61 protein-coding genes and 1 tRNA gene (2 of these 62 running past the window's edge) are annotated in these 57,671 nt (G+C 34.3%); 13 read left to right on the top strand and 49 right to left on the bottom strand.

Annotation, left to right across the window (positions count from 1 at the left end; all coding sequences use genetic code 11):
• The 11 genes from V4538_06465 to V4538_06415 all read right to left on the bottom strand — a co-directional run.
• Positions 1 to 66, bottom strand: partial view of an NAD(P)H-dependent oxidoreductase gene (locus V4538_06465; GenBank protein MES2380663.1) — the beginning only. 615 nt of this gene lie to the left of the window's left edge; 66 of the gene's 681 nt are visible here — the first part of the coding sequence; its start codon is at positions 64 to 66; its stop codon lies beyond the left edge, outside the window.
• A gap of 147 nt (positions 67 to 213) precedes the next feature.
• Positions 214 to 750 (bottom strand): hypothetical protein, encoded by a 537-nt coding sequence (locus V4538_06460; protein ID MES2380662.1) that lies wholly within the window; start codon positions 748 to 750, stop codon positions 214 to 216.
• Positions 751 to 923: 173 nt separating this feature from the next.
• Positions 924 to 1,319: a hypothetical protein gene (locus V4538_06455; GenBank protein MES2380661.1), complete on the bottom strand. Its 396-nt coding sequence runs from the start codon at positions 1,317 to 1,319 to the stop codon at positions 924 to 926.
• Positions 1,312 to 1,668 (bottom strand): hypothetical protein, encoded by a 357-nt coding sequence (locus V4538_06450; protein ID MES2380660.1) that lies wholly within the window; start codon positions 1,666 to 1,668, stop codon positions 1,312 to 1,314. The genes V4538_06455 and V4538_06450 overlap by 8 nt, the downstream gene beginning before the upstream one ends.
• A 43-nt stretch (positions 1,669 to 1,711) precedes the next feature.
• Positions 1,712 to 1,984 carry a YtxH domain-containing protein gene (locus tag V4538_06445; GenBank protein MES2380659.1) on the bottom strand — a complete coding sequence of 91 codons (273 nt, stop codon included), beginning with the start codon at positions 1,982 to 1,984 and terminating at the stop codon, positions 1,712 to 1,714.
• Positions 1,985 to 2,044: 60 nt separating this feature from the next.
• Positions 2,045 to 2,197 (bottom strand): lmo0937 family membrane protein, encoded by a 153-nt coding sequence (locus tag V4538_06440; protein MES2380658.1) that lies wholly within the window; start codon positions 2,195 to 2,197, stop codon positions 2,045 to 2,047.
• A 49-nt stretch (positions 2,198 to 2,246) separates the two neighbouring features.
• Positions 2,247 to 2,684, bottom strand: a complete 438-nt coding sequence (locus V4538_06435) for a hypothetical protein (protein ID MES2380657.1) — start codon at positions 2,682 to 2,684, stop codon at positions 2,247 to 2,249.
• 27 nt (positions 2,685 to 2,711) lie between these two features.
• Positions 2,712 to 2,900 carry a CsbD family protein gene (locus tag V4538_06430; protein ID MES2380656.1) on the bottom strand — a complete coding sequence of 63 codons (189 nt, stop codon included), beginning with the start codon at positions 2,898 to 2,900 and terminating at the stop codon, positions 2,712 to 2,714.
• A gap of 107 nt (positions 2,901 to 3,007) precedes the next feature.
• Positions 3,008 to 3,217 carry a hypothetical protein gene (locus tag V4538_06425; protein MES2380655.1) on the bottom strand — a complete coding sequence of 70 codons (210 nt, stop codon included), beginning with the start codon at positions 3,215 to 3,217 and terminating at the stop codon, positions 3,008 to 3,010.
• A 13-nt stretch (positions 3,218 to 3,230) separates the two neighbouring features.
• Positions 3,231 to 3,668, bottom strand: coding sequence for a DUF1003 domain-containing protein (locus V4538_06420; protein MES2380654.1), 438 nt, complete (start codon positions 3,666 to 3,668; stop codon positions 3,231 to 3,233).
• 41 nt (positions 3,669 to 3,709) lie between these two features.
• Complete coding sequence (locus tag V4538_06415; GenBank protein ID MES2380653.1) at positions 3,710 to 4,270, bottom strand: AraC family transcriptional regulator; 561 nt, start codon at positions 4,268 to 4,270, stop codon at positions 3,710 to 3,712.
• Between the two features lie 69 nt (positions 4,271 to 4,339).
• Between V4538_06415 and V4538_06410 the strand changes: the two genes are divergently transcribed.
• Complete coding sequence (locus tag V4538_06410; GenBank protein MES2380652.1) at positions 4,340 to 4,465, top strand: hypothetical protein; 126 nt, start codon at positions 4,340 to 4,342, stop codon at positions 4,463 to 4,465.
• A gap of 200 nt (positions 4,466 to 4,665) precedes the next feature.
• On the opposite strand, the gene V4538_06405 is transcribed toward V4538_06410, so the two are convergent.
• The 7 genes from V4538_06405 to V4538_06375 all read right to left on the bottom strand — a co-directional run bounded on the left by V4538_06405 (position 4,666) and on the right by V4538_06375 (position 13,256).
• Positions 4,666 to 5,139 (bottom strand): hypothetical protein, encoded by a 474-nt coding sequence (locus V4538_06405; GenBank protein MES2380651.1) that lies wholly within the window; start codon positions 5,137 to 5,139, stop codon positions 4,666 to 4,668.
• Between the two features lie 14 nt (positions 5,140 to 5,153).
• Positions 5,154 to 5,456, bottom strand: coding sequence for a hypothetical protein (locus tag V4538_06400; protein MES2380650.1), 303 nt, complete (start codon positions 5,454 to 5,456; stop codon positions 5,154 to 5,156).
• A gap of 114 nt (positions 5,457 to 5,570) precedes the next feature.
• Positions 5,571 to 6,470 (bottom strand): hypothetical protein, encoded by a 900-nt coding sequence (locus tag V4538_06395; protein ID MES2380649.1) that lies wholly within the window; start codon positions 6,468 to 6,470, stop codon positions 5,571 to 5,573.
• Positions 6,471 to 6,500: 30 nt separating this feature from the next.
• Complete coding sequence (locus V4538_06390) at positions 6,501 to 7,937, bottom strand: glycosyltransferase (protein MES2380648.1); 1,437 nt, start codon at positions 7,935 to 7,937, stop codon at positions 6,501 to 6,503.
• Positions 7,934 to 8,971 (bottom strand): pesticidal protein Cry7Aa, encoded by a 1,038-nt coding sequence (locus V4538_06385; protein MES2380647.1) that lies wholly within the window; start codon positions 8,969 to 8,971, stop codon positions 7,934 to 7,936. The genes V4538_06390 and V4538_06385 overlap by 4 nt, the downstream gene beginning before the upstream one ends.
• A gap of 168 nt (positions 8,972 to 9,139) precedes the next feature.
• Positions 9,140 to 11,635, bottom strand: coding sequence for a cation-translocating P-type ATPase (locus tag V4538_06380; GenBank protein ID MES2380646.1), 2,496 nt, complete (start codon positions 11,633 to 11,635; stop codon positions 9,140 to 9,142).
• A 106-nt stretch (positions 11,636 to 11,741) separates the two neighbouring features.
• Positions 11,742 to 13,256: an NAD(P)H-hydrate dehydratase gene (locus V4538_06375; protein MES2380645.1), complete on the bottom strand. Its 1,515-nt coding sequence runs from the start codon at positions 13,254 to 13,256 to the stop codon at positions 11,742 to 11,744.
• A 202-nt stretch (positions 13,257 to 13,458) separates the two neighbouring features.
• On the opposite strand from V4538_06375, the gene V4538_06370 reads away from it, so the two are divergent.
• Positions 13,459 to 15,360, top strand: a complete 1,902-nt coding sequence (locus tag V4538_06370) for a WG repeat-containing protein (protein MES2380644.1) — start codon at positions 13,459 to 13,461, stop codon at positions 15,358 to 15,360.
• Positions 15,361 to 15,405: 45 nt separating this feature from the next.
• On the opposite strand, the gene V4538_06365 is transcribed toward V4538_06370, so the two are convergent.
• The gene (locus V4538_06365; GenBank protein ID MES2380643.1) at positions 15,406 to 15,846 is read right to left on the bottom strand and encodes a nucleoside deaminase; all 441 of its coding nucleotides are present in this window, start codon (positions 15,844 to 15,846) and stop codon (positions 15,406 to 15,408) included.
• 95 nt (positions 15,847 to 15,941) lie between these two features.
• Between V4538_06365 and V4538_06360 the strand changes: the two genes are divergently transcribed.
• The 3 genes from V4538_06360 (at position 15,942) to V4538_06350 (ending at position 18,036) form a co-directional block, all read left to right on the top strand.
• On the top strand, positions 15,942 to 16,532 hold the full coding sequence (locus V4538_06360) for a Crp/Fnr family transcriptional regulator (GenBank protein MES2380642.1): 591 nt from the start codon (positions 15,942 to 15,944) through the stop codon (positions 16,530 to 16,532).
• Between the two features lie 77 nt (positions 16,533 to 16,609).
• On the top strand, positions 16,610 to 17,320 hold the full coding sequence (locus tag V4538_06355; protein ID MES2380641.1) for a hypothetical protein: 711 nt from the start codon (positions 16,610 to 16,612) through the stop codon (positions 17,318 to 17,320).
• A 44-nt stretch (positions 17,321 to 17,364) separates the two neighbouring features.
• Positions 17,365 to 18,036, top strand: coding sequence for a pseudouridine synthase (locus V4538_06350; GenBank protein ID MES2380640.1), 672 nt, complete (start codon positions 17,365 to 17,367; stop codon positions 18,034 to 18,036).
• Here the strand turns inward: V4538_06350 and V4538_06345 are convergent.
• Genes V4538_06345 through V4538_06335 form a run of 3 tightly spaced genes read right to left on the bottom strand, consistent with a single transcriptional unit; the run spans position 18,033 to position 20,420 of the window.
• Positions 18,033 to 18,602, bottom strand: a complete 570-nt coding sequence (locus V4538_06345; GenBank protein MES2380639.1) for a DUF1572 domain-containing protein — start codon at positions 18,600 to 18,602, stop codon at positions 18,033 to 18,035. The genes V4538_06350 and V4538_06345 overlap by 4 nt on opposite strands.
• A 4-nt stretch (positions 18,603 to 18,606) precedes the next feature.
• Positions 18,607 to 19,323 (bottom strand): response regulator, encoded by a 717-nt coding sequence (locus V4538_06340; protein MES2380638.1) that lies wholly within the window; start codon positions 19,321 to 19,323, stop codon positions 18,607 to 18,609.
• Positions 19,323 to 20,420 (bottom strand): histidine kinase, encoded by a 1,098-nt coding sequence (locus V4538_06335; protein ID MES2380637.1) that lies wholly within the window; start codon positions 20,418 to 20,420, stop codon positions 19,323 to 19,325. The genes V4538_06340 and V4538_06335 overlap by 1 nt, the downstream gene beginning before the upstream one ends.
• Positions 20,421 to 20,716: 296 nt before the next feature.
• Here V4538_06335 and V4538_06330 point away from each other — a divergent pair, with 296 nt between their 5' ends.
• Entirely contained in the window at positions 20,717 to 23,524 is a 2,808-nt protein-coding gene (locus V4538_06330; protein MES2380636.1) for a TonB-dependent receptor, read from the top strand.
• A 191-nt stretch (positions 23,525 to 23,715) separates the two neighbouring features.
• The gene (locus V4538_06325) at positions 23,716 to 27,750 is read left to right on the top strand and encodes a PKD domain-containing protein (protein MES2380635.1); all 4,035 of its coding nucleotides are present in this window, start codon (positions 23,716 to 23,718) and stop codon (positions 27,748 to 27,750) included.
• A gap of 133 nt (positions 27,751 to 27,883) precedes the next feature.
• Here V4538_06325 and V4538_06320 read toward each other — a convergent pair whose 3' ends face one another.
• A complete protein-coding gene (locus V4538_06320) occupies positions 27,884 to 28,732 on the bottom strand; it encodes a 3-hydroxyacyl-CoA dehydrogenase NAD-binding domain-containing protein (GenBank protein MES2380634.1) in 849 nt (282 codons plus the stop codon).
• A 122-nt stretch (positions 28,733 to 28,854) separates the two neighbouring features.
• On the opposite strand from V4538_06320, the gene V4538_06315 reads away from it, so the two are divergent.
• Complete coding sequence (locus V4538_06315) at positions 28,855 to 29,307, top strand: GNAT family N-acetyltransferase (protein MES2380633.1); 453 nt, start codon at positions 28,855 to 28,857, stop codon at positions 29,305 to 29,307.
• A 72-nt stretch (positions 29,308 to 29,379) separates the two neighbouring features.
• On the opposite strand, the gene V4538_06310 is transcribed toward V4538_06315, so the two are convergent.
• The 3 genes from V4538_06310 to V4538_06300 all read right to left on the bottom strand — a co-directional run bounded on the left by V4538_06310 (position 29,380) and on the right by V4538_06300 (position 31,552).
• Positions 29,380 to 29,844: a hypothetical protein gene (locus tag V4538_06310; GenBank protein ID MES2380632.1), complete on the bottom strand. Its 465-nt coding sequence runs from the start codon at positions 29,842 to 29,844 to the stop codon at positions 29,380 to 29,382.
• 366 nt (positions 29,845 to 30,210) lie between these two features.
• Entirely contained in the window at positions 30,211 to 30,339 is a 129-nt protein-coding gene (locus tag V4538_06305) for a hypothetical protein (GenBank protein ID MES2380631.1), read from the bottom strand.
• A 43-nt stretch (positions 30,340 to 30,382) separates the two neighbouring features.
• A complete protein-coding gene (locus V4538_06300) occupies positions 30,383 to 31,552 on the bottom strand; it encodes a hypothetical protein (GenBank protein MES2380630.1) in 1,170 nt (389 codons plus the stop codon).
• A 143-nt stretch (positions 31,553 to 31,695) separates the two neighbouring features.
• Between V4538_06300 and V4538_06295 the strand changes: the two genes are divergently transcribed.
• Positions 31,696 to 31,836 (top strand): hypothetical protein, encoded by a 141-nt coding sequence (locus V4538_06295; GenBank protein ID MES2380629.1) that lies wholly within the window; start codon positions 31,696 to 31,698, stop codon positions 31,834 to 31,836.
• A gap of 42 nt (positions 31,837 to 31,878) precedes the next feature.
• Here V4538_06295 and V4538_06290 read toward each other — a convergent pair whose 3' ends face one another.
• From V4538_06290 to V4538_06240, 11 genes are read right to left on the bottom strand one after another with little or no spacing between them, the layout of a single operon-like run.
• A complete protein-coding gene (locus tag V4538_06290; protein ID MES2380628.1) occupies positions 31,879 to 32,571 on the bottom strand; it encodes a Crp/Fnr family transcriptional regulator in 693 nt (230 codons plus the stop codon).
• 1 nt (position 32,572) lies between these two features.
• On the bottom strand, positions 32,573 to 33,193 hold the full coding sequence (locus tag V4538_06285; protein MES2380627.1) for a LysE family transporter: 621 nt from the start codon (positions 33,191 to 33,193) through the stop codon (positions 32,573 to 32,575).
• The gene (locus V4538_06280) at positions 33,190 to 34,212 is read right to left on the bottom strand and encodes a hypothetical protein (GenBank protein ID MES2380626.1); all 1,023 of its coding nucleotides are present in this window, start codon (positions 34,210 to 34,212) and stop codon (positions 33,190 to 33,192) included. Before V4538_06280 ends, V4538_06285 begins: the two co-directional genes overlap by 4 nt.
• A 2-nt stretch (positions 34,213 to 34,214) precedes the next feature.
• On the bottom strand, positions 34,215 to 34,952 hold the full coding sequence (locus tag V4538_06275; GenBank protein ID MES2380625.1) for an NRDE family protein: 738 nt from the start codon (positions 34,950 to 34,952) through the stop codon (positions 34,215 to 34,217).
• Positions 34,940 to 35,452: a DinB family protein gene (locus V4538_06270; protein ID MES2380624.1), complete on the bottom strand. Its 513-nt coding sequence runs from the start codon at positions 35,450 to 35,452 to the stop codon at positions 34,940 to 34,942. Before V4538_06270 ends, V4538_06275 begins: the two co-directional genes overlap by 13 nt.
• Positions 35,453 to 35,491: 39 nt before the next feature.
• Complete coding sequence (locus V4538_06265) at positions 35,492 to 36,025, bottom strand: YceI family protein (protein MES2380623.1); 534 nt, start codon at positions 36,023 to 36,025, stop codon at positions 35,492 to 35,494.
• A 3-nt stretch (positions 36,026 to 36,028) separates the two neighbouring features.
• Positions 36,029 to 36,778 (bottom strand): hypothetical protein, encoded by a 750-nt coding sequence (locus V4538_06260; GenBank protein ID MES2380622.1) that lies wholly within the window; start codon positions 36,776 to 36,778, stop codon positions 36,029 to 36,031.
• 5 nt (positions 36,779 to 36,783) lie between these two features.
• Positions 36,784 to 37,197 carry a DoxX family protein gene (locus V4538_06255; GenBank protein ID MES2380621.1) on the bottom strand — a complete coding sequence of 138 codons (414 nt, stop codon included), beginning with the start codon at positions 37,195 to 37,197 and terminating at the stop codon, positions 36,784 to 36,786.
• Entirely contained in the window at positions 37,194 to 37,640 is a 447-nt protein-coding gene (locus tag V4538_06250; protein MES2380620.1) for a GNAT family N-acetyltransferase, read from the bottom strand. Before V4538_06250 ends, V4538_06255 begins: the two co-directional genes overlap by 4 nt.
• Before the next feature lie 12 nt (positions 37,641 to 37,652).
• Positions 37,653 to 38,636, bottom strand: coding sequence for a T9SS type A sorting domain-containing protein (locus V4538_06245; GenBank protein ID MES2380619.1), 984 nt, complete (start codon positions 38,634 to 38,636; stop codon positions 37,653 to 37,655).
• Between the two features lie 8 nt (positions 38,637 to 38,644).
• Entirely contained in the window at positions 38,645 to 39,112 is a 468-nt protein-coding gene (locus tag V4538_06240; protein ID MES2380618.1) for a YHS domain-containing (seleno)protein, read from the bottom strand.
• A gap of 310 nt (positions 39,113 to 39,422) precedes the next feature.
• Between V4538_06240 and V4538_06235 the strand changes: the two genes are divergently transcribed.
• Positions 39,423 to 42,614: a DUF2723 domain-containing protein gene (locus tag V4538_06235; protein MES2380617.1), complete on the top strand. Its 3,192-nt coding sequence runs from the start codon at positions 39,423 to 39,425 to the stop codon at positions 42,612 to 42,614.
• A gap of 85 nt (positions 42,615 to 42,699) precedes the next feature.
• Here V4538_06235 and V4538_06230 read toward each other — a convergent pair whose 3' ends face one another.
• The 8 genes from V4538_06230 to V4538_06195 all read right to left on the bottom strand — a co-directional run bounded on the left by V4538_06230 (position 42,700) and on the right by V4538_06195 (position 51,725).
• Positions 42,700 to 43,599: an NAD kinase gene (locus V4538_06230; protein MES2380616.1), complete on the bottom strand. Its 900-nt coding sequence runs from the start codon at positions 43,597 to 43,599 to the stop codon at positions 42,700 to 42,702.
• A gap of 4 nt (positions 43,600 to 43,603) precedes the next feature.
• Positions 43,604 to 44,260, bottom strand: coding sequence for a CBS domain-containing protein (locus tag V4538_06225; protein MES2380615.1), 657 nt, complete (start codon positions 44,258 to 44,260; stop codon positions 43,604 to 43,606).
• Between the two features lie 106 nt (positions 44,261 to 44,366).
• Positions 44,367 to 44,951, bottom strand: coding sequence for an aminodeoxychorismate/anthranilate synthase component II (locus V4538_06220; GenBank protein ID MES2380614.1), 585 nt, complete (start codon positions 44,949 to 44,951; stop codon positions 44,367 to 44,369).
• Between the two features lie 71 nt (positions 44,952 to 45,022).
• Positions 45,023 to 46,186, bottom strand: a complete 1,164-nt coding sequence (locus tag V4538_06215; GenBank protein ID MES2380613.1) for a glycosyltransferase family 9 protein — start codon at positions 46,184 to 46,186, stop codon at positions 45,023 to 45,025.
• 26 nt (positions 46,187 to 46,212) lie between these two features.
• Entirely contained in the window at positions 46,213 to 46,932 is a 720-nt protein-coding gene (locus V4538_06210; protein ID MES2380612.1) for a class I SAM-dependent methyltransferase, read from the bottom strand.
• 7 nt (positions 46,933 to 46,939) lie between these two features.
• Positions 46,940 to 47,719 (bottom strand): class I SAM-dependent methyltransferase, encoded by a 780-nt coding sequence (locus V4538_06205; protein ID MES2380611.1) that lies wholly within the window; start codon positions 47,717 to 47,719, stop codon positions 46,940 to 46,942.
• A complete protein-coding gene (locus tag V4538_06200; GenBank protein ID MES2380610.1) occupies positions 47,707 to 48,636 on the bottom strand; it encodes a nucleotide-diphospho-sugar transferase in 930 nt (309 codons plus the stop codon). Before V4538_06200 ends, V4538_06205 begins: the two co-directional genes overlap by 13 nt.
• An 11-nt stretch (positions 48,637 to 48,647) precedes the next feature.
• Positions 48,648 to 51,725: a T9SS type A sorting domain-containing protein gene (locus tag V4538_06195; GenBank protein MES2380609.1), complete on the bottom strand. Its 3,078-nt coding sequence runs from the start codon at positions 51,723 to 51,725 to the stop codon at positions 48,648 to 48,650.
• A 160-nt stretch (positions 51,726 to 51,885) separates the two neighbouring features.
• Here V4538_06195 and V4538_06190 point away from each other — a divergent pair, with 160 nt between their 5' ends.
• Positions 51,886 to 53,184, top strand: coding sequence for a flippase (locus tag V4538_06190; protein ID MES2380608.1), 1,299 nt, complete (start codon positions 51,886 to 51,888; stop codon positions 53,182 to 53,184).
• On the opposite strand, the gene V4538_06185 is transcribed toward V4538_06190, so the two are convergent.
• Positions 53,181 to 54,377 carry a 3-oxoadipyl-CoA thiolase gene (locus tag V4538_06185; GenBank protein ID MES2380607.1) on the bottom strand — a complete coding sequence of 399 codons (1,197 nt, stop codon included), beginning with the start codon at positions 54,375 to 54,377 and terminating at the stop codon, positions 53,181 to 53,183. The two genes, V4538_06190 and V4538_06185, sit on opposite strands and share 4 nt — an antisense overlap.
• A gap of 92 nt (positions 54,378 to 54,469) precedes the next feature.
• Between V4538_06185 and V4538_06180 the strand changes: the two genes are divergently transcribed.
• Positions 54,470 to 54,991: a DUF4293 domain-containing protein gene (locus tag V4538_06180; GenBank protein MES2380606.1), complete on the top strand. Its 522-nt coding sequence runs from the start codon at positions 54,470 to 54,472 to the stop codon at positions 54,989 to 54,991.
• Positions 54,992 to 55,070: 79 nt separating this feature from the next.
• Here V4538_06180 and tig read toward each other — a convergent pair whose 3' ends face one another.
• The 3 genes from tig to V4538_06165 all read right to left on the bottom strand — a co-directional run bounded on the left by tig (position 55,071) and on the right by V4538_06165 (position 57,308).
• A complete protein-coding gene (gene tig, locus V4538_06175) occupies positions 55,071 to 56,453 on the bottom strand; it encodes a trigger factor (protein MES2380605.1) in 1,383 nt (460 codons plus the stop codon).
• A 90-nt stretch (positions 56,454 to 56,543) separates the two neighbouring features.
• Positions 56,544 to 56,625: transfer RNA gene (locus V4538_06170), tRNA-Leu, on the bottom strand.
• A gap of 71 nt (positions 56,626 to 56,696) precedes the next feature.
• On the bottom strand, positions 56,697 to 57,308 hold the full coding sequence (locus tag V4538_06165; protein MES2380604.1) for a polysaccharide deacetylase family protein: 612 nt from the start codon (positions 57,306 to 57,308) through the stop codon (positions 56,697 to 56,699).
• Positions 57,309 to 57,359: 51 nt separating this feature from the next.
• On the opposite strand from V4538_06165, the gene V4538_06160 reads away from it, so the two are divergent.
• Positions 57,360 to 57,671: the start of a TolC family protein gene (locus tag V4538_06160; GenBank protein ID MES2380603.1), read on the top strand. It continues 1,116 nt past the right edge of the window; the window shows 312 of its 1,428 coding nt (coding positions 1-312); the start codon lies at positions 57,360 to 57,362; its stop codon lies beyond the right edge, outside the window.

The raw sequence follows: 57,671 nt of genomic DNA, 5'->3' as shown, positions 1-57,671 counted from the left end.
TGGAACGGTTTCGCCATTCATGCGTTTAGTAGCGTATCGCCAATTAAGAGCCTCAATTATAGTCATGGTTTTTTGTTTTAAATAGGAAGTATAAATAACCTGATAACAAAGTTCAAAGTATCTAGCTAAACAAGCATTGTATAAATAGTATTATGTTTTACATTATTCACACTTACCGGGTTATTGATTTTGTTTTTTATTAAGCTGTAAAGCTTAAAATTTGTAATGTAACGCGGTTTCCCCCGTTAAATTTATTTGTTTGAAATTATTGTAAAAGGCATACCCCGCCATTAAGTTAAAGCTTATTCTTTTAGCTATAGTTACATCAACTCCAAAACCAACTCCGTTGTTAAAATATTGGTCGGTTACTCTTTGTTTGGGAGGGTTAGGGTTATAAGGTTTGTTTGGGTCCGTTTCATATATAGTAACCATTTCAGAATTATAATAAAAATGATTGCCTTGGTATATGAATAAACTGGAAAGATTGTTTTTAACAAGGGTATACATAAGGGTAACACCTACGCTATACCGGTCTAATTCATTGTTATGGTAGGGTGCAAAATTAACCTGAACAGCCAATAAATTTGGACTGTATTTATAGGATAGTCCGTAACCGGTTGTATAGCCTATTCCGGCACCAATACCATGTTTAAAGGCCTTTTCTTTAACGACTTCCTGTGTCTTTGCGGTTTGTATAAACAGGGAAATAATTAAAAAGAGAATGCTGTATTTGAATAAATTATTTTTCATGGCTAGGAGGTTTTTGAACTTGCTATAAAAACTAAATAGTGTTTAGCTATAGAGAAATCATGTGTTTTTACATCATACACTAATAGCATATGTTTGATAACCACTTACTACAATATGGAGCGTAAATGAAAGCGTAAAAAAAGAGCTTATTGCAAATATTAATGAACATAGTTTTACGCTTGGTCTGCCGGTTTTTTACCTCTGATAAATTTATTTACTAAGGCCATAGCAGTAGCTTTAATACCGTCAGCATTTTTTGAAACTAAACTTGTTATAGCCATTTGTAAAAGTGTGCCCGCAACCTGTTTAACAGGATTAAGGGAGCCACCTACTAATATTTTTTTTGTTAAATAGCCGGAGGCTAAACCCATTGCTGCATCTTTTAAATCGTGCTTAAAATCAGGTGCCTGAACCAGATCGTGAAAAGTACTTTTAACTAAGTTAGCAGGGCTAAATGCAGCAATGGTTTCTTTAAAGTGTTCTTTAAGCATTCGCTCATCATTCGCTTTTTGTCTTTCCAGTAAAGCAATATTTTCTTTTAACTGTATAATTGAATCTAGTTTACTCATCGGAACCTAATTGAAGCATGTGAGAAATAATAATTTGATTGATTTTTGTGTGGAGGGCTTTGTTTAAAAATAACCATAAACCACCACCAATAAGTGCATAAAATCCGGCTACACAAAAGAAACCATAGTATGATTTGCCTAATATATCGCCTAGCCAAAGTGCTACGCCTACATTTAGTGTAACTATAAAAAGCACCAGAAAAAGTAATATAATGCCGTTAGAAGCAAGTTTTGCTATTGAATAGGAAAATTTATCTAAGGTTTTGAGTTTAAATAACTCAAAGCTGGTTTTTCCATATGCTTCTACTTTTTCAAGTAGCGTTTCCATATAAGCTGTTTTGTGTTCCATTATATTATTTTACCTTTAAATGGTTGGTGGTTTATGGTATGTATTAATAAGATTTAACCTCTTTTTTGACTTCATCCACTCTGCTTTTTCCTTTTTCGAAAAGTTTTGTAGCATCGTCTTTTATGTCTTCATAATTTTCGTTTAAAGCGGACATTAAATCGCTTAATTTTTCTTTCAGTTCATCAATTGAATCTGATCCTTTTTTGGCAATTTTTTTTCTGGTTTCTGACCCTTTATCTGGTGCGAATAATATGCCTAAAATAGCGCCTGAGGCAAGTCCTGCCAATACGCCTAAAACTACTTTTCCTGAGTTCATGTTTTTGTTTGTTTAAATGTTTATGACTGGCATTAGCAAACTACTAATGCATTAATTGATTTATATTTTTCTACCTTGAATAATTCTAAGTATAATAGAGATAAGTGCTATGACTAAAAGTATATGAATAATTCCGCCTGCACTGTACCCTACAAAGCCTATTATCCATATAATAACAAGGATGACGGCTATAATATATAATAAGTTTCCCATGGTGTTTTTTTAATTAATTGTTAGTTTAAAAGTGCTTTATGTTTAAAAACTATTTAGTATTTTTTACAGTAAAGCTTTTAATAGCATTTCCTAATTGGTCCATGTCATGGTTAAACTCTGTTTTAAAAGCTTCCCAGTTATCTTTATCGCCTTTGTATTCCCATATCTTTTTACGCATTTCCAGGTTTTTTTGTTCCAAGTCGTCAATTATTTTTTGGTCTTTAGCTTTTATTGACTTTTTATCGGTAATCATTCTGGTTTTGTATTCTTCAATCAATACTTTGTTGTTATTGATTTTTTGTTCTGATTCTCTTTTGAAGTTTTCATAATCAGTTATAGAGTCTTCACGTGCTTGGTTTAATTCCTGCTTAGCATCTTTTAATTCTTCTTTTGCATTTTCTACCTTTTTAGCAGGCGAGTTGCAACCAAACATGATACTGCCGGCTACGTATCCTATTGTAAGTATTGCGATGAGTGATTTTTTCATGGTTTTAGCTTTTAAGTTTGGTGTGAATTATAATTCAGTTATAATTTTATGAATGTCGTCTTTGGTTTTTCCTAAACGTTTCTGAAGTCTTCCAAGCAGTTCATCTTCTTTGCCTTCTATCAACAGCAAATCATCATCAGTTAGTTCAGCAAACTTTTGTTTTAATTTTCCTTTGGTTTCATTCCAGCTGCCTTGGAGTTTTGTTAAGTTAGTCATGGTCGTTTTTATTTAAATTGTGAAAATTTATTTTACTCTTCAAAGAATGATTGTTTTAAAAATGCAAGCGTTATAAAACGCTATTATTTAATTACATCATTCACTGTTTAATCAGGCTTTTCGCTTTTATAGCCTTCTAATAAGGCAAGCAATGAATGATGGTAAGCCTTTAAATTCTTGAGTGTAATTTCCGGGTTTTTTTCATCCGGAATAGTAACAGGCATTTCATCCAGATACTTTACTAACTCGGGATATTCTGACCGTATTTTCATGGTCAGATTTAATATATCGTCATTCAACTCGTGTTCCGTTTTCATGTTTATTGTATTATTAAAAACCTTTATGTTTTAGTGTATCAAGCTTCAGGTTTATTTCTTTGAGCAGTGTAACTTGTTTTTCTTGTGCTTCAAATAGTGTTTTGTTCTGAGCCTCTAATAGTAAGTCCATTTTTTGTTCAAGACTTTTTATTTGTATTTCCGGTTTCCGGTTAATCAGGTTATCGTTCTCTTTTCTTAATCTGTCAATTTCCTCTATCCTGTTTTGGTTCATTAGTATAAAGGGAGCTTGCAGTGTTGCTATTCCTGATAAACCTAAATTTATTAAAATAAACAGATAAGGATTAATCTGTAAATAGGTTAAACTTATCATATTGAAAACAACCCAAAAGGTGAAAATAATGGCATATAGAATAATGAATTTCCAGCTGCCTCCAAAGTGCGTTGCTTTAGCCCATATTTTCTGCTTTTGCTTACTATTTTTGCTTTCCATTTATTTATTTTGTTAGGCATTTTTAGTTTAAAAGTATCAGACTAAATTTCTTCAAGGGCCATTCTTTTTTGATCAGTATGGTGTTTAAATTCTGAAGGTGTTAATCCGGTAATTTTTTTAAACTGGTTTGATAAATGGGCTACGCTGCTGTAATTAAGTTTGTACGAAATCTCAGTTAAATTTAATTCATCATACAGCAATAATTCTTTGGCTCTTTCTATTTTATTAATAATAATAAACTGCTGAATGGTTATACCTTTTACCTCCGAAAATATATTTGACAAATAAGTATAATCATGGTTTAGCTTTTCACTTATATAATCAGAGTAATTAGTTTTTGGTGGTTCGTCAGCGTAGTGAACCATTTCAATAATTACGTTTTTAATTTTTTCAATAAGCATCGCTTTTTTATCCTCCATTAGCTCAAGACCTGATTTAAGCAAATTTTGCTTTAAGGCTTGGCGCTGCATGAAGTCTATATTCTCCATAATATCAATCTGGCCTAATTCAACAACATTACAATGTAGACCTAAATTGTTTAACGCTTCTTTTACCATCATCTTGCAACGAAGACTCACCATGTGTTTAATATACAGTTTCATAAAATAATTAGTTTTTAGGTTTTGATACTATACTATATATAAAACATGTGCCCTAGATTTTAAGGGCACATGATTAAGGCCTTATTAAGGTTGAATGCCTTTAAATACATGGTTTTTTTAATAGACTTATTTGTTTGGAGTATAAAAGCCAATGATGGCTTTGATTGGGGAATTTTCCCCATACTGGGGAATTAATGCCACAGTGAATTTTATAATATTATACGAAAAGACATTGTTGTTTTTTGAATAGCCGGTGAAATAATGCTCAGACAGCTTTATATATTTCCCAATTTTTGTATCCAAAAGCACATAGGGATTAAACAAAAAAGCAGCTTTATAGCTGCTTTTTTGTTTAATCTGTGTATGAATTAGAAAACCCTTAAAATCCGTACTGGTTATTGTTTTTTACCATAAGGAGAAGTATTAAATATAAAATCCTCATTCATCTTGGCAATCAGCAGGTTTATGCTGGCAATCTGTTTGTTAAAATTAGTTTTGAAAGCAATCCAAGTATCTCTTTCTTCAACTTTGCGCTGATTAAGTATGGTTTTGAGTTGAGTATTTTGAGTTTCTATTTGCTCAATTTGCTTTTCAAACTTGTCTTGTGTTGCTTGCGTTTCCAGTTTAATTATAGTTTTGAATGAAGCAATCTTAAGCTCATTTTCATGTAATTGCACGCCCATTTCAGTAGTGTATAATATGTACTCGTCAAGCGAGTCTGAATGCGGTTCTTGCGAATTACGCATAGCTTGAATTACCCGTTCCTTGGCCTCCTGAGCCGTTTCCGTTTTTTGTTCGGTGTTACGGCAACCAATAAAACCAATAATGCATATTGTTAGTATAAGTTGTTTTCCACCTGATTTTATCATAATAACTACTTATGTTATAATAAAACAATAAGTAAAATAACAATAACAATAATGGCACCTACTGAAAGGTAAACGCCATCACTTAATTGAGTAAGTTCTGTTCTTATGGTTTTTACTTCAGTTCTAAGGTTTTCTTTTTCAGTTTTTGACAAACTTTCTACATTTATTTTTTGAATAGCATCTATTCTATCCAATAATACCTGTGCAGTTTTAGCTTCCGCTGCTTTAGTTTCTTTAATGTTTGCAGCTGATGTTTGCAATGGACTTATAAAGTATAGCAAACCAATAGCGATCATGGTTATAATGTTCTTTTTCATGGTATTTAGTATTAATTTGTATTGGCAAGGTATGTTCAGAAAATCCTAAACCAGTTATACAATTCTTTTTATAAATTACATTATTTACATATTGAAATATTCCTTATGTGTTACTTAATTGCTAAACCCACGCTTCGCTTTTTGCATATTGCGTTGGCGGGTAAGGTGCGATTCAACAGTAAGCCTTGATAGAAGGTAGCTGACAGTTGATTCAGCCCCTTGGTTTAAATTAATATGCAACTCTTCCAACCCGTCATAACAACCACCTGTGCAAGGATTGTAAACAATTTGGTTTAAATGGTTTTGACCTAAAAACCAGTTAAAGGCCAGTTCTATTTTTGTTAAGTAACCGGGCTTTTTAGTGGTCTCATAAAATAAGTTAAGAGCAAGAATCGTATAGGCTACATCAATAGGTTGTTCGCCAAAATGAGCAGACTCTTTACCTTTATGCATCCAGCTTTTGTTTGATATAACTTTTATACCATTTTCGTTAAAAGTGTTTGATAAAAGAAAATCCATTGACTCAAATGCAATGTCCCTGTATAGCGTGTTATCAGTAGCTAAGCCTGCCATTAGCATGGCTTCAGGCAAAGCACTGTTGGCATAGGTTAAATAACTTTCAAACCATTCCCAACCGTTAGATGATTCGTGTTTATACATTTGAACCAACCTGTTGGCTAATATTTTAATTAATATAACATTTTCAGTATCGGGGCGTTTTTTGTTGTAATAGTATAAACCTTTAATGGTAAAAGCCATGGCCCGCGTTGAGTACATTTTATTTACTTTAAGTACCGCGGTCGACATTAGTTCAATAGCTTCTTCTGTTAAGGCAACAGGTAAATTAGGTTGTGCAATTAAATAGCCCAAAGCCCAAATGGCACGGCCGTTTGAATCAGCCAAGTTAGTAGAGTAGTTTTGCGAGGTAAAGTTTTTATGCTTATCTACATAATTTAAAAAATAGCCATCATTGTCCAGGCAGTATGCTATAAAATGGTAATAAGTAGCAATCAATTTTAAATCAGCTTCGTCACCTGTTAATTCTTAGTGCATACAGATGGCTATTAAAGCCCTTGCATTGTCATCAAGCGTATAGCCCGAATCAATATCAGGGCGGTTCATTTTGGAGAACTGTATCATACCAACTTCTGTAGTCAGTTGTTTAATATGGTTGAGGTTAATAGCCGGTAAATTATATTGTAGAGGAGTTGTTTGCCCTATTGTTTTGTGGAACAATAAAGCATGCGCCACTGCGGTATTTTCCCATGCACTGGAAGCTATTTTATGCAACCCGTTTGAGCGCATATCCGCACTTAATTCATTGTTGTTTAATAAAAGCGTAACAGCTTCACACAGTTGCGCTGAATTTTCAAAATCAACTATAATACCTGAATCATCGTTCAGTACCTCACGTGCATGAGGTATAGGAGTTGATATAATAGGGCACCCACAGCTCACCGCATATGAAAAAGTACCGCTTACTGCCTGGTTCCTGTCCTTAGATGAGAAAACATAAATATCAGTTAACTGCAAATACTCTAAAAGCTCAGGCAGTGGTAAATATTTATTAATAAAGAGCACATTATTTTGTAAGCCTAGGCTGTTTACTTTATCCAGTAACAAATCCCTGTATTTTTCACCCTGTTCCTTTTTAACTGTAGGGTGTGTTTTACCAATTACCAAAAACAATACGCTGTCATCTGTTTTAATTATTTCAGGTAAAGCATCTAAAGTAGTTTCAATGCTTTTTCCTTCGCTCAATAAGCCAAAGGTCGAAATTATTTTTCGGCCTGATAAGTCGTATTTTTCCTTCAATTCATTTTTATCCAAATGCGGAACCAAATGTGTTCCGTGTGGAATAACCGCTATTTTATGGGCAGCAATTTCATAATCATTGGCCAATATCCTTGCCGATTGATTGGTCATTACAATTACTTCACGGCAGTTGTTTACTATGTATTTTACTTTTGTTTTTAAATCTTCCGATGGGTGAGGTAACACCGTATGAAATGCTACAATAATAGGTTTACGGAGTTCGGCCAGAAAAGTGTTAAATTCCTGTTCACGCTCAATAAATAAACCAAATTCATGCTCAATCAAAACTACTTCAATTAAGGCATCATTGTTTATTTTATCAGCCAGCTCACTGTATGCTTCTTTATTGGTTGATTCAATTACATATTTTACATCATTGTTGTAATCATATATTTCATTTTCGGCCTCTAACGCACATACTTTAAGCGAAAACGACTGGCAGAATTTTTCCTGTATCGTATTTATTAAATCGCTTGTATAAGTGGCTATTCCGCACTCTCTGGGTGGGTATGAAGTAATAAATAAAACTTCAGGTATGGTTTTTTTTTCTTGTATCGGTACTACTTTTTTTACCGGGGTATAATGGTTAGAAAATATATTAGAAATATTTTGTCTTTCGAAAAGAATCAAGCCCGTATTTTTGGTGTTGTATGAAGTGTTGTTCATGGTGTTTTAATATTATTAATTAATTCATTTACTAATTCGCTTATACTTACAGAAGCGCATGCAATCCTTTTATCGGCAGCACCATAGTATATGTATAAAGTATCGTCAAATAATGCAGTACCCGTGGGGAAAACCACATTATTTACGTAGCCTTTTAACTCCCAGTCCAAGTTAGGCTCAAAAAGAGGATAGGGTAAACGGGCTATTTCTGTTTGTGGGTCTTCTAATTCCAATAAAGAAGCACAGGCACAATAAACATAACCGTTCGGTGTATCATGTACACCGTGGTATATTATCAACCAACCTTTACTGGTTTCAATAGGGGGGCAGCCTCCTCCAACATAACTCGACTCATGTTTATATTGTGACGACAGCACAATATGTTCCTTTAAGTGCAATAAATAGTTTTCCCAAAATTCATTGGTTAGTTCCTGTAAACTGTTAACAGAAACAATTTGTATATCAGGCTTTATACGGTGGAGGAAAAAAAATTTATTATCGATTTTTCGGGGAAAGAAAATCAGGTTTTTATCCCAAAGCAATAATTTTTTATCTGGGTTACTAAAAATATTAGTATGAATATAAAAACGTTCGTATTTAATGTTTAAGGGGCCGCTGCATTCCGCTAATTGCTTAAACTTTTCGTAGGTTATTTGTGGTAAAATTATACCATGCATTTCAAAGGTTTTTAAGTCGGTTGAGGTGCATAAGGAGCCTAATGCATTCACACCATCATAAGAGGTGTAAGTAATGTAATAAATGCCATCAATTTTTACTATACGCGGGTCTTCTATACCATGAGCTTCGTAATCAAAGTGTGGGCTGATTAAAGGTGTTTCGCTGCGTTCAACTAATTGTAAAGGCCCTTCAAATCTGCAGTAACCAATGCTTGAATAATTTCCTTTCCTTACAGCCCTGTATAGCATATGCACTGTATTCCCATCCTGCATAATGGCAGGGTTTAATACACCCTCATCTTCAAAAGCGAGTAGTGTTTTGGTTAATACAATACCTTCTTTTTTTACTGATATCATGGTTATGAAAACAAATTTTAGCGGTGAATAGCTTTGTATAGTTTAGTTATAACCGATTTATTGTTTTACAAACATGACTGTAATACCCTACAGGGTTGTTACATAATGAGCAATGAATATTGTATTCTTTACTGATTTATGAGTAAGAAGATTTAGAAATACCCATTCTCATGGTAATCTTTTAATCAGTTTAACCAGTTCAAACCACATAACCGATAGGAAGCCCGTAGCAATGCATATAAAAATTTGGAACAGATTAAGGAAACTAAATTTAAAAAAGCCGGCTAATGGATTTATATAAATCATAGCTGCCGTAATAGCTATGGTAATAAAAATGATTAATAAAACCATATTGTTTCGGTAACGAATAGTGGTAAATATAGAGTAATAGAAAGAGCGATTTATTAATGTAAGAAAAATATTAGCAGTAATCAAAACCAAAAAAACCATTGTTCTGGTGTGCGATTCACTCATGTTTTGTTGAATTGCATATTGATAAATAAATAAAGTACCGGCAGTAATCATTATACCTTGTATAATACTAATAGTTATCTCCTTCCAACTAAAAAAAGTGCTGCTAAACGGACGGGGTTTTTGTAACATAGTATTAGTTTCTATAGGCTCATTTTCATAAATAATAGAACAGGTTGGTCCCATGATTAATTCTAAAAATATAATATGCAGTGGAGAGAAAATATTGGGATAAATCCAACCCAATGCCAAGGGAATAAATACAGTAAGAATAATAGGAATATGAATAGATATAATATATTGAATACCTTTTTTTAAGTTGGTATATATTTTTCTACCCATAGCCACTGCATCCAACATTTTCGACAAATCGTCTTCTAATAAAATAAGTGAGGCAGCTTGTTTGGCTATTTCTGTTCCTTTTTTACCCATGGCTATTCCTATATGTGCGGCTTTTAATGCCGGGCCGTCATTTACGCCATCGCCAGTCATGGCTACAATTTGATTTTGACTTTTTAATGCATTGATAATTTTAAGTTTAGCCTCCGGAAACATGCGTGTAAATAAGTTAGTTTCCAATACTTTTTTTTGTAAGTCTTCATCCGTAAGAAGCATTAAATCGTCACCGGTAATATTTTTTTCGTAACCAATAATACCTATTTGTTTAGCAATGGAGGTGGTTGTTTCAGTATTATCTCCTGTAATGATTTTAACATTAATACCCGCTTTATAAAACCCGGCTATTACTTTATCAATATCCTTTTTCGGAGGGTCATAAAAGGCAATAACTCCTTTAAAAGAAAAGGATATTGCTTCTTGTTTATCAGGAAAATTATTACCCGTAAATGTTCCTTCTCCAACACCTAATATGCGGTAACCCTCATACGCTAATGTTTTAATAGTTTGTTCTATTTGTTGTTTTTCATTTGTACTTAAATCAGATACCGCAATCAAGGCTTCGGGAGCTCCTTTAGCTGCTATTATTCTATTGCCCTCTTTATCTTCAAAAACATGAGTCATCATGGGTGGTTTTCCACTCAGGGCATATTCATGTACTATTTTATATTGATGGCGCTCATCTTGATCCATTGTTTGTGAGTAAGCTTCGTGTAAGGATTTTTCCATTGGGTCAAACGGAATAGGTTCGCTGGCCCACATAGCAAGGCTAATAAGGCTTTTTTCAGCTTCATATTTTATGTCATCTGCAGAAACTATTTTTTGTTGTGTAAGTGCATATACTTTGGCCAAACTCATTTTATTCTCCGTAATGGTGCCTGTTTTATCTGTACAAATAACCGTAGCACTCCCCAGTGTTTCAATCGTTTTCATTTGTTTTACAACTATCCCCATTTTCATGAGTCGCCAAGCGCCAAGCGCCATAAAGCTGGTAAAAGCCACAGGTATTTCTTCAGGTAAAATACTTATAGCTAAAGTAAGTGCTTTCAATAAACTATCTAATAATTGATAAGACTGAAAATAATTAATAGCCCAAACAATAAAAAAAACAAGGACTCCGACAAAAGCTAGTTTTTTAACAAAGTTGTTTATTTGTATTTCTAAAGGTGTTTTTTCTTCAGTAATGCTTTCTAAACTCTTCCCAATTTTACCTAGTTTAGTTTCATTACCTATAGCTGTAACATTGGCTATAGCTAATCCGCGAACCGCTGTGGTTCCATTAAAAATAAAACTATTTTCTTGATGGGTGTCTTTTTCTACCGGTAACGATTCGCCCGTGATTATAGACTCATCCACTGCGAAATCGTTGGCGTGTATAATAGTACCATCTGCTACAATTGATGTTCCCTCTTCTACAATTAAACTATCGCCTATTACAATATCTTCGCTTTTAATTTCAACGGTTTCACCATTTCTAATTACTTTACAAGAAGGTTTGGTAAATTCTTTTAGCTTTTCCAATGCATTTCTACTTCGTGAGTCTTGGAATAATGAAATAGCCGTTACCATTATAATAGTTGAGGCTAAAAATATACCATCACCTATTTGACCACTAATAAAATAAATACTTGCAGCAGCCAATAACAAAACAACCATTGGTTCTTTAACAATACTTTTGATGGCATTCAAAAAGGTATTCTGTTTTTTATAGTGGAGGGCATTGCTCCCATTCTTTTTTCGCGATTCAAGTACCTGCTCTTGGGTCAAACCCTTTATGTTAAAATAGGATATAGGCATATAAATAGTTATTCGTTTGTAACAAGTGCAATATGGAATAAAGAAAATGATAAAGATAGAAATTATGTAATAACGTAAGTGTTCTACTTCAGCGAGGATTAAAAAGTTAACCTACAATTTTTATAAAGGCTTTTCCGATATGATTGATACAATCACTGGCAAGTAATGCGTGTTCCCCTGTTTTTTTTACAGCAATATCTGCAGCCAAGCCATGTAGGTATGTTCCTATTATACAGGTATCTTTTGCGGAGTAGCCTTGTGCCAGCAATGCGGCCAATATGCCGGTAAGCATATCGCCACTTCCGCCTTTGGCCATACCTGCATTTCCTGTAGGGTTAAAATAGCTCATACCTTCTGGAGTTGTAATACAAGTAAATTTACCTTTTAATATAATATATACTCCATAGCGTTTACAAAAATAAAGCTGCAAAGCCAAGCGTTCAAAGTTGTTTTTGCTTGGCCCAACTAGGCGTTCAAATTCTTTTGGGTGTGGTGTAAAAATGGTTCCGGGTATAATGTTTTCTAACCAGTCTTTATGTTTAGCTAATATATTAATAGCGTCAGCATCAATAACCATTGGCTTTTTGCAAGTCATAATAATTTCGTGCAATGCATTGGCCGTTTTTTCACCGGTGCCTATACCTGGCCCAATTCCTATACTTGTATATGGGTTTAAGTCAGGAATGGTCGAAATATATTTTTCATTTTTATCTGTTATAACCATGGCTTCCGGAATGGTTGTTTGTAAAATATTATAGGCACATTTGGGTGCATAAATACTTACTAAACCTGCACCGGAACGGAGACTTGCTTTTGAAGCAATAACCGCAGCCCCAACCTTACCATAGCTGCCTGCCATTATTAAAACATGCCCATTGTTCCCTTTATGTGAAAAAGAATTTCGGGGCTTTATTAAGCCTTTGATTTGATATGCTTCAACTATCTCATAAGGGCTATTGCAGTTTTTTAAATAGTCCGGGTGCAAACCAATAGAAAGAATTACTACCTGACCCAAATAATCGCCATTTTCTGCCATCAAAAAAGCCAGTTTGTATTGCTCAAAACTTAAAGTATAAGTTGCCTTAACAATTATACTTGATACCTGAACTGATGATTCATCAGCCAATAAACCTGACGGTATATCAATAGCAATGATGGTAGCCTGCGTATGATTAATGGACTCAACTAACAACGCTTGAATGTCAGTAATATTTTTATTTAAACCAATACCAAAAAGTGCATCTATTATACAATCTGATGAAGCAATAATTGGAATATCAGCAGAAGAATTAATAGGTTTAATGGTGATGTTTTTAAGTGTTTTTAAGCGCGTGTAATTGGTAGCATAACAATCACTTGTCTTTTCCGTTAATTCAGTAGTGGTGTATACTACTACCGTATAATTATGTTGATGAAGTAACCTTGCAATACAAAGGCCATCCCCTCCGTTATTACCTGCACCGCAAAAAACATGAAAAGTTATTGTTTGGTTTATATGTTCTGATATCCATTTAAAGCAAGCAAGGGAAGCTCTTTCCATTAAATCAATAGCGCTGATAGGTTCTTCCTGTATGGTAAACATATCAGCTTCTTTAATTTGTTTAGAAGATAAAACTTTCATAGCTAAATAGAAATTATAAACCAGTTCCAATATAGAGGAATTAATTTTATTGATTTAAACATATTAATATCATGAACGAATGATATAATTATCATTTTAAATCAAACAGCTTTATTACTTTTATATAAATGTTTATATATTTTTGTCTGTTATTATTTATATGAATAATAACAAACCAGCGTTTACAACTAAAAATACGTTTATGAAAAAAATACTATTGGCTTTATTCAGCCTACTTGTTCTTCACAATATAGTTCAGGCTTCCTCTATTGAGGGTCCGTTTATTTTTGAATGGAGCTTACGTCAGCACTTGATTATAGGTAAGTATAATACAACAGGTCCTTTTGTTGCTGTTAACATGAATGGAGTAGAGTTAAAAGGTTTTCAGCGTTTGGCAGGAGATGACGAGGAAATGAACGAGCGTGGTTATTATACAGAGCAGGACGGTATACTCATGAAATCAGAAAATGGCATATATTCATTTTATAACAGTGCCACTAATTTTTCAAAAATAGGGAGCAATTACGTTTCAGCCACATTGTTTAGCGAAGGAAAAGCCATTGTTTCATTAGCCAATGAGCACTTAAATATTATTGATATAAATGGAAAAGTTATAGGAGTGCTGAATGACTATAAGGGAAATGCAATTGAAATGGCTGAAGAGTTCAGCGAAGGTTTAGCAGCAGTTAAGAACAGTAAAAACTTATGGGGTTTTGTTGATGCCGGTGGCAATATGGTAATAGAACCGCAGTTCAGGAGAGTAAACAGGTTTAATGAATCCTATTGTGTGGTGGAAGTAATGGGTAAAGATAGAATACTAAAAGTGGGCATTATTGATACAAAAGGTAATTATGTATTTCCACTTACACCAAATATTATTGTTAACGACAGGGTAAACAACGGTGTAATTGGGTTTAAGAAAAGCAGTAAATCATTTGGTGTAATGGATGTGCAAGGCAAAGAAGTAATTGCACCCAATACTGATTTTAACTGGATTGGCCCTTTTAATAAAAAAGGATTAGCACTTTACCACAACGGACAAAACTTTGGCATTATTAATTTAAAAGGAGAGATTATAACCAGGGCCAGGTATAGTATGATACAGCTGTTAGACAATTCATATATTGGTATAGCTGTAGAGAAATATTCAAGTACGGTTGAGCTGTTTGATTATAAAGGAAAATTACTACACGACTTTAAATATTTGATGGTATTGCAAGTAGCCAACGGCAATTACAGAGCTTTTGATAATATGGGAAGCTGTATTTTATTAGATAAGCACTTTAAAGAAATTGGTAATAAAACAATTATCAGCTCTGACAGACGCTTTGATTTTACTCAAAAAACACCCGCAAGAACAGATTATTATGACATACAAAAAATAGTTAGCAATAAGCAACTGGCTTTAGCTTATAATGGTATTGCCGGGCTGAAAAAAGGGGCCGATGTAAAGAAAATGATAGAGGTATGCAAGTTACATAAACCCAATAATTTCTTTTCACCTTATAACCAAACTGATGATGAAGACGATGTTGATTATGATGAATATATTACTTCACCTTCGCGTGAACATTTATTCGGTAGCCTTACGCAGGTGGCAATGAGTTCAATAGTTTCTGAAATAGAAATGGCTCAGCGAATGGCCGATTCATTAGCAGCCATGGAGGCCATGATAGTAGTGGATGAAACGGAGCAGTATGCCGATTCACTGGAGTTTCTATCTGCCGGTAAAATGCAGGAAATAAAATACAGAGAAGGTAATGAAGCGCATTATGAGCTGCAATTAATTTTTGACGATTTTATTAAAATCAATCATTTTGAAGAAACTAAAAATAGCTGCAATGTTTGTAAATTAAAGGGGACAGCCATTAATACAAAAGCTAAGTTAACAGGCTATAAGCTAAAAATTAATTTGTTGGGAAAGGCCAGTGGTAAAGAAAGTGAATTGATAACCCATTTAACAAACGAGTTTACCAGGCTGGGTTTTGACGTTGCCAAAAAAGACCAGGAGTACGTTATTTACGATGCGAAAAATAACAATAAAAAAGTAGGAAAAATAAGAGCCATCCTTGGTAGTAATTTAGAAGTCGAGTATAACTTTTAATCCTTAACGTTAGCGCACACCTATGGCGTGTGCTGTTTTATAAAACTAACGAAGCTTTTTAAAAAATGCTTTTACCAAGGTACCGCATTCGTCAGCCAATATCCCTTTTATAACCTCTGTTTTTGGATGTAATTTATTGCCTGCCTGCTGGTAACCTCTTTTTTCATCGCTGGCACCAAATACCACTTTATCTATCTGGCTCCAGAACAAAGCTCCACCGCACATAATGCAAGGCTCTATGGTTACATATAAAGTGCACTCCGTTAAATATTTTGCGCCCAAATAATTGGCCGCAGCCGTAATGGCCTGCATTTCTGCATGGGCTGTTACATCATTTAATTTCTCCGTTAAGTTATAACCTTTGCCAATTATTTTATTGTTGCATACCACCACTGCACCAATGGGTACTTCGTCTTCATCAAAAGCTTTTTGTGCTTCCTTTAAAGCCATTTTCATAAAATACTCGTGCGTAAATATCTCTTCCATAATTAAGACCTGCAACTTACTTGTTTTATCGGCTAAAGTAAAATGCAACTATTTGTTTTCAATAAAAGGTATTTTAATGTTATTTCGCATGGCGTATGGAAAGAGATACTACCGAATTACATTCCTTTTTGTTAAGCAATAGCCAATTAGGGAACGAAAAAGTAAGTGAAATAGTAAAGCTGTTTCAACAGCTTAGTGTACCTAAAAACACCATATATTTAAACGAAGGCCAGGTAAGCAATGCATATGCTTTTTTAACAAAAGGGTACATGCGGGCTTTTACTTACGATACCGAAGGCAATGAAGTAACAACAGCATTTTATCAAAACAACCAGCTGGTATTTGAAGTAAATTCCTTTTTCACGCGTACACCTTCCAAAGAGTGTATACAAGCCATAACAGACTGCACGGTTTTTTATATAGACTTCAATCAACTCAATCAGTTGTTTCATAGTATTCCCGAGTTCAGGGAGTTTGGCCGCTCGGTTTTAGTAAAATGTTTTGTAGATTTAAAACAACGTACGCTGGCAATGATTAATGAAACAGCAGAGCAACGTTATATAAGCTTGTTAGCAAACAACCCCAACATTTTTCAATTTGCATCCTTAAAACACATAGCCTCGTTTTTAGGCATAACCGATACCTCGTTAAGCCGTATCCGGAAAGATTTAGCTAATAAATGTTAGCTAATTTGTTTCTTGTCATTTGCTAAGAAGTAATTAAACAATTAGCCTCAGTTTTGTCCCATTAAATAATTACACTTATGATTCAAACAGGCTATTTATTATTAACCCTAGGCATGGCAGGTATTGTTATATATGCCTACTATCAATTATTAATTAAATCCGGCAAACAGCAACGTTTTGCTGCCAATAAAACAATCATTGTTTTGGGGGTATTTTTACTGTTCTTATTGTACAATGCTGTTTTAGGTAAAACCAATTTTGTGGCTAATTTAAGTTTACCACCACGCTTATTTGTTTTTGTAATACTACCATCCTTTCTGCTCATCTTTTTCATTATAAAAAGAGCGTATCATAGTAATTTGTTGCCTTTACTGAGTCCACAAAAGCTAACCGTTATTCAGTCATATAGACTAGCTATAGAATTGTTATTTATAGGCTCAGTTAATGCAGGACTTTTAAACAAAGAAGTAACCTTTGAAGGCTATAATTTTGATTTGCTGTTTTCCATTTCTTCCATACTTATTTACCTGCTGGCTTATCAATACAAAGTGGTGTCAGAAAAAATAGTATTGTATTGGAACTACCTAGGTTTAATAGTAATAACAAGTATCCTATTTCTGTTTACTACCAGTATTTACTTTCCCTTGTTTTGGGGTAGTGAAATACCCTTAATGCCAAGTGGTTTTGCCGATTTTTACTTCTTATTAGTTCCAAGCTTATTAATGCCTTTGGCAGTATTTATTCATATTTTATCCATTGTATATTTTAAAAAAGTACGCCAGTTTTAATTCCTTTAGTATTATAGTATTTAGCTTATTTTTGGCGTTGTTATATGACCTACAGAGATAAGCTACAATATTTATTGGTAAGAAAATTACGTATAGCTAATAAAGAAGCTAAGCAGCTTATAGCCGATGGCCTTATTACAGTAAACAATACAATTGTTTTTGATAATGTAATAGTATTGGTAACCGATAGCGTAAGCTATAACAACATTATAGTGCAGGAGCCAAAACAAATGTTGTATATAGCTTTGTACAAACCAAGAGGTATAGAAGCAACCTTAAATGAAACCATTAGCGATAACCTCAAAGCACTGCTTCCGTTTGATGAAAAATTATTCCCGGTAGGCAGGTTGGATAAAGAATCAGAAGGCTTATTGCTAATGACCAATGATGGTGATTTGTTTAATAAAATTACCAAGCCCGGTAGTCAGATAGAAAAAGAATATATAGTTACGGTTGATAAACCCATAGACGAAAACTTTGTAGTGCGAATGAGCAATGGTATAGAAATTATGGGCCAGCTAACCTTGCCTTGTAAAGTAAAACCAATAGATGATTATACATTCCGTATTATTTTAACGCAGGGCTTAAACAGGCAAATAAGACGCATGTGTTATAAATTAAATTACGAAGTATTAACCCTGAAACGAATCAGGATTGATAATGTAGTGTTAGGCGATTTAAAGCCGGGAGAATATAAAAAGCTGAATCATCTTTAGCTTTTTAGTTCATCATCAGTAAAATGCCTGATGCCTTTTTCTTTGGCAAATTTATTAGCATTGTAATCAAGCGATTTGTTTTTGGCTATAGATAAAGTATTCCATTCGCCACCTTTAAGCTGTTTGGCATAAAATACAATTTGCCCGACATGGTACGGATAATGGGCTAGTTGCCTGTTAATGGCTTCCATAACCGTATGGCCTTCGTTGCGTATGTATATAATTTTTTCCAAATCGCTGTTTTGTAAACTATCCAGTGTTTGCAAAAAACATTGCCAGCCCTTATTCCAGTATTCCATTAGCTCCGCTTTATTGTTGATGGAATTTACAAATTCATCATCCCTGTTACGCCATGGTTTTTCGCCATCGCTGGTTAAAAAATCTGTCCAGCGCGATAGCATGTTTCCACTCAAATGTTTTACAATAGTGGCTATACTGTTGGTATCGTCATTAAACATTACAAACAGCTTGTCTTCGGCTATCTGGTCTATGGCTTTTTCGCCTAATTGTTTATAGTAGGCAAATTGTTTTTTTACACTACCTAAATACGATTCGTTAGCACTCATCATTTTATAAGCTCATCATGTCTTTAAACTTAACCGCTTGCCTGCGGCTTACTTCTACTTTGGAGCCGTCTTTCATATAAAACAAAAACCCGCTATTGAAAAAAGGTTCAATTTTTTCGATATAATTTAAATTAATAATCTGTTGGCGGTTAGCCCTGAAAAACATAGTCGGGTTTAAACGCTCATCCAATGCATTCAATGTACGGTGAATAAGCGGTTGGAACTTATCAAAATATATTTTTGCATAGTTTCCATTGCTTTCAATAAGGCGTATATCGGCTAACTTAACATACCAGCAACGTTCACCATCGCGAATAAAAACCTGGCTGTCATCCGCTAATTTTTGACTTCCTTTTTGCTCCTCAGCCAAAGCAATTTGTTTTTTAGCTTTGGCTATGGCCTCACGTAAACGTGCGGTTTCAATAGGCTTTAAAATATAGTCTAACGCATTTACCTCAAAAGCTTTAATGGCAAACTCATTGTAAGCAGTGGTAAAAATAATAGCCGGTGTTTCAATTAACTCTTCCAACATTTCAAAGCCCGTTTTTTCAGGCATTTGTATGTCTAAAAATATCAATTGTGGTTTCAGTTTATCGATTAAATCAAGCCCCTCGTCAGCGTTACTTGCTTCGCCAATAATTTCAATATCGGTAAATTCCTTTAACAAGTTTTTTAGTCCTTCGCGGGCTAATTTTTCATCGTCAATAATTATTGTTTTAATCATAATGGTAATATTATCTTGGTTATTACATTGGTATTGTCAAAATTCTGAATGGTAAATGAGGCTGTTTCATCAAATAATATACGCAAGCGTTCGCGTGTATTCTCCACACCCAAACCGCTGCTTTCAGGCTTAGGGTTATACTGTCCGCTGTTAATTATTTCAATAATGGTGGTTTGATTTTGCACATAAGCTTTAATGCTTATTACACCACCGTTTTTTAAATTGCTAATGCCGTGTTTAATGCCATTTTCTACCAATGTTTGCAACATCATGGGCGGCAGTTTTGTTTTTAAGCTTTGCTCGTTTATATCGAGTATGGTTTCCAGCCTTTCGTCAAATCGTATTTTCTCAATGGCTAAATAATCCTTTACCGTATTTAACTCCTCGGCCAGTGTTACCGTTTTGTTTTTTTCCATTTTAAGCGAGCCTCTTAACAAGCTGCTTAGTTTGGTAATGGCTTCTTTGGCATTATCAGGGTCAATGTCAATTAAAGTTCGGATACCGTTTAATGAGTTAAACAGAAAATGTGGGTTAAGCTGTGTTTTTAAATTATTGTATTGTGTTTCCTTTAACACGGCCTGTAGTTCAAATTTATCGCGCTCGGTTTTAAGCAAACGTTCCCAGTACTGAAAAAAGTGATAAATAACGGCCCACAAAAACACATATTTTGATAAGTTAAAGAAAAAGATGGGCAGAATAGAAAAGTTAATCTTTGAAATTACTTCAGAGTTAAAATCAAAAGTGTCGGTTACGTTATTTTGGGATAGCGTATAAAAATCGAGTATTACATTTAAAATAGTAAGCGGTATAGAAATAATAATAACCAGTATAATGGCCCTGGGTATTAGCTTATGTAAAGGCAGCTCCAGCCAGTGCAGGCGTATAAATATTAAACGGTACAAATGCGTTAAAAAAATACCCGCTACCCAATTTCCCAAGCCATTTAATAAAAGGCCATTGCTGTAACCAAATACATTTATATAGGTTATGAGTTCTATCAGAATAAAGAAAAACCACCCCCCGATTTGGCAATACCAATATATTTTAGCCTTGTTTAACATATTACGCTTGCCAATATAGGAGTACATTTTCATAAAGCAATAATACCCTTACATCAAAGGAGTTATTATAAATTGAAAGGTGAAAAAGCAGTTTACGGGTTATGGTATGTAATGGTTTTCAATGTTAACTGAATGCTCAAAAATATGACGCCAATAAATTTTGGCTTAACACAACAGTAATATTGTAAATAGTTAATAATCAATTTAGGTAAGGGCACAAAAAGGCCAATTTAACATTGACATAACATTGAAGTAATTTACCCATAACATACCCATAACATTCGCGTAAAATCAAAGAATTTATTTTGCGGCACTTTAAATAACTGAAAATGAAAAATTTATTTGCGACCATCCTATTTAGTTTTGCTTTTGTATTATTTACAAATGCACAAACAGGTAAAATAGCTGGTAAAGTATTTGACAATAAGACAAGTGGTGCGTTGATAGGAGTGAAAATTATGATTGAAGGTACCACTACTGGTACATCAAGCGATTTTGAAGGAAAATTTACCATTGCTAAATTAGCACCGGGTACCTACAATGTAGTAGCGAGCTATTTAGGTTATAACAAAAAAGTAATTACCGGTATTGAAGTAAAAAATGGCGAAGCAACACCTATTACCATATCAATGGAAGAAGCATCGAAAAAATTAGGCGAAGTAGTAATCAGAGGTGAAGTAAAAAAGGAAAGCGCCAATGCTTTACTAATACAACAAAAAAATGCTACCACTATTTCAGACGGAGTATCCATTGAAACCATAAGAAAAACACCGGACAGAAACACCAGCGATGTTTTAAAAAGAGTAAGCGGTGCTACTATACAGGATAACAAATATGCTATTATAAGAGGTTTACCGGACAGATACAATGCTGCTTATATTAACGGAGCACCACTACCAAGTTCAGAGCCTGACAGAAAAGCATTTGCGTTCGATATTTTCCCAGCTAATTTATTAGACAATATAGTAATAGTAAAATCAGCTACGCCTGATTTATCGGGAGAGTTTGCAGGCGGATTGATATTGATTAAAACCAAAGATATACCTGATCAAAACTTTTATAACGTATCGTTTGGAACAAGTATAAACACCTTAACTACCTTTAATAAATTCAATACCAACGTAAACGGGTCGACAGATTTTTTAGGGATAGATGATGGCAAAAGAAAATTACCGGGCAGCACGCCCGATAATGCGACTTTCCAACGTTACCAAAACGATATACAAACCATTGATGATGTGCAACGTTTGGTAAATGTAGCTAAGCCATTTAACAACAACTTTAAATTAGAAGAAAATGCTTCTATGAGACCGGCTTATAGCTTCCAGTTTAGCATGGGTCATGTTAAAAAAATTAAAACGGCTGAGTTAGGAAGTATATTTTCTATGTCGATGCAAAACACACCAACTACCCAACAAATAGTGCGTAAGGACTACGATAACAATGGTAAAGTGTATGAGTACAACGATGAGCAAAATACCATTAACACTTTAAATGGTTTTTTATGGAACATCAGTATTAAAAACAAAAGCAATAAAATATCATTCAAAAATTTATTGAATATCAATTCAAACGACCAAACAGTGGTAAGAACGGGCGAAGATTTAATCAATGGGTTTATGTATAAATCATACGCTATGTGGTATACACAGAACATATTGAATAGCCACCAGGTAAACGGAGAACATTATGTTAAAAAATTCGAATCGAAAATAAACTGGACATTAGGCTACAGTGGCTTAAACAGAGAAACACCCGATTTAAGAAGAGTAAGATACCAAAAAGCAACAGGCGATGACAATGCAGTTTTTGAAGTGCCTTTAAGTTCTACAGCACAAGCTGATATTGCCGGAAGATTTTTCTCAACACAAAATGATAAAATTTTCAATGCTGGTTTTGATATATCAAGAGCATTGAATATTAAAAAATTCAAAAACGAAATAAAATTTGGTGCTTATGCGCAATTAAGAGACCGTAACTTTAATGCAAGACAATTAGGTTATGCTTATGCGCCAGGCCAAAACCCAAGCGATTTAAGAAGATTATCAATTGATGAAATATTTGCATCAGACAACATCAGCACAACAGGCTTGGTATTGAAAGAAGTAACTACACCGACTGATGCTTACACCGCAGCAAGTAATTTGTATGCAGGTTATGTACGTTTTGATAGTAAAGTAACCGAAAGATTAAGAGCTGTGTGGGGAGTAAGAGCAGAATCGTACAATCAAAAATTAAATACCTACAAAACAGGTAGCACAGAGCCTTTCAATATTGATACGGTAGTAGTTGATTTTTTACCATCGGTAAATTTAGTATATGCTTTAAACAGCAAAACCAATTTAAGAGCTTCATACTCACAAACAGTTTCTCGTCCTGAGTTCAGAGAGTTAGCTTCATTTACTTTCTTTGATTTTAACGACAACTTATTGGTTGAAGGAAGTTCAGTTTTAAAAAGAACCAGGATTCATAACTACGATTTGCGTTATGAGTTGTACCCAACACCGGCACAATTAGTATCTGCATCGGTTTTCTACAAACAATTTGAAGACCCGATTGAAAAATCGTTAACACAAGGTGGAAGCCCTAAAACCATGGGTTACTCAAATGTTGGTTCAGCATTTAGCTACGGTTTAGAAGTTGATTATAAATTAAACTTTGGCCAATTATTTAAAGTTAAAAATGAATTCTTATCAGGCTTAAACTTTATTGGTAACTTAGCTTATATTAAATCAGAGGTTGATGTTTCAAAAGTATTGGCCACTGCTGAAAAATCGAGACCATTACAAGGACAATCGCCTTATATTGTAAATGCAAGCTTACAATATGCCAATGCTAAAAAAGAATACGGAGTATCAATTTCGTTTAACAGAATAGGTGAGCGTATAGTAAACGTTGGTAACAGTGAGTATGCCAGCTATTGGGAAAAACCACGCTCGGTTATTGATTTACAAATCAACAAAACATTCTATAAAAAATTAGATGTACGTTTTGGTATCAGAGATTTATTGTCACAAAATATTATTTTCTATCAAAATGGTGATGGCGATAACGCATTTGACTCATCAAAAGACAACGAGATTTGGAATTATAAAGTAGGTTCATCATACTCTATAAACATGAGTTATAAGTTTTAATAACACAGGTTAAATTACATTATAAAATGAAAGGTGTTTGATTTGGTTCAAACACCTTTTTTATTGGCCTCTCGGGCTATTTGTAATGTGTAAAAAATATTACACCACTTTACCTTAACTTAACATTGAATTCAATATTTGATAACAGGGTAGAAGTTACTTTGCTGCATCTTAATAAAACAAATAAGAAAATGAAAAAAATTATTACTTCTGTTTTTATGCTTATGTTTACGGTAGTAGCATTTGCACAAAACAATTTTTTCACTCCTACTAATTATAGAGGAGCCATTGATTCCGATACTACAAAGGATTGGACAAAAGGATGGGCAAATTGGGATCCCAACAATACTGTTTATTCGGCAACAACGGTTACAGTGAACGGTGGCGACATCACTACTAACACAACATGGACAAAAAACAATGTGTACTTATTAAACGATGGTTATGTATATGTAACAAACAACGCAACATTAACCATTGAACCGGGAACAGTAATAAGAGGAACCGGAAAAGGTTCTTTAATTATTTGTCGCGGTGCTAAAATTATTGCACAAGGTACATTAGCTGAGCCTATTGTATTTACTTCAAGCAAAGGTGCTGGTTTAAGAGCTCCTGGCGATTGGGGTGGCTTGGTATTAACTGGTAAAGGAGTTCACAACTTACCTCAAGGTGATACTGCTGCCGCAGAAGGTGGAATTGCAAAACCGGTTACTGGTTCAGGTTTAATTGATGGCCGTCATGGAGGAACAGATGATAACGATAGTTCAGGTGTTTTAACATATGTACGTGTAGAGTTTGCTGGTATTCCATTATCAACAGCTGCTAACTCAGAAATTAACGGTATTACTTTTTACTCAGTAGGAAGAAAAACATTGGTAGATAATGTACAAGTTTCTTACTCAGGTGACGATTCATATGAGTGGTTTGGTGGTGCAGTAAATTGCAAACATTTAATTGCTTTTGCTGGTATTGACGATGATTTTGATACAGATAACGGATTTAAAGGTTTAGTACAATTCGGTATAGGTTTACGCATTCCTCAAAACGCTGACCAAAGTGGTTCAAACGGATTTGAAAGTGATAACGATGCAAATGGTTCAACTAACTCACCAAGAACAGCTCCTGTATTCTCAAATATAACAATGGTTGGTCCTTATTTTACAGGCCAAACGGTTACGCCTAATTCAAACTTTGGACGTGCTGCACACATTAGAAGAAACTCAGCTTTAACGTTAGTGAATTCAATTTTACAAGGTTATCCAGTAGCTGGTTTAATTATTGATTCAAGAAGAACCAATGCTGGTTTCCAAAATGGAGATGCAATATTTAAAAACAATATTATAGCAGGTATTCCTTCAGGATGGGCTGGTAGATTAGCTTCTTCATCAGATACATTAGCTTTAACAACTAGTGCACAAGTAGCTGCTTGGGTAGTTGCAAACGGAACAGATACTTTCAATGTTTCAAACGATATTAACCTGGTTAGACCATTTGTATATACCAATCCTAATTTTGCACCAACAACTACTTCGGTAGCTAAAGCAGGTTCAAACTTTAATACAGGTAAAACTCCTTACGATGCAAAACCAGTTGTTGATTTCAGTTCAGCCAATACAGCGTTAGCTTATACTTTTACCAACTTAACCAATACAAAAGGTTTTGCTACACGTTATGCATGGGATTTTGGTGTTACTTCATCAACTACCGATACATCAACAGCAGTTGCTCCGGCTTTTACTTTCCCGGGCAATGGAAGCTTTACCGTAACTTTAAAAGCAGTAAACGATTTTGATTCAACAGTATTTACTAAAGTAGTAGTAGTAAACGTAAATTTAAAACCAACTGCTGACTTTACTTTTGCTCAAACAAATCCTACAACCAGAGATTTTATTTTTAACAATACTACCAATACAAAAGGATATGCTACTACTTATGCATGGGATTTTGGTGTAACTTCATCAAGCGTTGATACTTCAACATTAGCTAGCCCATCATTTACTTTCCCTTCAAATGGTTTTTATACAGTAACATTAAAAGCAAAAAATCAATACGATAGTATTACCGTTTCAAAAATTGTTGGTGTAACAGTAACTGTTCCACAAAACAATTTCTTTGAATACACTAACTACCGTGGTGCTATGAGTGCTGATACTACAAAAGATTGGACAAAAGGATGGGCTAATTGGGAGCCTAACAATAGTACATATGCAACACCAACTGTTACTATTAATGGTGGCGATATTACAACTAACACAACTTGGACTAAAGACAATGTATATTTATTAAACGATGGTTATGTATATGTAACAAACAACGCCACATTAACCATTGAACCGGGAACTGTAATTAGAGGTACAGGAAAAGGTACTTTAATTATAGCTCGTGGTGCTAAAATTATAGCCCGTGGTACATTGGCTGAGCCTATTGTATTTACTTCAAGCAAAGGTGCTGGTTTAAGAGCTCCTGGTGATTGGGGTGGTTTAGTATTAACTGGTAAAGCTATACATAACTTACCGCAAGGTGATACTGCAGCTGCAGAAGGTGGAATTGCAAAACCAGTTACAGGTTCAGGTTTAATTGATGGCCGCCATGGAGGAACAGATGATGAAGATAGTTCAGGTGCTTTAACTTATGTACGTGTAGAGTTTGCTGGTATTCCATTATCAACAGCTGCTAACTCAGAAATTAACGGTATTACTTTTTACTCAGTAGGAAGAAAAACATTGGTAGATAATGTACAAGTTTCTTACTCAGGTGACGATTCATATGAGTGGTTTGGTGGTGCAGTAAATTGCAAACATTTAATTGCTTTTGCTGGTATTGACGATGATTTTGATACAGATAACGGATTTAAAGGTTTAGTACAATTCGGTATAGGTTTACGCATTCCTCAAAACGCTGACCAAAGTGGTTCAAACGGATTTGAAAGTGATAACGATGCAAATGGTTCAACTAACTCACCAAGAACAGCTCCTGTATTCTCAAATATAACAATGGTTGGTCCTTATTTTACAGGCCAAACGGTTACGCCTAATTCAAACTTTGGACGTGCTGCACACATTAGAAGAAACTCAGCTTTAACGTTAGTGAATTCAATTTTACAAGGTTATCCAGTAGCTGGTTTAATTATTGATTCAAGAAGAACCAATGCAGGTTTCCAAAACGGTACTGCTGTATTTAAAAACAATGTTATTGCAGGTATTCCTTCAGGATGGGCTGGTAGATTAGCTTCTTCGTCAGATACATTAGCCTTAACAACCAGTGCACAAGTGGCTGCTTGGGTAGTTGCAAACGGAACTGATACATTTACTACTTCAAACGAAGTTAACTTGGTTAGACCATTTATGTATACTAACCCTAACTATGCACCAACAAGTACTTCGGTTGCTAGCACAGGTTCAAACTTTACAACTGGTAAAACGCCTTTCAATTCAACTCCAATTGTTGATTTCTCTTTTGCTCCTTCAGTTCCAAATTCAAAAACTTATAACTTCAGTAACTTAACAGATACAAGAGGTATTAACACCACTTATGCTTGGGATTTTGGTGGACAAGGTACTTCAACTGATGCAAACCCTACATTTGCTTTCACTGCTAACGGAAGCTATATTGTTAAGTTAACAGCAAAAAATGCATTTGATTCATCGTTTGTAAACAAAACAGTAGTAGTATCAGTTTCTGATAAACCGGCTGCAAACTTTACTTACGTACAAACCAGCACTGCAGGTTCACGTGAATTTACATTTACCAATACAACTGACGAAAAAGGTTCAGCTACTACTTACGCTTGGGATTTTGGAGTAACAGGTTCAACTACCGATACATCATCGGCTAAAAACCCTGTGTTTACTTTCCCTGCTAACGGTACTTATACTGTTCAGTTAATTGCCAGCAATGCTTTCTTAGCTGACACAGTAACAAAAACTGTTACCGTAATAAGCTCTTCAATTACAGAAGTAAACAAATCAATTAACCAGTTAATGGTTTTCCCTAACCCAACCAGCGATAACGTAACAGTAGCTTTTGATTTAGCAAAAACCAACGATGTACAAATTGATTTAGTAGACATTACAGGTAAAGTAATAAGAACTACCAATAACATGAGATTTGCTTCAGGTATGAATGAAGTTACTTTAAACACTGCTGATATCAACCAAGGTATCTACTTTGTAAAAGTAAGCACACAAGAGTTGAGCAAAACAACACGTTTAGTAATAGTAAGATAATTAAGTATATTGTTTAAGATTAAAAGGCACCACTGAAAAGTGGTGCTTTTTTTATGCATATGAAAATCACGAAGTGCTTTAATTTGAATAACATCGCCTGCAATGCGATGCAGGCGAGGACGCCTGCAAAAGACTAATACTCGTAAAAACCTTTACCCGTTTTACGGCCATGCAAGCCAGCATCTACCTTTTGCTGCTGAATGCGGTTAGGCCTGAACTTACCATCCTGGTTAAACAAATTATACATAGAAGTAGTAACCGATAAATTCGTATCAACCCCAATTAAATCCATTAAGCGGAAAGGCCCCATTTTAAATCCACTGCTTTCCATTAAAGCATCAATGTCTTCAAAAGCAGCTACCTGCTCTTCCAGTATTTTTAAGCCCTCTACATAATAGTGGCGAGCCACGCGGTTAACTATAAAACCCGGTGCATCGGCTGCTATTACACAGGTTTTACCCATGCTTTCAATTAATTTTTTAGCATGCAGGGCTATGTTCTTGTCACTTTGTGCGCCAATAATAATCTCCACTAGCTTCATAATAGGAGCAGGGTTAAAAAAGTGAATACCTATAACACGTCCCGGGTTTGGTATTTTGGCTGCAATTTGCGTAATGGGTATGGAAGATGTATTGCTGGCCAAAATGCAATCAGGGCCATTAATAGCAGCTACTTTATTAAAAAAATCGTGTTTAATGTCAATACGTTCAATAACCGCTTCAATAATTAAGTCGGCTACCACCTCGTTAATATTGGTCGTAAAATGTATCAGTGAAAGGGTAGTTTCCTTTTGCGCAGCCGTTATTTTGCCTTTATCAAGCAAAAACTGCAAGCCTTTTTCAATACCTGTTTTTGCTTTATCCAATACCGTTTGGTTAATATCAAACAATATAGTTTTATAGGCACTTTGCGCAGTAACCTGTGCTATACCTGCACCCATAGTTCCTGCTCCGGCAATGGCAATTGTTTTAATTTCTTTCATGGGGCACAAAATTATGGTTTGATTTGATAAAAACTAGTTGCCTTTTTACCTATCTGTTCAGCAATTTTGACAATTGTTTTTAATAGAATTCTACTATCATTGAGCCCGAAAAAACGCCAAATATGATAACACTAACACGCACCAATTCGGACAACACAGACTTTCAGGCATTGGTAAGAGAGCTTGACATTGACCTTAAAATAAGAGATGGCGAAGAGCACGCTTTTTTTGCTCAGTACAACAAAATAGATATGATTAAATACGTGGTAGTAGCGTATGACGGAAACGAGCCGGTTGGCTGCGGAGCCGTTAAACAATACGATGACAATACCATGGAAGTAAAAAGAATGTTTGTACCATTAAACAGACGTGGAAAAGGCATAGCCTCACTGGTTTTACAGGAGCTGGAAAAGTGGACCAAAGAACTGAACTTTAAAAAATGTATTTTAGAAACAGGCGAAAAACAACCCGAAGCCATCAGCTTATACAAAAAGAACCAGTATGCTATTATCCCTAATTTCGGGCAGTATGCCGATGTGGAGTCGAGCGTTTGTTTCGAGAAAGAAATGGCCTAATTGAACCCATTATAATTTGCCCAAGGTTGGTGTCCTCACCAACCTTTCTCCATAACCATTTACTACGTAAAGCTATTTATCTTTTTTAGTAAATGTCCTTTTGCCTTTATAAATAAAATGTTCCTTTGTTCTCAGGTCGTACACCTTCATATCTTCTTCAATAGTAACTGAACTATCCGTCCAGTTAAGCAGTATAAAATCGCCTTTTAAAGTATATGGTTCATCCCCCCAATTCCATATAGAACCAATATCAAATTTAGGTTTAACAATAGTGGTATCTGCCGGAAAATGAAGCTGTTTTTTACTAACCAAACGGGCAGAATCAAGAATAGTGAAGTTAAGGGCATAATTAAAGTTACCGTCCAATACATGTGTTCTGTAACTGACCATTTGCTTTAATTCAGTAAACCTTTCCTTGCTGAGTATATTGTACTCCCTATAACCTTGTTTATTTTTTAACGATAATACCTTGGTGGTTTGGCAGGCAAACAAAATAGTCAGCATAAAAAGTAAGCTTGTTAAAATGGTTCGGGTCATTTAGCAGAGTATAAGAGGTTAAACAAGTTTTGTTATCAAAAATAATCTTTATAGAATGGAAAATGCATTATCAATTACGCTAATTAAATACAGGAAATGCTGCTAACCCGGTAGGGAAGGTCTTACGGGGTACGTATTGTATTGCCAACCGGGTTGGTATAGGAATACAGGGTACGTATTTTGCTCCCTACCTGATAGGGAAGCTTTTACGGGGTCTGTATTTTGTTCCCTACTGAGTAGGGAAGGAAATACGGAGGTAGTATTTTGCTCCTTATCCGGTTGGCAAACAAATACTGATATGGTTACCCCTGTTATTGCTACGTATGAAGCAATTCTTTATATTTTGGTGTGGAAAAACAACTAATCTTAGTAAACTGTTCTTCCGTTTTTTTTAATTTCATCAGGGCATTTCCACAACTCACCCCATAACATTTTACATAAACTTTCAAAATCTTGCCAATTTGCAGGTCTTCTTAATAATTTGGGGGCTTCCATTTTTATTCTTTAATTGTTCTATAAATTAATTATGGTAGTTTCATTAAAAATCGCCTGCATTCAATTCCTCCAATTGCTTATCTATAAGTTTAGCTTTAATCTGTAGGGCCAAATCTTTTACATCTGAACCAGCAAATGGGTCAATTATATAAACAGGTTTATTTTTATAATCAAAATTTTCAATAATGAGTTTATTTACCTCTGAGTCTCTTCCTCCATATCCAATAATTATTAGCTGTTCAGCAGCTTCTAGATTAGCAGTGAAATTTTCAAATATGTTTTTATACAATAAAGGCTCTTTATAACGTTCAATTTTTGATGTCTTTCCAATTAAAAAATCTGCATGATAATTCAACCAACAGTGTTCATAATTCACTACACCTTCTGTATTTTTAACTTCTTTGTATATATCATCAAATCCAATCCCACTCTTAATTTTAAAATAATTCTCAGATGAAGCAATACTCCCTTCACTTTTGTAATATACACCATAATCACGACTACCATGCAGTTTGTATAAACGAAACTGTTTGTCATACTTTCCAGTGTATCTTGATAATCTTGTGCGATAAGTATGACCATGAGAGAGCCATTTGTCTCCATAATAGGGCGAATCTTGTTCTTCAAACCCATCACTTATTTCTCCAGCCATAAATGCAGTATTACCAAAACTTTCGAACAGTAAATCATGATTAAGGCTATGAATATTTATAATATATTCTTTACTTAATTGATGGAGGTATTTTAGTATCCCTGTATATCCTTCATAGAGATCTAAGTTTGTGGAATAAGACTCGTCATCGTACCACTTTTTATTATTTTTATCTTTTAAATAGTAGGAAACAACTTGAACATACACTTTTGTTAAAGAAAAAAGAAGTTGTTTTACATTTGATGAATTAAGATATGGCTGCGCTATTTTTTCAACACCTGCGTCTTTAATGGCTTCGTCTCTAAAGAAATCATAGAATTCTTCATAATCAAAGTGCCCATTCTTCATTTTGAAATATTGCATCAATTCCATGCAGAAGTCAAACTCTACATCATAAGATGTTTTATTTCCTGGTTTAGGAGAAATGTAAAGAGCGCCATAGGAAGTAAACTTAAAATTATCTGCTTTGCAATTTAATAGTAATGCGTTCAACTTGTCACCCGTTGGATAACCTGCTGGGGCGGAAAATCCTGCGCCAATTAAAAGAGATATAGATTTCATAGGTGTTTTTGTTCTTTGATTAGTGCAGCTTTTAATTATTACTAGTATTTCGCACTAGTTCAAATATAGTATGAATTTATTTTTAAGAATAGGAGGCAGTAGGCTTTTGCTAAAAATAAAATTCCTATGAAAACCCGCCCCCAATGGAAGCAGGTAAAAAAAACTATTTTATTCCTTGCACCCATTGGCGGCAACAGAAAAAATTAATTTTTTTTGTCGCTCCCGTTGGCGGGAAGAAAAAAAACTCCGGGAATTCCTTGCCGCCACTTGGCGACAACACATAAACAAAAATTTATAGGCTGCTGCCGTTGTAAGCTGCAAAAAACCTACTTCAACTTAAAAGTTTCCCAGTTATTAATTACAATTTCCTTGCGGCCATAGGTAATTAACTGCTCTTTTTCCATTTCGTTAAGCAGGGTAGTAACCGTTTGGCGGGTGCTGCAAACCAGTTTGGCTAAATCGTGCTGGGTCAGGTAATTTTTAAGCAATATGCTATTGTCTTTGGCTTCTCCATCGCTTTCGGCCCAGTCTTTAAAAAACTGTACCAGGCGCGAGCGTACATCTTTAAAAACTACATTGTTAAATCGGTTTTCAATACGCTTTAGCTTTAAGCCCATAAATTTGGTATAGCCTATGGCTATGCTCGGGTTGCGCTCCAATACGCGTTCAAAATCGTCCATTTTAAATGAGCAAATGCTCACATCGGTTAAAGCTTGTGCGTACTCATGGTTGCCGCTTTCCTGGTCGTTATCTAAACTCATCTGGCCAAACAGATCGCCTTTTTTTATAATGTCCTTTATAATTTCATTACCCTGCTCATCCGTCTCACATATTTTTATCATACCGCGTTTAAGCAGGAAAATACGAGGCACCTGCTCATCGGCAAAATAAATCATTTCCGCTTTGTAAGCTTTTTTAAAACCCACTATCAGGCACAGGTCTTTCAGGTCGCTGTTGCTTAACTTCCAAAACAGTTTGTGGTCGCGCAAATACCAGTATTTTAAATCAACTTCGGCCATATTATATAAACAGTTTTATGGTTTGAAATGTAGCCAAAATGATGAATATAACCGCAATGGTTTTATCAGCATACTTAAAGAATGACTGGACGGGTATTTTTATATATAGTTTGCTGATAACAATAAGTATGAGGTGTAAAGTAAAAGCACCAAAAACAGCCCCTAAGCTAAACAGGAGTAAATGCATGGGGTTTTCAAAAAGATTGGTTTGCAATATATTGTTTACCTGAATATAGGTAATTACAGAGGTCCAGAATATAATAAGCTGCGGATTTAAAACAGCCAGTGTAGCACCCAGCATAAAGCCATGTTGCTTGGTTACTTTGGCGGTAGTATGGGTTTTATTAAACCACAGGAAAGCAGCAGCCACCAATAATAAAACAGCCAGTGTTATTTGAAAAATAGTAAACAGGTTTTTCCAACCCGCTATATAGTTGGCCGCTTTTAAAGCTATTAAGCAAAAAACAAACTCGGGTGTAGAGCCGCCAATAGCGGTATAAACAGCATTTTTATATTGCTTTTGCAGGCACGCAGCAAATATGGCCAGGTTTACCGGCCCCGGTTGTATACTGCCCACCAGGCTTACTACAAATGATAAGAGAAAGGTATAAACTAAAATCATTTACGCAGGTGCATTCTTGTTTGTTTCCATATTAACCAGAAAGGAACATAGGCATGTCCGCGCTGGTGGTTTTGTTTGGCAATGGTATAAATTAAATGGTAATGATTAAACAGGGCTTTATATGCCTGTAGTATAAATGTACCGGGGTCGTATATGTGCGCAGGTTCCGAGCTTACCCCGTTCAACTCCATTATTTTTATGTTTTTTCCGGCATATAAATCGGCTAAGGATGCTACTTTTAAATCGAACCTGCCAATATAAAAACCATCAATAGGTTGGGCTATTTCATCAAATACCTTTACCAGTTGCGCATTGATTAAATGGTTGCCATCAATGAATTTAGTGCCCCGTATATGATTGCCTATAGGTTCCAGCAAAAGCTTTTCGTTAAGAGGCAATACATTTTGCAAAACAGGTTTAAATTTAGCCAGTAAATAATCCAACCGGCCTTGTGCCCGCAAATGGTTTTTAATAAGCGCTTCAATGGTTAGTTTACCATTACCCGTTATACTTAGGTATTCCTTTAACACGATGCTGGTAATACCCGATTGAGTTCCGTCAGGATAATGGTAATACATAATACCCATTTCCAAATCGTAGTCAATAAACGCTTGTATAATAAAATCTTCCGTAATGGTATTGATGTAATGTTGCAGCTCTTCCGTATTGTTTATTTTTTCTACATTACTACCTCTTTCGCCCACATCGGGCTTGGCTATGAAAGGAAAACCAATGCCTTTTTCCTGTATGAGTTGTGTAATTTTAGCTAAGTCATATTCATGCTTGCAGTAAATAGTAGCAGGTAAATATTGGTTGTTTATTTTTTGCAGGATATTCTTTTTCGATTCGCCTACAAATCCGCCTAAATAAATACCCGGATTGGCTGCTGTAAAAAAACCTAAATGACGTAAGCGAACACCCAAATAAATATAATAAAAATAAACAGGAATATAAGCAAACCAATAGGGCCAAAACTCAAAACGGGTGTGTTTTATAATCCAAAATTTAAGTTTGTTCATGCTCAATGCATCTCGTGTTTAAATATACGCAATGACGCTGTTTCCATGTTTTCCGTATCTACATATTGCATAGTATAGTTTTGGTTGGTATGCTCAATACAGGTTATGCTTACCGTTTTTACGCGGTTGTCCCTGTTCATTAAAATACTGTTTTCCAAACTACCATCGCCCGCACTTTTATGAAATTGAATAATAGCTTCTTTGCTCCAGTCATCAGCATGACTATGTATAAACTCATCAAACCAAACCTGCCTGTTTTTAATAGCATCGTCCGTATACAAAGTAGCAGAGCTCCAAATATGTGTTTGGCTGCTATCCTTTAAAGCATAATGCATGGTAGTGCCATCCCATCTTAACTCATGTAAAAGCAATGTTTTGTTCGAATCAATAATGAGTAGAGTAAAGTTTTCAATACCGTTAAAATCGTAGAAGTTTATAAAATCCCGCACATTGTTAAACTTAAAAAAATCGAGCAACATAATACCTCTGCTTAAACGGTATGGTGGTTTTGATTCATGTTTAACAAAAGCACCGTTTAACAAGCAAAGCGTAAAATTATTAGGCGATGTAGCCACCCATGTACCTCCGGCCTGTTTATCTTTAGGAAAAAAAACGGTTTGCCCATACAAGCTATACTTCTGCGGAGCAATGGCGTTGGGCCTGCTTACCTTTTCATCTCTGCTGGAGGTAAGCATATAGCCGCTACCATTTTTAAAGGGTAAAAAAGTTACTGTACACATGTTTGTTGAAATTGTATAGTAGCATAAGCCACCCCAAAATTTTTATCGAGCTGTATATAATCAAAGTAATGTTTGCAGGCTATGTTCATAATAGCCATGTGGTGTATAGCATGCTCAATATTGTAAACCAATTCTCTGGCTAAGCTACTTTTTACCAATACTTCCTCGTTGTTTATCAAACTGTTTAAATGCAATAAATTATCGGTATCGCTCAAGCCATCAATTTGTGCTTGTAAATCATTTATAAAACCAAGGGTATATGTTTTATTATGCTCCAACAAAAGGTTGCGTTCCCGTTTATCGTAATTTACTTCCTGTTGTGCTATACCACTTAGTAGTTGAACATACAATTCCAATACATGGCGTACATGTTTAGCTACCGTATTTCCGCTTAGTAAATCAAGGTTTTTAGCGTAATCATCCTCCTGCATTTGATTGACTAAGTCAGCTACCTGGCTTAATATGGTTTGGCAACTTTGTTTTAATTGTATAATAGGCATAGGTACTGGTCAGTTATTTTTTAATTACGTAATCGGGGCTTAGTTGGTTTTTGTGCCGGTGTTTATTTGAATAGAAATGCTTACCTCATCACCCATAATAATACTATTGCCCCCCACATTAAAGTCCTTACGGTTTAAGGTAAATTCACCCTTCATTATATTATTATCAAATGTAAAGGGAATAACAATATCTTTTGTAACACCTTTAACGGTTAGTTTAAAATACCCGGTAAATTTGTTTCCCTCCTTACCAAAAAAACGAGAAACCATGGTGATGACAGGAAACTTTTCCGCATTAAAATATTCCTCTTTTTGCAAGTGCCTATCTCTGGCTGTTATACCCGTATGAATAGTATTTACATCAACACTGGCAGTAATTTTTGCTTGTTTATATAACTCAGAGTTAAAGTTTATTTCACCGGTAAATCCGCTAAAGCTACCCGTAACAGTTAGCCCGGCATTTTTTATTTTAAATATAATACTGCTTGATAATACTTTTAAAGGTGCCTGGGCTATATTTACTTTTACCAATAGCAACACACTTATTAAGAATAAGGCTAGTTTATTTTTCATGGTTTATTTTCTAAAAGGACTGTAACTAATGCCAATCATGGGTATAAAAGCTTTTTGTCTAAATCGGTCATTGTCCTTAAACAATTTATTGGTGGTAGTGTATTCGGCAAAAATAAAAGTACCGCCCGCATTCAGTGCCCATTGATTACGAAAGTAGTACTTAATTTTTATTTCCGAGTTTAAACTACCTAGGTCGTTATCACTCACCAAAAGCAAATTAAACGAACTGGGTTTAGCGCTTTGTTTATTACCGGCCATAGGATTGGTGGCATTTCTTTTACTGCTATTGTAATCAGCCGTAACACTGTTTCCAAAACTAAATCCTATGGCATCAATATTAAATTCTATTTCCCATTTGCTGTTAAAAGCATAATTTAAATGAATGCTGGCATTAATACTATTTACATTAAAGCTACTTAAACTAATGGTGTCAAAATTCTCCAATTTATCATCGGCAAAAATAACAAGGGGGCTTTCCGTTCCGCTGGTGAGTTTAGCAGGTGCGGTTATAAAAGCGCCTTTACCAAAGTTGCCGGTAAAGCGAATACCATAACCAATTTTAAACTTTTTGTTTTTGGTAACTGGGTGCAAATGATTCCAACCTAAATCTATAATATTAGCCTCTCCATTGCTTGATAAGCCCAGTTCATAATTGTTCAAACCATTTTTAAAATAACCGGGTTTAGTATCTTGTCCTTTACTTAAAGTGGCCCCAAGTATCAGTAGGGAGCATATAAATATTATTTTTTTCATGATAACTATATACTTAATTGTTTAATAATGGTGCTTGGCTTGGTTAAATCTATACTTAAAAGTTGTTTTAAGTTGGTGGCTATAACAATTAAATTGAGTAAAAAAACAACTAGGGCAAGTGTAAACAGTAAGCCGCCATCGTTCATAATTTCCAACCCTAAAAACAATACATGTGAAGCAATAGCGCCAACCATAACTCCGGCCGAAAGAAGTGCTCCGATTAATGATTTGCTTGGCCAAATGAGTAGTATGGCCGCTATTAATTCGGCTATTCCACTACCTATTCGCCCATAAGGCTCAATACCTAAAGTGCTAAAAATATAAACAGACTCAGGAGCTGCGGTAAATTTAAAAAAGAGTGTTTGCAGTAATATAACAGCAGCACCAATTCTGGCTATAAAGGCAATTGTTTTTTTCATATTTGTTGGGGTTTAAGTATTTTCATTTTTAGTATTGGATAATCATTACCATAGTCGTCTTTCTCCGTTCTTTCATAGGTAACAAATCCAAATTTGGAATAAAATTTAATAGCATCTAAGTTCTGCTCATTCACATTCACCTTATCGGCTTTCAACTCATTTATGGCAAAGTTCATCAGCTTGGTTCCTAACTTTTGTCCAATATAATCCGGATCTAAAAACAAGCTTTCTATTACTTGGTCTTCCACCCCTAAAAAGCCTAGCACTTTACTTTCAGCAACCAGACAATAAACGGAGAATGAATTAAAATCAATCTGCTTTACCAACTCTTTTAGTCGGGCAACTTCTTCAGGAGTAACAAAATGATGTGTTGCGCTGACAGATTTTTCCCAAACAGCAATTAACTCTTCTCTAAAATTTTCTTTATAAGGTATCAACTCCATTTTCAAAAGGGATTATTTAATAAGTAATTTTTGGGTAGTTTTACCTAATGCATTTTCTATGCTTATAAAATAAACACCTTTGCTGAACGTGGTTAAATCCATTTTCTCTGAGTTATTAATAGTTGTATTCAGCACCTCACTACCCAGCCTATTGGTAATCCTAATTTTGTTTAATCCAATATCGTTTAAGTTAATAAATAACGCCTCACTGGCGGGGTTTGGAAACAATTGCACACCAATATCTTGCAGGCCATTAATGCCTGTGCTGTTAGACTTTAGCGCATTTGATTTGGCTGCATTTAAAATAGTTTTATCATTTGCATTTTGAACAAAGGCCAATGTATACATACGGTTTTTATTCCAGACACTATTTACAGTTGTTTGTGTCAATACCACCAGTGAATCATCTATATTGTTTGGTAATGTTATATCTACTCCCTGTATATTACTAGCGGCTTTTCTAAACACATCGTAATGTTGGTTTTCTCCATTGGGTGCATTGTAAAACAAGGTATCCTCCACATACATTACATGTAGTTTTAAGTTATTTAACACAGCACTGGTTAAACGCTTTACCGATACCGTACTTTTAATCAAATCGCCTTCTACAGTTTGTTTTACCAAAATACTTACATCAGCAGCTATGTTTTTAAATGGATTAAAAATACTTGCATTAGCATAATTGGTAGAGGCAGATTGTACTATTCCATTAATAACTATACGTGGAGTAGACCCATAAACACCATAGTAATTAGTTTTAGCATCGTTCTCCACTTTGTTGTGTTGGTTTAAAATGCAGCCTGTGTAAGGAGCACTTGGATGATAAGCTATATGCAATACATCTTGTTGTGCACGTAAGTTTTGGTATAAACCCGGATTACGCGATGAACAAACAGAACATAAGGTATTTGTAAAATGTTCCACTAAGGTTGCCTTGTTTTGGCCCTGCAAAGCCATACTTAAAGCAGTGGTTATAATCAATAAAATCTTTTTCATGGTTTTGGTTATTGTTTAATTAGGTTATTCCAACTTTGGTCTGCTTTATTTTTCAAGTTTGCCTCATCAGCATTCCATTTGTTTAATGTTTTATTGATAAAGCTATAGTAAAATAAGTACAACTTTCCATTCACTATTTTGTACGATGTAGGATCAATTTCTACTTTTTCGCCATTGGCTCCCATGGCATAAGCACACCATCCGCCATAAGCAGGTTCGTATTTGTCAGGTGTTTTTAAAAATTGCTCTTTGTGAGCGGCACTGGTAAAGTAATATTGTACCCCTTTATGAAAAACCAGGAACTGGGCAATACCCTTTTGTGGTTTCCCTTCAAAGTAGGAAATTACATCGTAACCCTGAACGGCTAAGCTGTTTTTATCAATATTGAAATGCTTTTTACGCGTATTGAAATCGGTTTGCGCTTGAGTACTGATAAGCAATAAAAAAGTACTAAAAAACAGGATTAACTTTTTCATAATAAATAATTTGATGGCACAAAGGAATAAAATAACAGCATATGCGTTTGTCGCTTAGGCGACAAAACCACGAAATTGGTTTTATAGCACTTGACAAAGCCATTTCGTAAAATTTTGATACACAATTAAATTCATGAAACAGAAAAAGTTAACAATAGCTTTTTGCAACCAAATGCGGGTAAATAAATCATGGTAAAACCTATATTAAATGATGTTAGAATAACTATTGCGCCATATACCATTTTCCCTTATGTTTGCCATTTACACCTAAAACGTAAAAATTAATAAAAGCAAAATATATTTAGCACTAATGAATAAATACAATTTAAGCAACAATGTACTCGGTTGGATTACATTTATTATTTCTCTAATTACTTACACTTTAACCCTTGAACCAACAGTTAGTTTCTGGGATTGTGGTGAGTTTATTTCAGCATCATACCGTTTGCAAATTTGTCATCCTCCGGGAGCGCCATTGTTTTTAATGATTGGTCGTGTGTTTTCTATTTTTGCTTCCGATGTTACCAAGGTAGCATTTATGGTAAACATGGTTTCAGCTACTACCAGTGCTTTGTGTGTAATGTTTACTTTCTGGACCATTACCCATTTAGGTAAAAAAATAGTGAGTAAAGCAGGCCAGCAATTATCAGCACAACAAGTTTTTGCGGTAATGGGAGCAGGTTTAGTAGGTGCATTAACACTTAACTTTAGCGATACATTTTGGTTTTCAGCAGTAGAGGCAGAGGTTTACGCTTCGTCAAGTTTCTTTACTACCTTAACATTCTGGTGTATTTTAAAATGGGAAGATTCAGCAAACGAAAAAGGTGCAGACCGCTGGATTGTTTTAATTGCTTATTTAATTGGTTTAGCTATTGGCGTCCATTTATTGAATTTATTGGTTATTCCGGCCATTGTTTACGTTTATTACTTTAAAAAGAACACTTATACTTTACCGGGGTTTTTAAAAGCTTCGGCAGTAGCTGTATTAGCTATTGGTTTTGTACAGTTTGGTATTATACCGGGCATGCCAACTTTGGCTACCAAGCTTGATTATTTTGCCGTAAACTCAATGGGTTTTTCTACCAACACAGGTACATTAATGTTAATCGTTATCATGTTGGTGTTAATGGTATCGTCATTACATTATACCCAAACCAACGATAAAAGAAGTTTATACGCAGCCTTGGCTTGCTATGGTGTACTTTTCCTGGTATCGTTCAATATAAATGCCGGACTAGGTACCTTTATAGGCTGGGCACTTTTAACAGGTATTCTTTACGCCTTATTCTTTTATGCAAAGGTTTCCAATGCCGTTAAAAACATTATAGTATTATCATTCTCATTCATAGTAATAGGTTTCTCAAGCTATGCTATGATCATAGTTCGTTCTTTAGGAAATCCACCTATAGACATGAACGATCCTGACCAACCATTTGCTTTGTTATCATATATTAACCGTGAGCAGTATGGAGATAATCCATTGTTGTACGGTCAGTATTTTTATGCACGTCCTACAGGCACCAAATCAAAAGGAATGAACTACAGACGTTCCGTTGATGCCAATGGCAAAGAGCAATACGTAGAAGCAGGAGAAAAATTAGAAAGAGAATACGATCCTAAAGATTGTACTATTTTACCACGTATGTGGGCAGATAGACCGGATTATGTACAATCTTACAGAAATTGGGAAGACATTGGCGAAGGTAAGAAAGCCACATTCGGGAAAAACATAGATTTCTTATTGTCATATCAATTAGGGTTTATGTACTGGCGTTATTTCTTCTGGAATTTTGTGGGTCGTCAAAATGATGAACAAGGTTATGGAGATGTAACCAAAGGAAACTGGATAACAGGTATTACCTTCTTTGATGAATGGAGATTAGGTCCGCAAAAAGATTTACCGGCCTTGTTAAAAAATAACAAAGCACATAATGCCTATTTTGGTATTCCTTTATTATTGGGTGTTATTGGTTTAATTTTCCATTTCAGAAAACAGAAAGAAGATGCAACAGTAATCACAACCTTGTTTTTATTTACCGGATTCTTCATTATTCTATACCTGAATTTCCCGGCACATCAGCCACGTGAGCGAGATTATGCCTATGTAGGTTCCTACCAAACATTTATTATTTGGATTGGCTTGGGTGTTTTAGCCATTATTGATTGGTTATCGAAAAAAATGAATGCAATGGTAGCAACAGGCTTAACCACAGCCGCATGTTTACTGGGAGCACCTATTTTAATGGGCCAACAAAACTGGGATGACCATAACCGTTCAAACCGTTTTACAGCATTACATTTTGCCGAAGACTATTTAAACAGTTGCGAAAAAGATGCTATTCTATTTACCAATGGCGATAACGATACCTACCCATTATGGTATGCGCAGAACGTAGAGAACATAAGAAGCGATATACGTATTATTAACTTAAGTTTATTGGGTACCGATTGGTATGCAGATGGTTTAAGACGTCAGGCATATGATGGTAAACCGGTTGAGTTTAGCTGGACACCTGATAAATATATACAAGGAACAAGAGATTATGTAGTATTTTACGATAATCCGGGCTTAGGTTTAAATCAAACAGATTTTTATGATTTGAATAAATTAATGGCTTTCATGGGCGATGACAATAAATCAAGCCAGGTGCAAATGCAAAGTGGTGAGTATATTAATTATTACCCTACCAAACGTTTCAGCATAAAAATTGATAAAGAAGCGTGCTTAAAAAATGGTGTGGTACAAGCAGAAGATGCAGCCATGATGGTTGACAGTATTAAGTTTGAAATCAGCAACGGCAACAATATGTTAAAACCTGATTTATTAACGCTTGATATTGTAAGTTCAAATATTAATAAAAGACCAATTTATTGGGCTATAACTACTGGTAGCGATGTGTATTTAAATATGCAAAACTATTTCCAAATGGAAGGTTTAACATATCGTTTAGTACCTATCTTAAACCAACAAAACCCTAACGACCCAAGTACCGGTAGAATAAACTCAAAAGTACTTTGGAATAACGTAATGAATAAGTTTAAATGGGGTAATATTGAAGATAAGAATGTTTACTTAGACGAAACCATTTTACGTCAAACCAAAAACTTTAGAAATATATTTTATCGTTTAGCTGAAAAGTTAGTACTGGAAGGTAAAAAAGACAGCGCTATTAAAGCCTTAGATTATTGCCAAAGAGTATTGCCTGAGTATAATATTTCGCATGATGTGTTTTCAGTTCGTTTAGCCGAAGGTTACTTCCAGGCAGGTGCAATTGATAAAGCCAATCAATTGTTGAAACAAATTACAGAAACTAGCAACATAAAAGCTAGTTACTATAAAACGTTTAAAAGTACTAAGAAATTTAAATCTGTTCAACCGGAGTTAGAGGAAAACATCCAAATTATTAGCTACTGTATTCAGGTAGCACAGTTTTATAAACAAGATAAAACAGCTAAAGAATTAAGCGATAAATTAAATGTGATTACTGCAGGTATACAATAACCTTGCTATTTAAACTTAATATAAAACCCCGTTATAAACTTAATTTATAACGGGGTTTCTTTTGCTCTAATGAAAAGTAAAATAGTTAACTGTTTCTAAAGTTTCTGTTATCGTAACCCCACATCAATTTTTCGCGTAAGGTTTGTAAATAATTCTCACTGTTTAAACGCAGTAAATTCATTTTAAAATCAGCTTTACGTACTGCTAATTGTGTACTGGCTTCAATACTTTCCGAGCGGGAATCAAGCGTTGCTAAAAACGAAGTGCTGCGACCTTCAACCTCAAACGATATAACATTGTTATCAGATATAATAATAGGTCTTACGTTTAAGTTATGTGGCGCAATAGGCGTAATAACAAAACTAGCACTTGAAGGGTATAATATAGGTCCGCCACAACTTAAGTTATAACCAGTACTTCCAGTCGGGGTTGATATAATTAAACCATCGCTCCAATAGGAATTAAGAAATTCGCCATTAATAAAAGTATGAATTGTAATCATACTGGAGCTATCCTTTTTGTGCAGTACAAAATCGTTTAAAGCATACTTTACGCCACCAAACATATTGGCTTTGCTGCTTTCCAGTTGCAATACCGTTCTTGAGTCAGTGCTAAAACGACCTTTCTCTAATTCATCAATCATAGCACATGCTTCATGAGCAGGAACACCAGCTAAAAAACCTAAGCGGCCGGTATTAATACCTATTATCGGTGTTTCAATATGCCTTACAAATTCTAAGCACATCAATATAGTACCATCACCACCTATACTTACTACAAAATCAAATTTTGCTTTTTCAAAGTCCTGGTAATTAGAGAAAGTTTTTGTTTTAGGTGAAATGTTTAAACCATTTCGTAAGCCATCTTCTAAAAACTTTCTATAGACAGAAAAACTTATTTTTCGTTCTTCCAAGTAATCAAAAAACTGCTGCAACTCATTGTAGCGTTCTTCTTTAAAATATCTTCCAAATATGGCTATTTGCATGTTTCTATGTATTCAAATATTTAATCAGCCAACTATATCTGGCGTTAAAATTATCTTCGTCATCACGTTGAACCGATGCAAAAATAATATCGTAGCTGAATCGTTCAAAAGTGGCAATTATATATTTTAAGTCTATAACATTATATTTTAAAGATACCTGTATGGTGTTATTCTCATCTCCCAGCGGATGCACGTGCATGTATAAAATTTTAGCATTGTTTACCTCAGTTATACGAGCAATTTCAGCTAACGAATAATTGGTAGCAAGCATTTGTAATACAATAATACCACCTTCCTGGCCCAGGCTGCTGTTGTTAAATATTTGTTTAGCCAAATCTTTAGCGGTAACAATACCTTTAAAATTTTGCTCCGCATCAATTACAGATATAGCGCTGATATTGGAGGTAAATAATAATTTTAATATATCATACAAATGCGTGTTTTCATAGCAAAAGGGAGGTTGTGGATTTAGTAAGTCGGTTACTTTTTCGCTACTATAAGATAAAAGCATTTGCTCGTTAACAGTACCTAAAAGCTTATTATTTTGAACTACCGGCAAGTCTTTTATTCCCCAATCGTCCATAAACAACAAGGCATTAGATGCACTATCGCTAGGTTTGAGCGCAAATACTTCGTTTGAAACAAGTTGAAAAGCAAACATTTAATTAGTAATGATTTTTAAGCAAATATACTTAGAGTTGAAATCTTTCCAACACCTAAGTAAAAACGATATAATTGATAAAAGCAGTGTAAATAAACACAAAAACTTAACAGAAAGAAAGCGTGTTTGTTTTTGCCCGATCAATAAAGTTTTTAATTAATTGTAAGCCATATTGTGTTTCACAACTTTCAGGATGAAATTGAATTCCCCATATAGGTAATGATGTATGTTTAAATGCCATTACCTCGTTTTTACAGAAACACGTTGCTATTAAGCTTGCAGGCAATTTATCAATAATTAAAGAGTGGTAGCGCGTAGCATTAAACGGACTGGTAATGTTGTCAAACATTAAATCGTGCGTGTGATTCATAGAATCTACTTTTCCGTGTCTGGGTAAAATTGCTTTATGTAACTCAGCGCCAAAAAACTCACCAATAGCCTGATGGCCTAAACATATACCCAATATTGGTTTTTGCTGGTGGTAAGCACTAATTAAATCCATTAATATACCGGATACTTTAGGAACTTTAGGGCCGGGAGAAATAACAATGGCGTCAAACTCAATCAAATTTAACTCAGCTATAGTAATGGTATTGTTTCTGTAAACAAGGCAATTGCACCCACATTGCTCCAAATAGTCTTTGAGCATATAGGTGAAGGAATCAAAATTATCTAAAAGCAGTATTTTCAAAAGTGTAATTTTTAGCTTGCCATTTCAATGGCAAATAAACCATTTTATTAGTAGTAAAAAATGAGGTTGCTTTATTTTAAATGTAGAACTTTATTAGCAAGTTCCATTACACTTTCTGTATCAATATCACTAATAGAAGCAAAAGAATAGTGTAGTGTTAATTGCTTTAATTCATTTGGGTTTGTTAAAGCCATTTGCTCAATTTTATTCGGAAAAATAAAATGTAAATGATTGGCCATTCCATCAGGATAAGGAGTAAACCGCCCGTAATGTCTTCCATTGCCTAAACAAATAGCAGGTGTTAAAGTACATGCAGCAATATGCAATGCACTTGAGTCATTGGTAATAAGCAATGACGCATGGTTTATTTTTTCAGTAAGTTGTGTTAGCGATGTATTGCCGCATAAGTTTATTACCAGATCACTTGAGCAATAATCCTTAATATCTTCTCCTAATGGAAAGTCGTTTTTACTGCCACATATAAAAATTTCAAATTTGTTAAATGATATTATCTGTTTGGCACATGATGCAAAACTATGAACAGACCATTGTTTTTGTTTTTCGCCAGCACCCGGAAATAAAACAACAAAGGGAGCTTGTTGTATGTTTTTATTCTCAGTTTGAATAGATGGAGTAATATTTTTTATGTTTTCATTGATTACTTGTTCAATGAATCTTTGATTTCTATAAAATTCAAATATTACACCATTTCCCGTATCAATTAAATTAGAATACCAGTTGTTTGATATGAAAGTAAAAAACTTGTAGCTATTGATAGAGTCTGCTTTTTGGCCAATTTTATGTGTTGCATTTATTGCCCTAATGATGCTATCAGCAAAAACAAAATCGCGTGAATAGGAAGGGTTAATAGCTACTGTATAATTGTTTTGGCCAATTGTTTTTAAAAGCGATTTTCTATAGGCGTTATTAAATTGAAATTGTGATTTATCTACCCAAATGAAATCGTCAATTAAATTTTTATCGAACGTTTCGGCCAAGTTTTTATACAATGCATTTCCACATAGGGTAATAGAAAAATCTTTATACTTATGGCTCTTTTTAATTGTTTCTATAAAATTTCTAAACAATAAATAATCACCAATTGCATCAGTATGAACAATAATTAAAGAGTTGTGTTTTACTTCTTGTTTTAACTTTTTAGTAAAAACACCAGTATCACTCAGCCAAAAATAAAGGCACCTTAAAATGTATCTAATGCGGAGCTTGAAAAACATTAAGACTACTTGTTAGTAAACTAAATTTACTTTGCAACAACTTTTAATTCAAAACTATATATTCTTGGACTAGGCTTATGAAAAGATGTTTGTAAAGCAGTGTTCCAAAAGTCTTCTTTTAAGGTATGTATTTTATAAAGGAATTTAATAATATATTTTTTTATAAAGCTTAAATGTTCAGTTCCGTCAGGATCTATAAAAGATATATCTTTAAATCCGGCAGACTTAAGAACATATATGCAGCTACCGGCAGTAAACATAATGGTATGAGTAAAATCTTCATATCGCCAATATGCACCTGTGTATGATTGTGCATTCGGCACCATTAATACAAATTGGCCACCCTCCTTTAACAAATATTTTCTAATATGAAAAAGTGTGTCAATAATTTTTTCCTTATCAATATGTTCTAAAACATGACTCATAGTAATGAAATCATATTTTTCTTTTGAATTTAAGGCATACTCACGAATATCATTTATTTGTTCAGCATCGAGCCCTTTTATATTACACTCATTTATAGATTCATCATTTATATCTATTCCCTTTAAATTTTTATATCCTAGTTGTTTTAAAGCAAATAGAAACTGTCCAAAACCACATCCAATGTCTAAAACATTTATATTTTTATCAGTTGGTAAAGATGCTTTTAAGTATTTAGGTATTTTATATTCACTATAATAATCTGCACCTACTTGTCTGTTATTAAAATAACTATGTTTTTTTATATCTTCATTTGTACTCATTATTCTGCTATCTGTTATTTAGTATTTGTGAATCGGAAAATGTTTTGCTTTTCAAAAATAGTTTTAAAAAGTTAAATATCCCAAACTTCGAGAGTTTTAGGATAACCTGAAAGCTAAAAGATGAAATATTTCGTTTGGTTAATATATGCAGATTAGAATTATTACTAACTAAGTTTAAGTTATATTTTTTAGCAATAAATTGAAGACTATTCTTGTGATAAAAAGCAATATGTTGACCGTGATTAAAACCATAATACCACCAATCTAAATTGGGTAAAACATCGGGTATTAATTGTGTCGAAAAGATTATCGTATCAGCGTATTGCAACATTTCCTCAATCTCTTTAAGTGGATCAACAAGATGTTCAAATACCTCAAATGCTGTTAATGCTTTGTAATTATTACTTGGAGTATGTTCGAATCCACGGCTGGCTAAATTTCCCGCATACTTATCTATCCAATAAAAGTTAAATCCAATATCCCGCATCATACGTGTAAAAATACCATAGCCACCAGCATAGTCTAAAAAAGTATCTTCCGGTTTAAAATTGAAGAAAAGAAATGGAGTTAAGCCTTTACTAAATATTTGATTTCTTAAAATAAGTCCCGTATCTGATAAATTTAAAGCGTTTTGATAAGACTCTTCAATCCAATATGGATTTTCAGTTTGTATAAATTTACATTGGGTGCATTGAAAAAAAGAAACATCATATTTTTTTAATATTTTACTCGTAAATATATTTTCTGAATTGTTATTGCAAATTTTGCAAATAGTTATTTTGTCCATTTTTGCTTATAATTTCTAAATTTATAAATCACTTTTTTGCATAAATAAATAAATAAAGTTGGATTTATAAAATTTTTATAGGTAAACGTATCTGCGTTTTTATCAATGGATATTTGGTCTGGGAAATGAATAGTAGAAATGCTTTCTACCTTATTTTCACTAAATCCTAAAATGTCTGGTCCTGTTGTATGTGTACCATCTGTATTAAAACCAATGTTTGAAACAAGATTTTTATTTGGAATAATGCTAATTCCATTGTTTTGCCAGATGCTATAGGTCCATTGATAATCCCAGGTATCTATTTTTTTGTTTATAAAGCCAGAAAAAAGATTTTCCCAAAAGACTCTTTCCTTTTTAGAACTAAATAGACCCTGTAACATTTCTTTACATTCATTTTCATTGCATGTTTTAATATCAACATCATAATTAATCCAAGCTCTTTTCCAAGTTGCCCAGCCCCATATGTGATTGTAATTTGAAAAATAAAAACTTCCACTACCTCTTTGTATACCTTTTTGGAGATTAATTCCACCAATATGCATTATTTCAGGATGGTGTTTGTATTTTTCAAGCAGAACCTCACAAAAATTATAGAAAGTTATATTTGGCAAACAATCGTCTTCTAAAATTATTCCTTGTTCTTCATTTTCAAAGAACCAATCAATCGCAGAACTAACAGCTATTTTACATCCAAGATTGGTTTCTCTGTAAAGAGTTTTTACATCACAGTCCCAATCAATATTACTAATAATATTTCTTGTTTGTTTACATAGTTCAGTTTCATTTATTTTATTAGGTCTTGGGCCATCAGCGGCTATATATAGCCTTTTTGGTTTTATGCTTTTTATACTTTCAAAAACTTGCTTTGTAGTATCGGGTCTATTAAATATTAAAAAGAGTATCGGGGTGTTAAACACAATTGTGGTAATTATTTGACTACTTTTTGTAAATATGTTTTTTTATCGCTTATTACTTTAATAAAATAAATACCGTTATTTATGGAGTATAAGTCAATATTATTACTGTTTGAATATGCTACCTCTTTTCCATTTATATCTATCAACGATAGGGATAAAACGGTTTCCTCACTATTAATATTAACAGAGAGTTTATTTTGCAATGGAACGGGATAAACAGTAATAAAAGTTTTTTCGGTGTTTAAACTTATTGATAATATGTTAGAATACTCAAAAGAGCCATTGTAATCAATTTGCTTAAGTCGGTAAAAAATTATTTGATTGTCTAAGAAATTCAATTGGTTATCAATAAAAAGGTATTTATTAACAGTAGTTGATGTTCCATTACCTTTGATTTCTCCAATTGTTTTCCATCCGTTGTTTGTTTTTCTTTCAATCTCAAAATGAGAGTTATTGATTTCAGCTGAGGTTTCCCAGTTTAATTGTACAGATGTACCTGTGTTATTAGCAGCGAAATTTATTAATTTTACTGGTAGTGGATTCGTAGATAAATCTCCACCAACCCCAAACTCCCAAGTGTTATTACTTAAACCTGTTCTGGAAAGAATAGGAGCTGAATTACTACCAGAATTTGTTTGTGATGTACCCGGATTAGTCCAGTTTGTTCCGGTTCTTGCAATTAATTTCAATTGGGTATAATCGTTTATACCATTAAAACCACTGGCGGTAACAGTACTTGTTAATAGTCCTCCAGTAATACCGGTATTAGTTATCCTCCAGTAACCGTCTGTACTAGCTGTAGAAATAAATACAGGTAGTTCAAATAAAGGTAATCCTGATATACCGGGATTGTTAGGTATAAATTCTGCTAATAAATTTCCTCCTACACTTGGTGCAGAGGTGTATTCTATACTTACAGGCCTATAATAAGCACTTGTACCTATTGGAAGTAAACCACTTGCACCACTGTTAATACTTGCAGCAAACCATCTTCTGAATTTACCAATAATTGTTCCGGCTGTTCTGCTTAAAGTCCCTGTATTAACAACATCAGTACCCAGACTAAGTATATAGCTATTCGTGTTAATACTTGTAGTCATTGTTAAGGTGTTTTTCACAGTAACATGATTGGACATGTTTTTACTTCCATTAATAATCTGTAGGGCACTGTAATTCCCGGGTGCAACTCCTTGCCCTGAAGCCCCAAAGTAAAGAGCAGTGCTTCCATTTTCCCAATTTGATTTATTGACAGCAAGAGTTCCCTGGATAGAAAAAGTTATATTGTTTTTTACTACTATACTATCTGCAGTAATTGTGTTTGATGAGGGTATGCTTAAATTAAAAGTATTTGTTCCATCTCCAAATACAATAAAACTGTTAGTTCCACCAATTGACCAATTAGCGTTTATGGAAGGTGAGCTATTATTAACAACATAATAAGCAACATTACTGTCTGTAAAATTCAATGGAGATGTGCCTGTTCCATCTGTATTCGCCCCCCATGTTGAAAGTGTATTTAAATTACCTGAAATTTTTGAGTAATAAGCTAAGCCTATTAGTTTATTTCCGCTTGTGATTGACGAGGTTAAATAATTGGTAAATCCACCTATTCCATTTGATTCAAAAACTGTAAAATAATAATTAGTACCCACCGTTAATCCTGAAACAGATACTGTGTTTCCAGTATCGTTATAAACCACATAATTCCCTGTTCCTATTTGCGAGCCACTACCAAAAATAGAGTTGGCCGTATAGCTATGTGAATCTATAGGATTAGAGTTTACCGGACTTCCACTGCGTGCCAATATTATTCTTCGTGCTCCATTTCCTTTAGTAAATGATATATTTAATGACCACCCATTAGAGATGGTAGTTAAATTGATAGCACTTGCGGCCAAAGTGGGCTCATTATTTAATATAACATTTCTTAAAACAGAAATATTACTTGTTCCGTTATTACTTGTTATTAGTTCCTTTTTTAAGTCCCCATCAATATCCACTACTGATAAACAAATGGGGGTAGTATTAGTTGTAAAATCAACTTTACTTGCAAAAGATGCCAAATTAATAATTCCCGATGTTGCTTGATTTTTGAATATAGAAATAGAATTGCTGCCTCTATTAGCAACCATAATTTCTGGTTTGTTATCCGAGTCAATATCTAATACGACTATTCCGTGAGGCTGATTGCCACAAGTAAGCGAAATTGGTGTAGCTACACTAATTGTTGAAAGCGTACTAGTGTTTTTATAAATATGAACCTGCGCAGTATTATAGCTTGAAATAACCACATCTAATTTATTATCAGCATCAAGATCTGCCAATGCAATGCCGGCATTTAAATTAGAACCTAAATATACTTGTGAGGCAGCAAAACTAATTGAGCCCAATGTTGATGTATTTTTAAATAACCCGATATAACCATTATAATATATTACAGCAACATCCAGTTTAGAATCGCCATTCATATCACCAATACTAAGCATTTGAGGTGAAGAGCCGGAGATACTAACAGCAAAATCACTTCTTGCTCCTAAAGATATTGTGCCTGGTGTACTATTGTTTTTGTAAACGGAAAAGGTATTAGAACCAAAGTTACTGATTATAATTTCTGGTTTTCCATCTCCATCTATATCGGCCATAGTTAAATAACTTGGATTAAGACTGGTAGACGTATCAGACTTAGCTGCAAAGCTAATGGAGCCCGGACCAGAACTTGTGTTACGTAAAATAGAAATTGTATTTGACGTAAAATTGCTTGTTATAATATCTATTTTACTATCTCCATCAATGTCTCCGGATGTAATATAATTAGTTCCACTAGCTGTTGTATAACTTTGAATACTAGAAAGAGAAGAACTGTTAATGAATCCATTTGTGCTGGTATTTCTATAAACTCCAACTGATGAAGCGGATCTTGTTGTTGCAATATCTGATTTTCCGTCATTGTCAAAATCAGCTGTAGTATTCCAAATAACATCGTTGCCTCCAGTGGCAAAATCTACTTTGGTGTTGAATGAAGTTGAGCCTATTTGAGCAGAGAGAGTTAAACTTGTTAAGATTAAGTTAATTAAAAATAATTTTTTCATGTACTATAAATTTCACCAAAATTACTAGAGAAAATGTCTTTATCAAGTTTTGGTTTAAAATTTTGCTTGTTCTCTTGGGTTTAAAGGTTTTTTCAATGATACAACAAGATTTCTTTTCCGTTTAGCTAAAATACGTTTCTTTGTACTCCCTATTAAAAACATGTCAACCGAAAACGCAGCTAAAAAATACGTATTAAATACAACGTGGATTTTAATTGAAAAGCTATCAAGAATTGTATCCGGCATATTAGTTGGCATATTAGTAGCAAGATATTTAGGACCTGAGCAATTTGGTATGATTAGTTATGCCTTAAACGTAGTAGCTATTTTTACCATGTTTTCTTCATTAGGTATGGATAGTATTATTGTCAGGGAATTAATTACACGGAAAGAAAAGCAAAATACTATTTTAGGAACAAGCTTCTGGCTTCGGTTTGTTGGTGCTATTGCAGTGGTAATTGCAGCCACGTATTATTCCTCCATAAGAGATAATGCCCAAAATACATATATTGTTTTTTTAGTAAGTACATCAGTTATTTTTCAGGCTTTTACCGTTATTGATTTTTATTTTCAATCTGCAGTTTTAGGAAAATTCAGTGCCATTACACAAGTAATTACTTTAGTAACATCGTCCATTGTTAAAATAGTTCTGATTTATGTAGGTGCAAGAGTTGAATATTTTGCAGCAATGGTTTTATTAGAGGCAATATTAACAGTTGCAAATCAGCTATGGTTTTATAGTAAAAATAAGCAAAACATACTTTTATGGAAATTTTCATGGGATGAAGTGAAAGAATTATTGGGGCACTCTTGGCCAAATATAGTTTCAGGTTTGGTTATGACCGTATACCAGAAAATGGATCAAATATTGGTTAAGCGATTTTTAGATTTAAATATATTGGGAAATTATGCAGCAGCAGTAAGAATTAGCGAGGCTTCTTCCTTTATTCCTGTTGCTGTTTGTGCAGCTATTTTACCGGGTATCGTAAAAAATAGAGAAAATAAGGAGTTACAGTTAAAAAGGTTAACACAGCTGTATTCATTAATGCTTTGGACTGCTTTAATATTTTGTGTTGGAGGCTTATTGTTTGGCGATTTGGTAATTAATTTTCTATACAAAGAAAAATATTACCTGGCTGCCGGTATATTTAAAATACATATCTGGAATTCAATACCTGTTTTTTACGGTACAGCATGGTCTATGTGGATGCTTGCAGAGAATAAACAACGGTACATTATTATGGTACAGTTTTTCTCAATGGGCGTTGCCTTAATATTAAATTTAAACCTAATACCAATATATGGTGCAAAAGGAGCAGCAGCAGCACTGATTACAACAAACTTTATTGGTATGCTTTTCACGCTTACCTTTTATAAGCCTAAAACATCATGGGGTTTATTTCTTAAAGCGTTTAACCCTAAGAACCTTTTAGAAATAATTAAATACGTTAAAAGCTAAACCTTTTCAAATATAAGTGCAACACCTTGTCCTACCCCAATACACATAGTAGCTACCCCATATTTTACATTTTGTTTTTGCATTTGATGAATAAGAGTAGTTGAAATACGTGCACCACTGGCACCAAGCGGATGTCCTATAGCAATAGCCCCACCATTTACATTAACAATATCCGGATTTATATTTAAATCCCTCATACAAGCCAGCCCTTGCGATGCAAACGCTTCATTTAATTCCACCAATCCAATATCATTTATAGTTAAGCCAGCACGTTTAAGCGCTTTTTGAGTAGCCGGAATGGGCCCAACTCCCATAATAGATGGATGTACACCTGCAATTCCTCTGCTTACCAACCTGGCCAAAGGTTTTAAATTATATTTTTTTACAGCATCTTCACTCGCTAATATTAATGCAGCAGCCCCATCATTTATACCTGATGAATTACCTGCAGTTACTGATCCGTCCTTTTTGAAAGCAGGTTTTAGTTTGGCTAATTCATCCATCGAACTTAAACGAGGGTGTTCGTCTTTTTCAAAACGAATGCTATCACCTTTTTTTTGTGGAACCAATACCGGCACTATTTCATTGGCAAATATGTTTGCATCATGCGCTGTCTGGTATTTTTGTTGAGAAGCTCTTGCAAACTCATCCTGTTCTTCACGGGAAATTTTCCATTGTTCAGCAACGTTTTCAGCAGTTTCACCCATAGAAAAAGGGTAGTATAAGTTTGATAGTGCTTTATTGGTAAAGCGCCAGCCAATAGTAGTATCGTAAATTTCAGGAACCCGGCTAAACGCTGTTTCGGCTTTTGCCATTACAAATGGCGCGCGGGTCATACTTTCAGTTCCACCGGCAATATATATATCACCATCTCCACAAGCAATTGCCCTGCTGGCGTCAGCAATACTTTGCAAACCCGAAGCACATAAACGATTTACCGTATTACCACCAACTGTAATGGGTAAGCCGGCTAATAAAGCACTCATTCTGGCTACGTTTCTATTGTCTTCTCCTGCTTGGTTGGCTGCACCAAAAATAACATCCTCAATCTCGTTTATATCAATAGTTGGATTGCGTTCAATTAAAGCTTTAATTACAATAGCCCCTAAATCATCAGGTCTGATGGTACTTAAAGCTCCTCCAAATTTCCCTACCGGAGTACGAACAGCATCTATAATAAAAACGTCTTTCATGTTATCAATTTTATGGTGTGCAAATCTAATAGTACTTTTGATTATATCAATTACAATAAAGATTTATAAATTGCCCCACAAAAAGAATCAATATGATACAGCGTATTCAAACCGTTTATTTAATAGCCATTATAATTTTAGTTTCAATTATGTGCACAGGTAGTCTCTTATCCATGAAGCAGCAAAATGCTACCAATGGTATAGATGAATATGATTTAAATATTTTTCATTTTAAACATACCGAAGTACAAAACGCTGTTATTGGTGGAAAAGAAACACAAACCAGCACTCTAAAAGTAGTATCTGTTCAATATGGACTAATTGCCATTGCAGCAATACTAATAGGCTTAACTTTAACCATTATACTTTCTTTTAAAAACAGGGAAAAACAAATTAAGCTGACAAGGTTAAATTTTTTAGTAATGAGTATGCTTTATGCAGCCCTATTTGCAAAAGCCATTAATTATATGCCGGGTTTCGAGTTTAGTAAACTAATGCCTTATTCAAGCATAGGTGTTATATTGATGATTTTTAATTTATACCTTAACTGGCGTGTATTGCGTCTAATTAAAAAGGATGACGAATTAGTGAAAAGCGCTGACAGGATTAGGTAATTTCCTAGTATTTGTACTAGCAATAAAAAAGCCCTTGATAAATTTTATCAAGGGCTTTTTTATTGAAATTATTTAATAATTAATGAGCATGGTGAGCTTGATTGTGATTTTCCACAATAGTCATAAACTCTTCTTTGCTTATTTCTTTGTCTTCAATAGTAATCATTGATTTTACAGCCTCGTTAACTTTCATTTTAACAGCTGAATTAATCATACGGCTTCTGTATTCTTCTTTCTTTAAACTTGGTTCAATTAACTGGTTAATTAAATCTTCGTTTAACCCGGTCATTGAATAACCACCAAACATTTGTTTAGTATATTCAATAGCAGCAGCTCTGATATCTTCTTCTTCAATTTTAATATTGTTAGCAGCTAATATTTTTTCTTCTACTAAATGGTTACGTAAGTAATTAGCTTCAGGTTTGTATGCTTCTTCCATGTTTTCATCATTGAATTTATCAGCATATCTGTCTTTTAACCAACGTTTCAAAAAAGTATCAGGTAAAGTAACATTGTGTTTAGCAACCAAAGTATCCATCATTTCATGTTCAATTAAATGATCTGCCTGAGCAGTGTAAAATCCTTTAATATCTTCTTTGATACGGGCTCTGAATTCTTCCTCAGAATTAATAACACCAGGGCCGTAGCTTGCATCAAATAATTCTTGGTTAATATCACCTTCAATATTGCGTTTAATATCAACTACTTCAAAACTGAACAATTTGTTTAAATCAGAAACACCAGCTTTAGCTATACCTAATGCATGGCTCATTTCTTGTTCGTCATTATCAAATAAGGTAAATATATTTACGGTTGATTTAGCGCCAATGCTAATGCCTTGTAATATTGCTTTAGCTTCTGGGTTTTTAACAGCCGAAAGTAACATAGGTACATTATCCGCTTTAACTCCGCCATCTAATGCTTTTTCATCATCAGCTAATTCTACCAAATTAAGATAAACCATATCGTTATCTTGTTCAGCATTGGTAACAGGCTCTAATTTTCCAAAACGTTTGCGCATACGGCCAATTTCTTCTTCAACCTCAGCATCAGGAACAGCTACAACGTAACGTGTAAATTTATCGCCTTTTCCTATGTTTAAGTCAAATTCAGGAGCAAAGCCTAAGTCAAAGGAGAAACTGTAGTCTAAGCCTTTTTCGATTTTGTCAATCATAGTATCAGCGTTAAGAACAGGCTCACCTAAAATGCTTAAATTATTATCTTTAATATAATCATAAAGACCTTTTGAAGCAGCTGTGTTGATTTCTTCCAACAAAAGACTTGGTCCGATTTGTTTTTCAATCATACCCATTGGGGCAGTTCCCGGTCTAAAACCTGGTATATTTGCTTTTTTACGATAGTCTTTTAGCTTTTTTTCAACTCCGGGTAAATAATCTTCGCTCGAAATTTTAACTGAAATAGTGCCGTTTAAAGCATCTTTTTTATCAAATGTTACGTTCATTGTTGCTATTTGTTTTTTATTAAAACTTAATTTTAAAAAAAATAAGACTGAAATATTATTTCCAGTCTTATTTCATTCGTTACTTTTATGTGCGGGTGGAGGGACTCGAACCCCCACGCCTTTCAGCACTAGATCCTAAGTCTAGCGCGGCTACCAATTACGCCACACCCGCAAAAAAGGACTGCAAATGTATAACTTGTGGTTAAAAAAGCAACAGCATTTTTTATTTTTTATTGATTTATACTATTTAAGCAATTCAAAACGGTAACCATTACTGGTAAAGTAAGATAAAAGTTCAGGTAAAAGAACTTTTAAATTGTTAAAGGCTTTATCGCTGTCGTGGAAAACAAAAATGGCACCCATGGCAGGCAATGCTTTCATGGACTGAATAGATTCTTCTATATTTAAATGCGTTTCATAATCACGGCTAAGTCTATCCCACATAATTATTTGATGTGTTTTCAGGATTTCTTTTGCCTGTTGTTTTTTAATTCTACCATAAGGAGGTCTGAACAAACTGGTTTGGGTTAGTTTTTGGCAAAGCAAAAAGTTTTGGATGTAATCGTCCTTTTCTGTTTCCCAACCTTTCAAATGATTATAAGTATGGTTACCCACAGCATGCCCTTCTTTAATTACTTGTTGAAAGGTTTCGGGGAATTTAGTTACGTTTTCTCCCACTACAAAAAAAGTAGCTTTAGCTTGGTATTGTTTTAATAAGTCCAATACCCACGGGGTAATAGTAGGGTGCGGTCCATCATCAAAAGTAAAATAAACCACTTTGCTTTGGGTTTTTACCTTCCATGTATAATTTGGGTATATCCACCTAACTATTTGAGGTATTCTGTATTTAAACATTATTTTGCGCATGCAATTTAATTATCCATAACCATTAAAATTTAAAATAAATTGAAAAGTATAAAATTTATATTGATTGTTTTTTTGACAGGCTTTATAAGCTTAACAACACAGGCACAAAGAACATTTACTTTGCAAGAGTGTATTGATTTAGCTATTCAAAATAATTTGCAAACAAAACAACAAGGTATGCAAACTGAAACTGCAAAGGCCGATGTTTTGCAAAGTAAAATGGCAGCATTGCCCAGTTTAAATGCACAAGCTACTAATAATTGGCAAACAGGTTTTAACATTAATCCAAGTACTAATACGCCAGAAGAAAATGTGGCTTTTAGAACAAATAGTCTTGGAGCATCGGCTAGT

It is taken from the genome of Bacteroidota bacterium, assembly GCA_040388375.1.
Taxonomy (GTDB): domain Bacteria; phylum Bacteroidota; class Bacteroidia; order UKL13-3; family UKL13-3; genus JAAFJM01.
Note: the sequence above shows the minus strand (reverse complement) of the source record. Positions and strands in the feature narration are given on the sequence as shown.

What these genes read in the sequence shown, in the direction of transcription:
- V4538_06460 (MES2380662.1), bottom strand. Translation starts at nt 750, where the DNA reads ATGAAAAATAATTTATTCAAATACAGCATTCTCTTTTTAATTATTTCC.
- V4538_06455 (MES2380661.1), bottom strand. Translation starts at nt 1,319, where the DNA reads ATGAGTAAACTAGATTCAATTATACAGTTAAAAGAAAATATTGCTTTA.
- V4538_06450 (MES2380660.1), bottom strand. Translation starts at nt 1,668, where the DNA reads ATGGAACACAAAACAGCTTATATGGAAACGCTACTTGAAAAAGTAGAA.
- V4538_06445 (MES2380659.1), bottom strand. Translation starts at nt 1,984, where the DNA reads ATGAACTCAGGAAAAGTAGTTTTAGGCGTATTGGCAGGACTTGCCTCA.
- V4538_06440 (MES2380658.1), bottom strand. Translation starts at nt 2,197, where the DNA reads ATGGGAAACTTATTATATATTATAGCCGTCATCCTTGTTATTATATGG.
- V4538_06435 (MES2380657.1), bottom strand. Translation starts at nt 2,684, where the DNA reads ATGAAAAAATCACTCATCGCAATACTTACAATAGGATACGTAGCCGGC.
- V4538_06430 (MES2380656.1), bottom strand. Translation starts at nt 2,900, where the DNA reads ATGACTAACTTAACAAAACTCCAAGGCAGCTGGAATGAAACCAAAGGA.
- V4538_06425 (MES2380655.1), bottom strand. Translation starts at nt 3,217, where the DNA reads ATGAAAACGGAACACGAGTTGAATGACGATATATTAAATCTGACCATG.
- V4538_06420 (MES2380654.1), bottom strand. Translation starts at nt 3,668, where the DNA reads ATGGAAAGCAAAAATAGTAAGCAAAAGCAGAAAATATGGGCTAAAGCA.
- V4538_06415 (MES2380653.1), bottom strand. Translation starts at nt 4,270, where the DNA reads ATGAAACTGTATATTAAACACATGGTGAGTCTTCGTTGCAAGATGATG.
- V4538_06410 (MES2380652.1), top strand. Translation starts at nt 4,340, where the DNA reads ATGATTAAGGCCTTATTAAGGTTGAATGCCTTTAAATACATGGTTTTT.
- V4538_06405 (MES2380651.1), bottom strand. Translation starts at nt 5,139, where the DNA reads ATGATAAAATCAGGTGGAAAACAACTTATACTAACAATATGCATTATT.
- V4538_06400 (MES2380650.1), bottom strand. Translation starts at nt 5,456, where the DNA reads ATGAAAAAGAACATTATAACCATGATCGCTATTGGTTTGCTATACTTT.
- V4538_06390 (MES2380648.1), bottom strand. Translation starts at nt 7,937, where the DNA reads ATGAACAACACTTCATACAACACCAAAAATACGGGCTTGATTCTTTTC.
- V4538_06385 (MES2380647.1), bottom strand. Translation starts at nt 8,971, where the DNA reads ATGATATCAGTAAAAAAAGAAGGTATTGTATTAACCAAAACACTACTC.
- V4538_06380 (MES2380646.1), bottom strand. Translation starts at nt 11,635, where the DNA reads ATGCCTATATCCTATTTTAACATAAAGGGTTTGACCCAAGAGCAGGTA.
- V4538_06375 (MES2380645.1), bottom strand. Translation starts at nt 13,256, where the DNA reads ATGAAAGTTTTATCTTCTAAACAAATTAAAGAAGCTGATATGTTTACC.
- V4538_06370 (MES2380644.1), top strand. Translation starts at nt 13,459, where the DNA reads ATGAAAAAAATACTATTGGCTTTATTCAGCCTACTTGTTCTTCACAAT.
- V4538_06365 (MES2380643.1), bottom strand. Translation starts at nt 15,846, where the DNA reads ATGGAAGAGATATTTACGCACGAGTATTTTATGAAAATGGCTTTAAAG.
- V4538_06360 (MES2380642.1), top strand. Translation starts at nt 15,942, where the DNA reads ATGGAAAGAGATACTACCGAATTACATTCCTTTTTGTTAAGCAATAGC.
- V4538_06355 (MES2380641.1), top strand. Translation starts at nt 16,610, where the DNA reads ATGATTCAAACAGGCTATTTATTATTAACCCTAGGCATGGCAGGTATT.
- V4538_06350 (MES2380640.1), top strand. Translation starts at nt 17,365, where the DNA reads ATGACCTACAGAGATAAGCTACAATATTTATTGGTAAGAAAATTACGT.
- V4538_06345 (MES2380639.1), bottom strand. Translation starts at nt 18,602, where the DNA reads ATGAGTGCTAACGAATCGTATTTAGGTAGTGTAAAAAAACAATTTGCC.
- V4538_06335 (MES2380637.1), bottom strand. Translation starts at nt 20,420, where the DNA reads ATGAAAATGTACTCCTATATTGGCAAGCGTAATATGTTAAACAAGGCT.
- V4538_06330 (MES2380636.1), top strand. Translation starts at nt 20,717, where the DNA reads ATGAAAAATTTATTTGCGACCATCCTATTTAGTTTTGCTTTTGTATTA.
- V4538_06325 (MES2380635.1), top strand. Translation starts at nt 23,716, where the DNA reads ATGAAAAAAATTATTACTTCTGTTTTTATGCTTATGTTTACGGTAGTA.
- V4538_06320 (MES2380634.1), bottom strand. Translation starts at nt 28,732, where the DNA reads ATGAAAGAAATTAAAACAATTGCCATTGCCGGAGCAGGAACTATGGGT.
- V4538_06315 (MES2380633.1), top strand. Translation starts at nt 28,855, where the DNA reads ATGATAACACTAACACGCACCAATTCGGACAACACAGACTTTCAGGCA.
- V4538_06310 (MES2380632.1), bottom strand. Translation starts at nt 29,844, where the DNA reads ATGACCCGAACCATTTTAACAAGCTTACTTTTTATGCTGACTATTTTG.
- V4538_06305 (MES2380631.1), bottom strand. Translation starts at nt 30,339, where the DNA reads ATGGAAGCCCCCAAATTATTAAGAAGACCTGCAAATTGGCAAGATTTT.
- V4538_06300 (MES2380630.1), bottom strand. Translation starts at nt 31,552, where the DNA reads ATGAAATCTATATCTCTTTTAATTGGCGCAGGATTTTCCGCCCCAGCA.
- V4538_06295 (MES2380629.1), top strand. Translation starts at nt 31,696, where the DNA reads ATGGAAGCAGGTAAAAAAAACTATTTTATTCCTTGCACCCATTGGCGG.
- V4538_06290 (MES2380628.1), bottom strand. Translation starts at nt 32,571, where the DNA reads ATGGCCGAAGTTGATTTAAAATACTGGTATTTGCGCGACCACAAACTG.
- V4538_06285 (MES2380627.1), bottom strand. Translation starts at nt 33,193, where the DNA reads ATGATTTTAGTTTATACCTTTCTCTTATCATTTGTAGTAAGCCTGGTG.
- V4538_06280 (MES2380626.1), bottom strand. Translation starts at nt 34,212, where the DNA reads ATGAACAAACTTAAATTTTGGATTATAAAACACACCCGTTTTGAGTTT.
- V4538_06275 (MES2380625.1), bottom strand. Translation starts at nt 34,952, where the DNA reads ATGTGTACAGTAACTTTTTTACCCTTTAAAAATGGTAGCGGCTATATG.
- V4538_06270 (MES2380624.1), bottom strand. Translation starts at nt 35,452, where the DNA reads ATGCCTATTATACAATTAAAACAAAGTTGCCAAACCATATTAAGCCAG.
- V4538_06265 (MES2380623.1), bottom strand. Translation starts at nt 36,025, where the DNA reads ATGAAAAATAAACTAGCCTTATTCTTAATAAGTGTGTTGCTATTGGTA.
- V4538_06260 (MES2380622.1), bottom strand. Translation starts at nt 36,778, where the DNA reads ATGAAAAAAATAATATTTATATGCTCCCTACTGATACTTGGGGCCACT.
- V4538_06255 (MES2380621.1), bottom strand. Translation starts at nt 37,197, where the DNA reads ATGAAAAAAACAATTGCCTTTATAGCCAGAATTGGTGCTGCTGTTATA.
- V4538_06250 (MES2380620.1), bottom strand. Translation starts at nt 37,640, where the DNA reads ATGGAGTTGATACCTTATAAAGAAAATTTTAGAGAAGAGTTAATTGCT.
- V4538_06245 (MES2380619.1), bottom strand. Translation starts at nt 38,636, where the DNA reads ATGAAAAAGATTTTATTGATTATAACCACTGCTTTAAGTATGGCTTTG.
- V4538_06240 (MES2380618.1), bottom strand. Translation starts at nt 39,112, where the DNA reads ATGAAAAAGTTAATCCTGTTTTTTAGTACTTTTTTATTGCTTATCAGT.
- V4538_06235 (MES2380617.1), top strand. Translation starts at nt 39,423, where the DNA reads ATGAATAAATACAATTTAAGCAACAATGTACTCGGTTGGATTACATTT.
- V4538_06230 (MES2380616.1), bottom strand. Translation starts at nt 43,599, where the DNA reads ATGCAAATAGCCATATTTGGAAGATATTTTAAAGAAGAACGCTACAAT.
- V4538_06225 (MES2380615.1), bottom strand. Translation starts at nt 44,260, where the DNA reads ATGTTTGCTTTTCAACTTGTTTCAAACGAAGTATTTGCGCTCAAACCT.
- V4538_06215 (MES2380613.1), bottom strand. Translation starts at nt 46,186, where the DNA reads ATGTTTTTCAAGCTCCGCATTAGATACATTTTAAGGTGCCTTTATTTT.
- V4538_06210 (MES2380612.1), bottom strand. Translation starts at nt 46,932, where the DNA reads ATGAGTACAAATGAAGATATAAAAAAACATAGTTATTTTAATAACAGA.
- V4538_06205 (MES2380611.1), bottom strand. Translation starts at nt 47,719, where the DNA reads ATGGACAAAATAACTATTTGCAAAATTTGCAATAACAATTCAGAAAAT.
- V4538_06195 (MES2380609.1), bottom strand. Translation starts at nt 51,725, where the DNA reads ATGAAAAAATTATTTTTAATTAACTTAATCTTAACAAGTTTAACTCTC.
- V4538_06190 (MES2380608.1), top strand. Translation starts at nt 51,886, where the DNA reads ATGTCAACCGAAAACGCAGCTAAAAAATACGTATTAAATACAACGTGG.
- V4538_06185 (MES2380607.1), bottom strand. Translation starts at nt 54,377, where the DNA reads ATGAAAGACGTTTTTATTATAGATGCTGTTCGTACTCCGGTAGGGAAA.
- V4538_06180 (MES2380606.1), top strand. Translation starts at nt 54,470, where the DNA reads ATGATACAGCGTATTCAAACCGTTTATTTAATAGCCATTATAATTTTA.
- tig (MES2380605.1), bottom strand. Translation starts at nt 56,453, where the DNA reads ATGAACGTAACATTTGATAAAAAAGATGCTTTAAACGGCACTATTTCA.
- V4538_06165 (MES2380604.1), bottom strand. Translation starts at nt 57,308, where the DNA reads ATGTTTAAATACAGAATACCTCAAATAGTTAGGTGGATATACCCAAAT.